The 56,285-nt window shown below is 69.6% G+C and carries 55 protein-coding genes (1 of these 55 running past the window's edge); 18 read left to right on the top strand and 37 right to left on the bottom strand.

What is annotated here, in order from left to right; translation table 11 throughout:
• The 13 genes from Asi02nite_RS25660 to Asi02nite_RS25720 form a co-directional block, all read right to left on the bottom strand.
• Positions 1-2,891, bottom strand: a 2,891-nt coding sequence (locus tag Asi02nite_RS25660) for an AMP-binding protein (protein WP_203716479.1), incomplete at its 3' end; no start/stop codon positions are given.
• Complete coding sequence (locus Asi02nite_RS25665; RefSeq protein WP_203716480.1) at positions 2,884-3,219, bottom strand: acyl carrier protein; 336 nt, start codon at positions 3,217-3,219, stop codon at positions 2,884-2,886. The genes Asi02nite_RS25665 and Asi02nite_RS25660, both read right to left, overlap by 8 nt.
• Complete coding sequence (locus Asi02nite_RS25670) at positions 3,216-4,460, bottom strand: condensation domain-containing protein (RefSeq protein WP_203716481.1); 1,245 nt, start codon at positions 4,458-4,460, stop codon at positions 3,216-3,218. Before Asi02nite_RS25670 ends, Asi02nite_RS25665 begins: the two co-directional genes overlap by 4 nt.
• Positions 4,461-4,506: 46 nt before the next feature.
• Positions 4,507-6,189 carry a condensation domain-containing protein gene (locus tag Asi02nite_RS25675; protein ID WP_275410387.1) on the bottom strand — a complete coding sequence of 561 codons (1,683 nt, stop codon included), beginning with the start codon at positions 6,187-6,189 and terminating at the stop codon, positions 4,507-4,509.
• Positions 6,186-8,867, bottom strand: a complete 2,682-nt coding sequence (locus Asi02nite_RS25680) for an amino acid adenylation domain-containing protein (RefSeq protein ID WP_203716483.1) — start codon at positions 8,865-8,867, stop codon at positions 6,186-6,188. The genes Asi02nite_RS25675 and Asi02nite_RS25680 overlap by 4 nt, the downstream gene beginning before the upstream one ends.
• Positions 8,864-9,808, bottom strand: a complete 945-nt coding sequence (locus Asi02nite_RS25685; protein WP_203716484.1) for a TauD/TfdA family dioxygenase — start codon at positions 9,806-9,808, stop codon at positions 8,864-8,866. The genes Asi02nite_RS25680 and Asi02nite_RS25685 overlap by 4 nt, the downstream gene beginning before the upstream one ends.
• Positions 9,805-12,936 (bottom strand): amino acid adenylation domain-containing protein, encoded by a 3,132-nt coding sequence (locus tag Asi02nite_RS25690; RefSeq protein WP_203716485.1) that lies wholly within the window; start codon positions 12,934-12,936, stop codon positions 9,805-9,807. The genes Asi02nite_RS25685 and Asi02nite_RS25690 overlap by 4 nt, the downstream gene beginning before the upstream one ends.
• Positions 12,933-14,192 carry a Zn-dependent hydrolase gene (locus tag Asi02nite_RS25695; RefSeq protein ID WP_203716486.1) on the bottom strand — a complete coding sequence of 420 codons (1,260 nt, stop codon included), beginning with the start codon at positions 14,190-14,192 and terminating at the stop codon, positions 12,933-12,935. Before Asi02nite_RS25695 ends, Asi02nite_RS25690 begins: the two co-directional genes overlap by 4 nt.
• Before the next feature lie 41 nt (positions 14,193-14,233).
• Positions 14,234-17,359 (bottom strand): non-ribosomal peptide synthetase, encoded by a 3,126-nt coding sequence (locus Asi02nite_RS25700; RefSeq protein WP_203716487.1) that lies wholly within the window; start codon positions 17,357-17,359, stop codon positions 14,234-14,236.
• A 38-nt stretch (positions 17,360-17,397) separates the two neighbouring features.
• Positions 17,398-18,681, bottom strand: a complete 1,284-nt coding sequence (locus Asi02nite_RS25705; protein WP_203716488.1) for a cytochrome P450 — start codon at positions 18,679-18,681, stop codon at positions 17,398-17,400.
• On the bottom strand, positions 18,678-19,547 hold the full coding sequence (locus Asi02nite_RS25710; protein ID WP_203716489.1) for a glycosyltransferase family 2 protein: 870 nt from the start codon (positions 19,545-19,547) through the stop codon (positions 18,678-18,680). Before Asi02nite_RS25710 ends, Asi02nite_RS25705 begins: the two co-directional genes overlap by 4 nt.
• 4 nt (positions 19,548-19,551) lie before the next feature.
• Complete coding sequence (locus Asi02nite_RS25715; RefSeq protein ID WP_203716490.1) at positions 19,552-21,546, bottom strand: carbamoyltransferase C-terminal domain-containing protein; 1,995 nt, start codon at positions 21,544-21,546, stop codon at positions 19,552-19,554.
• 46 nt (positions 21,547-21,592) lie between these two features.
• Positions 21,593-22,417: a hypothetical protein gene (locus Asi02nite_RS25720; protein WP_203716491.1), complete on the bottom strand. Its 825-nt coding sequence runs from the start codon at positions 22,415-22,417 to the stop codon at positions 21,593-21,595.
• Between the two features lie 394 nt (positions 22,418-22,811).
• Between Asi02nite_RS25720 and Asi02nite_RS25725 the strand changes: the two genes are divergently transcribed.
• The 6 genes from Asi02nite_RS25725 to Asi02nite_RS25750 all read left to right on the top strand — a co-directional run bounded on the left by Asi02nite_RS25725 (position 22,812) and on the right by Asi02nite_RS25750 (position 30,129).
• Positions 22,812-24,008 (top strand): helix-turn-helix domain-containing protein, encoded by a 1,197-nt coding sequence (locus Asi02nite_RS25725; protein WP_203716492.1) that lies wholly within the window; start codon positions 22,812-22,814, stop codon positions 24,006-24,008.
• 206 nt (positions 24,009-24,214) lie between these two features.
• Positions 24,215-27,757, top strand: coding sequence for a DNA polymerase III subunit alpha (gene dnaE / locus Asi02nite_RS25730; protein ID WP_203716493.1), 3,543 nt, complete (start codon positions 24,215-24,217; stop codon positions 27,755-27,757).
• Positions 27,754-28,074 (top strand): DUF6300 family protein, encoded by a 321-nt coding sequence (locus tag Asi02nite_RS25735; protein WP_203716494.1) that lies wholly within the window; start codon positions 27,754-27,756, stop codon positions 28,072-28,074. The genes dnaE and Asi02nite_RS25735 overlap by 4 nt, the downstream gene beginning before the upstream one ends.
• 128 nt (positions 28,075-28,202) lie before the next feature.
• A complete protein-coding gene (locus Asi02nite_RS25740; RefSeq protein WP_203716495.1) occupies positions 28,203-28,862 on the top strand; it encodes a hypothetical protein in 660 nt (219 codons plus the stop codon).
• An 83-nt stretch (positions 28,863-28,945) separates the two neighbouring features.
• The gene (locus Asi02nite_RS25745) at positions 28,946-29,536 is read left to right on the top strand and encodes a hypothetical protein (protein ID WP_203716496.1); all 591 of its coding nucleotides are present in this window, start codon (positions 28,946-28,948) and stop codon (positions 29,534-29,536) included.
• Complete coding sequence (locus tag Asi02nite_RS25750) at positions 29,533-30,129, top strand: DUF6919 domain-containing protein (protein WP_203716497.1); 597 nt, start codon at positions 29,533-29,535, stop codon at positions 30,127-30,129. Before Asi02nite_RS25745 ends, Asi02nite_RS25750 begins: the two co-directional genes overlap by 4 nt.
• Here Asi02nite_RS25750 and Asi02nite_RS25755 read toward each other — a convergent pair.
• The 3 genes from Asi02nite_RS25755 to Asi02nite_RS25765 form a co-directional block, all read right to left on the bottom strand.
• A complete protein-coding gene (locus Asi02nite_RS25755) occupies positions 30,086-31,027 on the bottom strand; it encodes a hypothetical protein (RefSeq protein WP_203716498.1) in 942 nt (313 codons plus the stop codon). The two genes, Asi02nite_RS25750 and Asi02nite_RS25755, sit on opposite strands and share 44 nt — an antisense overlap.
• 211 nt (positions 31,028-31,238) lie before the next feature.
• On the bottom strand, positions 31,239-32,564 hold the full coding sequence (locus Asi02nite_RS41810) for a GntR family transcriptional regulator (protein WP_239127092.1): 1,326 nt from the start codon (positions 32,562-32,564) through the stop codon (positions 31,239-31,241).
• Complete coding sequence (locus Asi02nite_RS25765; RefSeq protein WP_203716499.1) at positions 32,557-33,285, bottom strand: RNA polymerase sigma factor; 729 nt, start codon at positions 33,283-33,285, stop codon at positions 32,557-32,559. Before Asi02nite_RS25765 ends, Asi02nite_RS41810 begins: the two co-directional genes overlap by 8 nt.
• A gap of 412 nt (positions 33,286-33,697) precedes the next feature.
• Here Asi02nite_RS25765 and Asi02nite_RS25770 point away from each other — a divergent pair, with 412 nt between their 5' ends.
• Both Asi02nite_RS25770 and Asi02nite_RS25775 read left to right on the top strand, forming a co-directional pair.
• Positions 33,698-33,889 (top strand): hypothetical protein, encoded by a 192-nt coding sequence (locus Asi02nite_RS25770; RefSeq protein ID WP_203716533.1) that lies wholly within the window; start codon positions 33,698-33,700, stop codon positions 33,887-33,889.
• A 38-nt stretch (positions 33,890-33,927) separates the two neighbouring features.
• Positions 33,928-34,212 carry a S8 family serine peptidase gene (locus tag Asi02nite_RS25775; protein WP_203716500.1) on the top strand — a complete coding sequence of 95 codons (285 nt, stop codon included), beginning with the start codon at positions 33,928-33,930 and terminating at the stop codon, positions 34,210-34,212.
• Between the two features lie 717 nt (positions 34,213-34,929).
• Here Asi02nite_RS25775 and Asi02nite_RS25780 read toward each other — a convergent pair.
• The gene (locus tag Asi02nite_RS25780) at positions 34,930-35,154 is read right to left on the bottom strand and encodes a hypothetical protein (protein ID WP_203716501.1); all 225 of its coding nucleotides are present in this window, start codon (positions 35,152-35,154) and stop codon (positions 34,930-34,932) included.
• Positions 35,155-35,421: 267 nt separating this feature from the next.
• On the opposite strand from Asi02nite_RS25780, the gene Asi02nite_RS25785 reads away from it, so the two are divergent.
• The 3 genes from Asi02nite_RS25785 to Asi02nite_RS25795 are packed head-to-tail and all read left to right on the top strand — an operon-like array spanning position 35,422 to position 36,357.
• Positions 35,422-35,607 carry a hypothetical protein gene (locus tag Asi02nite_RS25785; protein WP_203716502.1) on the top strand — a complete coding sequence of 62 codons (186 nt, stop codon included), beginning with the start codon at positions 35,422-35,424 and terminating at the stop codon, positions 35,605-35,607.
• Positions 35,604-36,092: a DUF4231 domain-containing protein gene (locus Asi02nite_RS25790; protein ID WP_203716503.1), complete on the top strand. Its 489-nt coding sequence runs from the start codon at positions 35,604-35,606 to the stop codon at positions 36,090-36,092. Before Asi02nite_RS25785 ends, Asi02nite_RS25790 begins: the two co-directional genes overlap by 4 nt.
• Positions 36,093-36,120: 28 nt before the next feature.
• Positions 36,121-36,357 (top strand): DUF8847 domain-containing protein, encoded by a 237-nt coding sequence (locus Asi02nite_RS25795; RefSeq protein WP_203716504.1) that lies wholly within the window; start codon positions 36,121-36,123, stop codon positions 36,355-36,357.
• A gap of 150 nt (positions 36,358-36,507) precedes the next feature.
• Here Asi02nite_RS25795 and Asi02nite_RS25800 read toward each other — a convergent pair whose 3' ends face one another.
• The 6 genes from Asi02nite_RS25800 to Asi02nite_RS25825 form a co-directional block, all read right to left on the bottom strand.
• Entirely contained in the window at positions 36,508-36,885 is a 378-nt protein-coding gene (locus tag Asi02nite_RS25800; protein WP_203716505.1) for a histone-like nucleoid-structuring protein Lsr2, read from the bottom strand.
• Between the two features lie 105 nt (positions 36,886-36,990).
• Positions 36,991-38,040: a hypothetical protein gene (locus Asi02nite_RS25805; RefSeq protein ID WP_203716506.1), complete on the bottom strand. Its 1,050-nt coding sequence runs from the start codon at positions 38,038-38,040 to the stop codon at positions 36,991-36,993.
• Positions 38,037-38,228, bottom strand: a complete 192-nt coding sequence (locus Asi02nite_RS25810; protein WP_089255544.1) for a hypothetical protein — start codon at positions 38,226-38,228, stop codon at positions 38,037-38,039. Before Asi02nite_RS25810 ends, Asi02nite_RS25805 begins: the two co-directional genes overlap by 4 nt.
• Positions 38,229-38,543: 315 nt before the next feature.
• The gene (locus tag Asi02nite_RS25815; protein ID WP_203716507.1) at positions 38,544-39,524 is read right to left on the bottom strand and encodes a hypothetical protein; all 981 of its coding nucleotides are present in this window, start codon (positions 39,522-39,524) and stop codon (positions 38,544-38,546) included.
• Positions 39,521-39,673: a hypothetical protein gene (locus Asi02nite_RS25820; protein ID WP_203716508.1), complete on the bottom strand. Its 153-nt coding sequence runs from the start codon at positions 39,671-39,673 to the stop codon at positions 39,521-39,523. The genes Asi02nite_RS25815 and Asi02nite_RS25820 overlap by 4 nt, the downstream gene beginning before the upstream one ends.
• Positions 39,670-40,380 (bottom strand): hypothetical protein, encoded by a 711-nt coding sequence (locus tag Asi02nite_RS25825; RefSeq protein WP_203716509.1) that lies wholly within the window; start codon positions 40,378-40,380, stop codon positions 39,670-39,672. The genes Asi02nite_RS25820 and Asi02nite_RS25825 overlap by 4 nt, the downstream gene beginning before the upstream one ends.
• A gap of 541 nt (positions 40,381-40,921) precedes the next feature.
• On the opposite strand from Asi02nite_RS25825, the gene Asi02nite_RS25830 reads away from it, so the two are divergent.
• From Asi02nite_RS25830 to Asi02nite_RS25840, 3 genes are all read left to right on the top strand, one after another.
• Positions 40,922-41,692: a hypothetical protein gene (locus Asi02nite_RS25830; RefSeq protein WP_203716510.1), complete on the top strand. Its 771-nt coding sequence runs from the start codon at positions 40,922-40,924 to the stop codon at positions 41,690-41,692.
• 113 nt (positions 41,693-41,805) lie between these two features.
• On the top strand, positions 41,806-42,978 hold the full coding sequence (locus tag Asi02nite_RS25835; RefSeq protein WP_203716511.1) for a S8 family serine peptidase: 1,173 nt from the start codon (positions 41,806-41,808) through the stop codon (positions 42,976-42,978).
• Between the two features lie 104 nt (positions 42,979-43,082).
• A complete protein-coding gene (locus Asi02nite_RS25840) occupies positions 43,083-43,355 on the top strand; it encodes a hypothetical protein (protein ID WP_203716512.1) in 273 nt (90 codons plus the stop codon).
• Between the two features lie 168 nt (positions 43,356-43,523).
• Here Asi02nite_RS25840 and Asi02nite_RS25845 read toward each other — a convergent pair whose 3' ends face one another.
• The 14 genes from Asi02nite_RS25845 to Asi02nite_RS25910 all read right to left on the bottom strand — a co-directional run bounded on the left by Asi02nite_RS25845 (position 43,524) and on the right by Asi02nite_RS25910 (position 53,297).
• Entirely contained in the window at positions 43,524-43,940 is a 417-nt protein-coding gene (locus Asi02nite_RS25845; RefSeq protein ID WP_203716513.1) for a hypothetical protein, read from the bottom strand.
• 199 nt (positions 43,941-44,139) lie between these two features.
• The gene (locus Asi02nite_RS25850) at positions 44,140-45,576 is read right to left on the bottom strand and encodes a hypothetical protein (RefSeq protein WP_203716514.1); all 1,437 of its coding nucleotides are present in this window, start codon (positions 45,574-45,576) and stop codon (positions 44,140-44,142) included.
• The gene (locus Asi02nite_RS25855; RefSeq protein ID WP_239127098.1) at positions 45,564-46,805 is read right to left on the bottom strand and encodes a tyrosine-type recombinase/integrase; all 1,242 of its coding nucleotides are present in this window, start codon (positions 46,803-46,805) and stop codon (positions 45,564-45,566) included. Before Asi02nite_RS25855 ends, Asi02nite_RS25850 begins: the two co-directional genes overlap by 13 nt.
• Positions 46,802-47,083: a hypothetical protein gene (locus Asi02nite_RS25860; RefSeq protein ID WP_203716515.1), complete on the bottom strand. Its 282-nt coding sequence runs from the start codon at positions 47,081-47,083 to the stop codon at positions 46,802-46,804. Before Asi02nite_RS25860 ends, Asi02nite_RS25855 begins: the two co-directional genes overlap by 4 nt.
• Positions 47,084-47,241: 158 nt before the next feature.
• Positions 47,242-48,045, bottom strand: a complete 804-nt coding sequence (locus Asi02nite_RS25865; RefSeq protein ID WP_203716516.1) for a hypothetical protein — start codon at positions 48,043-48,045, stop codon at positions 47,242-47,244.
• A complete protein-coding gene (locus Asi02nite_RS25870) occupies positions 48,045-49,010 on the bottom strand; it encodes a hypothetical protein (RefSeq protein ID WP_203716517.1) in 966 nt (321 codons plus the stop codon). Before Asi02nite_RS25870 ends, Asi02nite_RS25865 begins: the two co-directional genes overlap by 1 nt.
• On the bottom strand, positions 49,003-49,365 hold the full coding sequence (locus Asi02nite_RS25875; protein ID WP_089255533.1) for a hypothetical protein: 363 nt from the start codon (positions 49,363-49,365) through the stop codon (positions 49,003-49,005). Before Asi02nite_RS25875 ends, Asi02nite_RS25870 begins: the two co-directional genes overlap by 8 nt.
• A gap of 150 nt (positions 49,366-49,515) precedes the next feature.
• Positions 49,516-50,010 (bottom strand): hypothetical protein, encoded by a 495-nt coding sequence (locus Asi02nite_RS25880; protein ID WP_203716518.1) that lies wholly within the window; start codon positions 50,008-50,010, stop codon positions 49,516-49,518.
• The gene (locus Asi02nite_RS25885) at positions 50,007-50,447 is read right to left on the bottom strand and encodes a hypothetical protein (RefSeq protein WP_203716519.1); all 441 of its coding nucleotides are present in this window, start codon (positions 50,445-50,447) and stop codon (positions 50,007-50,009) included. Before Asi02nite_RS25885 ends, Asi02nite_RS25880 begins: the two co-directional genes overlap by 4 nt.
• Positions 50,444-50,941: a hypothetical protein gene (locus tag Asi02nite_RS25890; RefSeq protein ID WP_203716520.1), complete on the bottom strand. Its 498-nt coding sequence runs from the start codon at positions 50,939-50,941 to the stop codon at positions 50,444-50,446. Before Asi02nite_RS25890 ends, Asi02nite_RS25885 begins: the two co-directional genes overlap by 4 nt.
• A gap of 154 nt (positions 50,942-51,095) precedes the next feature.
• Entirely contained in the window at positions 51,096-51,464 is a 369-nt protein-coding gene (locus Asi02nite_RS25895) for a hypothetical protein (RefSeq protein WP_089255529.1), read from the bottom strand.
• A gap of 16 nt (positions 51,465-51,480) precedes the next feature.
• Positions 51,481-52,290 (bottom strand): hypothetical protein, encoded by an 810-nt coding sequence (locus tag Asi02nite_RS25900; protein WP_203716521.1) that lies wholly within the window; start codon positions 52,288-52,290, stop codon positions 51,481-51,483.
• A 45-nt stretch (positions 52,291-52,335) separates the two neighbouring features.
• The gene (locus tag Asi02nite_RS25905) at positions 52,336-52,788 is read right to left on the bottom strand and encodes a DUF4262 domain-containing protein (protein WP_203716522.1); all 453 of its coding nucleotides are present in this window, start codon (positions 52,786-52,788) and stop codon (positions 52,336-52,338) included.
• Positions 52,789-52,793: 5 nt separating this feature from the next.
• The gene (locus tag Asi02nite_RS25910) at positions 52,794-53,297 is read right to left on the bottom strand and encodes a hypothetical protein (RefSeq protein WP_203716523.1); all 504 of its coding nucleotides are present in this window, start codon (positions 53,295-53,297) and stop codon (positions 52,794-52,796) included.
• Positions 53,298-53,408: 111 nt separating this feature from the next.
• Between Asi02nite_RS25910 and Asi02nite_RS42400 the strand changes: the two genes are divergently transcribed.
• The 4 genes from Asi02nite_RS42400 to Asi02nite_RS25930 form a co-directional block, all read left to right on the top strand.
• Positions 53,409-53,537 carry a hypothetical protein gene (locus Asi02nite_RS42400; protein WP_275410389.1) on the top strand — a complete coding sequence of 43 codons (129 nt, stop codon included), beginning with the start codon at positions 53,409-53,411 and terminating at the stop codon, positions 53,535-53,537.
• A 121-nt stretch (positions 53,538-53,658) separates the two neighbouring features.
• On the top strand, positions 53,659-54,438 hold the full coding sequence (locus Asi02nite_RS25915; protein ID WP_203716524.1) for a TnsA-like heteromeric transposase endonuclease subunit: 780 nt from the start codon (positions 53,659-53,661) through the stop codon (positions 54,436-54,438).
• Entirely contained in the window at positions 54,431-55,561 is a 1,131-nt protein-coding gene (locus Asi02nite_RS25920; RefSeq protein WP_239127100.1) for a helix-turn-helix domain-containing protein, read from the top strand. Before Asi02nite_RS25915 ends, Asi02nite_RS25920 begins: the two co-directional genes overlap by 8 nt.
• Positions 55,558-56,285, top strand: the 5' portion of a protein-coding gene (locus Asi02nite_RS25930) for a hypothetical protein (protein ID WP_203716525.1). The gene runs 283 nt beyond the window's last position; 728 of the gene's 1,011 nt are visible here — the first part of the coding sequence; the start codon lies at positions 55,558-55,560; the stop codon falls past the right edge of the window. The genes Asi02nite_RS25920 and Asi02nite_RS25930 overlap by 4 nt, the downstream gene beginning before the upstream one ends.

A 56,285-nucleotide genomic window follows, 5' to 3' on the forward strand; every position in this document is an offset into this window, starting at 1 on the left:
AGACGCAGCACGGCCAGCGAGTCCCCGCCGGCAGCGAAGAAGTTGTCGTCGTCGGCCGGCGGCGAGCCCAGCACGGCCATCCACGCCAAGGCAAGCGGGCCCGTTTCCGCGTGGCGCCGGGCTGCGGTCACGGGCTGCGGGTGCGGCGGCAACGCCGCCTGATCCACCTGTCCCGACGGGGTACGCGGGATGGCGGTGACCGGCACGAGGCGGTGCGGGACCGCCGCCGGCGGCAGGTCGCGGCGCAGGGCCCGGTCCAGCTGCGCGGGATCCGGGCAGCCGGCGACGTACAGGATCAGTTCCGGATCGGCGGCCGCGTCCCGTACGGTCGCTGTCGCCCAGGCGTCGGTGCACAGCCGGGTCGACCGGGCCGCCGCCTCGACGGCGTCGAGCTCGACACGGGTTCCGCGGATCTTGACCTGCCGGTCCGTCCGTCCAGTGATCACGAGTTGCCCGTCGTGGTCGAGCAGGGCCACATCTCCGGTGAGGTAGCCGCGGCGGCCGGGCGAGCAAGGGTCGTCGCGGAACCGTTGGCGGGTCAGCTCCGCGTCCTCGAGGTATCCAAGGGCGATGCCGGCGCCGGTGAGCAACAGGTGGCCGGGCACTCCCGGCGGTGCGGAAGCGGCGTTGTCGATGAGCACCCGGGCGCCGAGCCCGCGGATTGGCGCGCCGACCGGCACCGGTTCTGCGCCGCCGGTCACGGTGGCAACGGCGGCGGTGACGGTCGCCTCGGTGGGCCCGTAGATGTTGAAATGCCGCGCACCGGGCGCGGAGGCGAGGTCGGCACTTCGGCAATGGTCTCCGGCCGAGGCGAGCATCTGTAGGGCGGGCGCGCTGGCACCGGCCAGCAGGCGCACCATTGGTGCGGGCAGGAAGGCGTGGGTCACTCGCGCGCTCACTAGGGCGGAACTCAGGTCACTCGTGGCCGGGTCGACGTGAACGAGCGTCGCTCCCGCTGTCAACGTGCCGGCCACGTGGCAGATCCACGGGTCGACGACCGGGGGTGCGATCAGCAGGACTCTGCTGCCGGCGGAGATGTCGAATCGCTGCGCCTCTCCTTGGATCAGGTTCGATAACGCGGCACGGCTGACCACGACCCCCTTGGGGGTGCCGGTTGTGCCGGACGTGAAGATGATGTAGGCAGGGCTGCCCGGCCCGGCTGGCGAGCGATCCTGACCGGGTGATACGCGGAGACGGTCGACACCGGTGGCGGTGATGCGGGCGACGGCCCGGCATCGCCGTTCCATCGGTGCCGGATCGGTGCCAGTCGAGTCGTCGAACGGCACATAGACCGCGTTTACGGTCAGCGTCGCGAGGAAGGCAGCGATACGGTCGATCAAGGGTAGGGCGCCAACGCTGACGCAGTCGCCGGGCTTGGCGATGCCCCGCAGCGCCTGGATCATCTCCTCGGCGCGCTGGCGCAGCTGCCTCGCGGTGTAGGTCAGCCCGCAGTCCTCGACCACGACGGTTTCGGGGTGTTCCAGCAAGGTTGCCATCGCGGCGGCCTCGACGGCGCGGAACGGATACGGCCGGCTCGGGGTCGCGGTTCGCTCGACGGCTGCGCGTGCGTCGCCAGGTAAAAGGGTGTCGCTCTGCAGCGGTGTGGCGGGCGCGTCGACGAAGGCGCGAAGAAAGGCACCTATCGTAGCGCCGAGGGCGGGCAGGTGTTTGGCGAAAGAGCTGCCCGCCGGGGCGCGGACGACGAGGTCCAGACGCCCGTCCGGGTTCTGTGTCGCCACGGTGATGAGACCGCCGGCCTGGTCGGCGCTCGGCAGGTCGATGCGCCGGGCCGTGGCGTCGTTATCGGCGACGGCGGGGGCTTCCCGTCGCTGCACGACGAGCACCGCGGCGTCGGGCCCGGTGAGGGTGGCGGGTGCGCCCAGCTCGTCCAACAGCGTGGCGTCGACTGCGGCGTGCTCACGCAGTTCCAGCAGGCGTCGGGTGACCCGGCCGACGTGAACGCCGAGCGTGTCGGCCCAGTCGTGCTGGATCCGGACCGGCACCACGGTCGTCATCTGGCCGAACATGTCTAGCTGAATCGCAGTTCTGGTGTCGACCGCGACGAAGGTGGTGACGTCTCCGCGGCCCTGGTACCGGGCGAGCGCGTGGGCGTGGGCGGCCAGAAGGACGCCCGCCCGGGTCGCGCGCGCCCAGGCGGCGCCACGATCGATGTCGCTAAGCGTGATGCTGTCTAGGGTCGTGCGCCAGACCTGAGGATCGCTGCCATCGGCGGCGCCGCCGGTGGGGGTGAACCCCTCGAACTGGCGTGCCCAGTAGGAACGGGTGTGGTCGTCTACATCCGATGCAGCGGACAGCGCCGCCGAGTAGGCCGGCGGCTGCCGCAGCTCGGGCGGTGTCGCCGTCTCGCCGTGCCGGTACCGTGCGGCGACCGCGCGGTGCAGCAGAGCCATCGACTGGCCGTCAGCGACGATGTGATCAATTGTCTCGAAGACTGCCCACCTGTCGTCGCTCAGTCGCAAAACCTCCACGGCCGCGAGGGGGCCAGCGGCAGGATCGAAGCGGCGTCGCCGGTTACGGTCGACTTGATCCCGCAACCATTCGTTGGCGTCGGGGGTGGCTCGCGCGTCCACGTACCGCACCTCAACGCGCGGTGTTGTGCCCCGTGCCCAGCCGTGACGGGGGTGCCAGGTCAGGTACAGGGCGTCGTAGGTCGCCAACGTCATCCGGTAGGCCGCGCAGAGACGGTCGCTATCGAGGGCGCCAGTGACGGTGTACGCGTAGGCACAGTTGATGCCCTCGCCACCGGCGGCCCGGGACAGCAGCAGGCCGCGTTGAGCGGGATGCGCCGGCAGGAACGGCTCACCACCGGTGGTGGCGGAATTGTCGCCGGTCAGGCGCACCGGTGAGCCGGGTGCCGTCGTGTCAGCCATGGCCGGCGGTCTGTGATCGGGTGTGTAGGAACGTCGCGAGTGCACGCGCGGTGGGTTGGTCGAGGACGTCCAGGGCGGTGAGTCGCACACCGACGGCCTGCTGAACCGCCCCGGTAAGCCGGACGAGGTCAAGGCTGCTGAGACCAGCCAGGAACATGTCGTCGTCAACGCCGATCGGGGTTCCGGCGATGCCCGTACACAACGCCGCGATCTGTTCAGCGGTCAGGGCAGGTCCCGGCGCAGCCGCGGCGGCACCGGAACAGGTCGCGGACTCGGGTTCGGCTGCCGGCGGAGGTTGGCTGCCGGCGGCGCGGACGTCATCGCTCATCTGGGCTCCTGATCCGGGGGGAGCCCGGCGTACCGGGCGAGCGTTTCGAGGAACGAGCGGTTCATGCAACCTGCCGCCGCGTCGTCGAGAATTCCGTCGCGCCACAGCAGCCGCCCGTCGCCGGGCGTTTGGCGGGTCCCTGGCGCCAGAAAGCAGGCGAGGCCTGCCTTGGCCGGGCTATCCGGGGGAGGAACGGGACGCCACCGGACGGGACCGGCGGTGCGGTGCCCAGCCCGGGACTCGAAGGACAGCATGGCGTGGGGCTCGCCACCGAGGAGCGGGCGGAGCTGGGCGATGTCGGCGTGGGCTCGCGCGGCCGCGAACTGCAGGTCGTGCTGCCAGCGGCGGATGGTCTCGACTGTGCCGGCCGCGGGGCGGGCCGGCACCCACACCGTGTTGACGTAGCATCCGACGACGTCGTGGTCAGCGAGGTACGCGCGGCGTGAGACGGGAACCGCGACGGTCACGGCCGGGCTGCCGAAATGGTCGCGAAGGACGTCGCCGAAGGCGGCGCCGTAAACGGCCGCGACGGGAACCCGCGCGATGCGCGCCTGGCGGGCGCAGCCGTCGGTCACCTCGGGTGGGATGGCGAATCTGAGCAGAGCTGTCGGCTCCGCTCTGCGCACGGTGGCGGTGCTCGTCAGGGTGGCGTCCCGTAACGCGGTGGCGGCCTCCAGCGTGGCCCGCAGGCCGGCCGCACGTGCTTGTTCGCTGATGGTCGTCTGTGCCCAGCATCTGTAGCGCGGGTCGTGGCCGGTCGGGACCGGCTGTCCGGCCGCCCGGCGGAAGATCTCGTTCCAGAGTAGGTCGACGGCGTGTTCGTCGACGAACAGGTGGTGCGTGACGAGGGCGCAGACCCCGCTGTCCTGGCCGCGGCGAAAGAAGATGATGGTGGTGTGCGGCCGCGCGGCCCGCTCGAGGACCTGGACGTAGCGGTGTCGCTCCCGCCGGAGCCGTTTCTGGATCGCCGTGGCGGTGTGCTCGGGATCCGCCGCGCGTAGATCCAGGTTCTCCGTGGCGAGGACGTCGCTGTCTTCGACGGTGACGATGATGTCCCCGGCGGGGCTGACGGCGGGTTGCCAGGCGAACACCTCGTGGCGGGTGATGGTGGCCCGTGCTGCCTGCGGCAGTTCCTCCCACCTCGGCACTCCGGATACCTCGACCGCGCTGACGACGGTGTAGGTGGCGGGATCCGGCGCCCAGGTCTCCGCGGCGAGGATCCCCAGCTGAGGTGCAGACAACGCCGGCTCCGGGACGCTGTCCGGTGCGGGCCGAGGCAGAGCCGGGCTACCGGGCACTGGCGTCACCCTCCGACGTCCCGGCGCCGTCGATCGCCGCGGCGATGGCGGCGATCGTCGGGTGCTCCATCAGGTGCTGGACCGTCAGTTCGGCGTCGAGATCCTCCCGGATCCGGGCGGACAGGAAGGCGAGCAGCAACGAGTTGCCACCGGCGTCAAAGAAGTCCTCGAACACTCCGATCTCGTCGCGGTGCAGCAGATCCACCCAAATTTCGTGGACGGCTCCCTCCGTCGGGGTTCGCGGCGGCGCCGGGACGGCACCAGCGGCGGCATCGCTCACCAAGTCGTGGTGTCCCAGACTGGCCGCGGAGACCGGCAGCATGGCGGCCAGGTCGGCGATCCGCCGGCCGGCGCCGTTGGCGGCCGCGGCGAGCAACTGCTGGTAGGCGGTGGCCAGCGCGGTGGCGCTGGACTCGTCGAACAGGTCGGATCGGTAGATCAGCCGGCCGCCGAGGCCGCCGGAACAGTCGTCCTCCCACACGTGCCATTCCAGTTCGTAGCGGATGTCGACGCGGGTGATGGGGAAAGCGCGGATCTCGGCTCCCGGCAGGACGATGTCCTGGTACGGCAGGTTGGCGAACGCAAGCGAGGTCTGCTGGAGCACCGTCGCCCCGCCCACGCGTTCGACGACGCGCTGGAACGGCACCGCGTGGTGCTCGTACCCGTCCAACGCGGTGTCACGGACCTGATCCATCAGGCTCTCGAACGTCATGGCGGCGGCGACTTGTGACCGCAGGGCGAGCACGTTGACGAAGAAGCCGATCAACGGCTCGAACGCCGTGTCGGGGCGGCCGCCGTACGGGACGCTGATGACGATGTCGGGCTGCCCGCTGACATGGTGCATCAGCGCAACCAGTGCGGCCTGCAGCACCATGAACGTGGTCGCCCTGCGGGTCCGCGCGCGTGCCTCGAGCCGGACCCTGTTTGTTGCCGGGATCCGCAACGGGACTTCCGCGCCGCGAGGCTGCGCCGCCGGGACCGCAGGATGGTCGTGCCGTAGTCCGGATAGGGTTGCGATTCCCGCGAGCTGACGCTGCCAGTACGTCAGGTGATCCTGCTCGGTCGCCGCGTCGGCCTGCTCCTGCGCTAGGACGAAGTCGCCGTAGCCGGCGTCGAGGGCGGGTAGCTCTGAATCCCGCCCGGCGTACAGCAACGACAGGTCCCGGGCGAAGACGCTCTTCGACCATCCGTCGCAGTAGAGGTGGTGCATGATCCAGAAGAACACGTGCCGCCGCGGTGCCAGGATCACCAGGACGAACCGCAGGCCGTGCTCGGTGTACAGATCGAACGGACGTGCCGCCTCCCTGTCCAACAGGGAACGGGCAGCGTTGTCGCGCTCTGCTTCGGGCAGCTCCTGCAGATCGTGCACTGCTATCAAGGCGGGCTGCGGCTCGTCGACCACCTGGGCGAGGGTGGGCCCGTCGTGGACGAGCCTGGAGCGCAGGACGTCGTGCCGCCGGATGAGCTCGCTAAGGCCTCGCCGTAGCGAGGCGACGTCGAGGTCGCCGATGATCTCGATCGCGGCGGGCACGTTGAAGATCGGGCTGTCGCCGGCCCTTTGCTGCTGCATCGCGATTCCGAGCTGCCCCGCGGACAGGCTCCGGACCTGGCCGGCCGTAGCGGTGTTCGTGTCCGTGCCAGGGCGGTTCGCCGCAGTGGGTGTAGGGGTCATCGGACGGTCTCCGCGTCCGGTGCTGGCGCGCCGGCGGCGCCGCCCACCAGGCTCACCGCGTGTGGAGTGGCTTCGGGTCGAAGGTGCGACGCGAACGCGACCAACTCGGAGGTGGCAAAGATGAGGCGGAGCGGAATCTCGCAGCCGAGGCGGACCCGAAGCCGCGTGATGACCCGCGCGGCGGTGAGCGAGTTCCCGCCGATCTCGAAGAAGTCGTCCCCGGCGGAGACCGGCCGGCCCAGAACCTCCTTCCACACCTCGGCGACGACGGTCACCACGGGATCGTCATCGATGCCGACTTCTTGCGGGAGGCGTCGCACGTGGGCTCGCAGAGCGTCAGTGACCCGAGGGCGGTCGGCCTTGCCGCTGGAGGTGTGCGCTATCTGCGTGAGGATCAGAAGCAGGGCGGGGAGGTGGTGATCGGGTAGTTCTCGCAGATGCTCGAGGAGTTGCCCGGTCGTCACCGGGCGAGGCAAGGACGGCGGTGAGACGGTCGTGCGCGCCCGGGGGAGTGGCTGCTGTGCGTAGCCAGGGCGGCGGGCGTACACGTAGTGCATGTCCGTACCGGCGAACATGGTGTCCTGCGCGGTAGAGACGTGGAATCCGCGCTGCCGAAGAAGCGCGACCGTGCGTGCGAGTCGCCCGCCGAGATCACGGACTTCGGCCACGACCTGGGCGATGCGTGGCCAGTCCGCGTCGTCGATGCCGGCGAGAAGAGCAAGCTCCGAGTCCTGCACGTCGATCTTCAGCAGGTCGACGTGATCGACGGCCTCCGCGGTGAGCATGTCGGACAGCCGGGTCACTGTGCAGGGGAACTTCTGCGGCACGAGCTTCGCCTCGGCCAGCTCCCCGGTCACCTCGCGCAGCTCGCCGGTTACCTCTCCGGCCGCCACCTGATTCCCGATGATGGAGGAGATGGTGCGCGCCTCGTGGTCGGGGTCGGCGTGGATCGAGCTCATGCCGACGCTGTGCGGGTAGAACGTCAGCGTCGCCGTGCCGCGGTGGTCTCCGAGCGCCACCTCGCGGACTACCGCGTTGGTACATCCGTTGGCGGCGAGGTTGATCCGCAACGTCTCGGCGGCCGGGCCCGCTGGCTCGACGGCGATGATCCGGCCGTGTGGTGCCCGCCGAGCGGCGAAGAGGGTGAACAGGCCGATGTTGGCGCCGGCGTCGATGACGCACGCGTCAGGGGGTAGGACGATCCCGTGCTGAAGGTAGACCGCACGCGTGAAGATCTCGGCGAACATGAAGTCGGTCTCTGGCGGATTGAGGTCGAGCACGCGGGGACCGTCGGGCAGCTCCCGCAGCCGTTGGAGCACCGCGGCGTCCAGGTGCCCGGGCCGTAGCTGGACGGCGGCCGCCACCTGTACCTCGGTGTCACCGATGTCGACCACGACCGCCTCCGCGACGGCTGGATGTTGGCTCAGCACTCGTTCGACCTCGGTCAAGTCGACCCGGTGGCCACGGACTTTGACCTGGGCGTCGCGCCGGCCGGCGTACTGCAGGCTTTGCCCGTCGTACCGGCCCAGGTCCCCCGTGCGGTACGTGCGTGTGTTCGCGGCCGACACCGGGAACGCCGCCGCGGTGCGGCCGGGATCGCCGGCGTATCCACGGGCGAGGCCAGGACCGGTGACGACGATTTCCCCGATGCCGCCGGGCGGGACCGGCGCCCCGGCCGGTCCGGCTAGCGTGAGGGCCGTCTCCGGGATCGGCTGCCCGATCGGCACGACCGCCCGCTGGGCGTCGGCAGCGGTGACCGCGTGGACCGAGACGATGCCGGTGGTCTCGGTCTGTCCGTACATGTTGAAGAACCGGCACCCCGCCGGCGCGAGTGGGTGCCAGCGGCGCACCAGTTCGCCGGGCAGCCGTTCGCTGGCGGTCAACAAGAGCCGAAGGTGCGGGCCGAAGCCGCCAGCCGCCTCGGCCGCGTCGAGCAGGCCTGCCAGCAATGACGGGATGACGTCGACGACGGTCACCTTGCTGGTCCCAAGCCGCCTCAGGAGCTGTGCGGGGTCGCGCCGTTCCGCAGAAGCGGCGAGCACCACCCGGGCACCACGGGACAGCGGCAGGAACAGCTGCCGGACCGAGGAGGAGAACGCGAACGACGCGAAGTGCAGGTAGGCGTCGTTGGAGGTGATGCCGCCGATCGTCTCGTTCAGCGCGCGGACGTTGTAGCACATGTTGCGATGGCCGACTTCGACGATTTTCGCGGCCCCGGTGCTGCCGGATGTAGGCATGAGATAGGCCGGGAGGTCGACCGCGCCTTGGAGAAGCGCAGGCCCCGCTTGAGGCGCGGTGCCGTGGGGATCGATCGTGGTCCGGTGGATTGTCTGGGCCCACTCCGGTGCCGGTCCTGCGGAGAGCAGCAGGGTTGGTGTGATCCGTGCTAGGACCTCGGCGCAGGTCGCGGGAGCGTCAAAGTCCAGCGGCAGGTAGGTGCAGCCGGCCTGCAGCACGCCCAGGATCGCGACGACGGTCTCCGCGGTACGGACCGCCTCGACGGCGACGATGTCCCCGGGCGCCGACCATCGGCTGATGCGGGTCGCTGCGGCGGCTGCGGCGTCGTGCAGCTGCCGGTAGGTCAGCGTGCGGACCGGGCTCTCCACGGCCACGGCGTCGGGAGTCCGCGACGCCCAGGCACGTACCACCTCGGAGATGTGCGGGTTGTCGGTGGTCACGCCGCCACCTGCTTCACGTCGGCCAGGCTCACCGGGGTTCCCATGGCCACCAGGACTTCCCGGTCTCCGGTGAACGGGGTTCGCCCGTGCGCCGACAACATGTTGTCGATGATCATCACGTCGCCGGCCTCCCAGACGAACGAGATCGTCTCCTGCTCGTACGCCTCGCGGATGGCTCGGAGCGCGGCGGGCGCCAGCGGTGTCCCGTCACCGGCGCGGGCGTCCATTGGCAGTTCGTCGCCGAATAGTTCGCGCAGCGCGGCCTCGGGCTCGGGGCCGGAGTTGGAGGGATGCCACTGGTGTGCCTGGTTGAACCACACCTTGTCGCCGGTCAGCGGATGGAGCACCGCGGTGGGGCGCACCTGACGGGTGATTAATGTGCCGTCCGGCAGCCAGGTGGCATCGATGTCGGCGGCCCGGCAGTAGACATCCACCGCGTGCCGGTCGGTGGTGCCGAAGACCGTCGGCCAGGACAGGCCGAAACCTTTGTCAGGCGGCATTCGCCGGCGGTACTGGATCGTGTCCGGCAGCAGGCCGCGTGCGGCGAGCCGCTGGTACAGGCGCCGGCTGTCGGCGATCGGTGTGCGCCCGCCGTCGGTGGCAGGTAGCCGGCAGAAGAACGCGACCCGCGCCGGCCACCGGTGGCTGTAAGACAGCTCGTTGTGCATCGATACGGTGAGGTCAGCCGCGTACTCGGTCGAGGTGTAGACACCCTCGCTGCGAGCGACCCGCGGTGACGCGCCTTCGACGTACTGCATCAGTGGTCCCAGCGGGACCGTCGCGAGATCGTGAAATTGCTCTGCGCTGGTGACGTCGAAGCCGCGGAGCAGGATGGCGCCAGGCCCAGCGAGAGCCTCGTCGACGTGTCCGGCGTGGCCCTCCAGCCATGTCCTCAGGTCGGTGCCTCGGTGCGGGGCGTTCACCAGGTGCGGAAAGTTCATGGCCGGGGTGCCTCCTTGGTGATCAGATCACGGTGGAGCGTGTCGACGGTCGGGGCCCGGAACAGCGCCGTGAGCGGCACCGTCCGGCCGGTGCACTGCGCGATGCGATCGGCGAGGGCCAGAGCTTGCGCGACGGTGCCTCCGTGCCGGAAGAAGTCGCTGTCGGGGGCGAGGTCTTTTTGCGCCTCGCTGCGGAGGAGCTCGAGCAGAAGCCGCGGCAGGTCCTCGGGCGTCCCAAGTTCCCCGGTCGGGGCCGAAGCACCTGTGGTCCAGCTCGTGCCATCTTCGTGCGCTGCGCCGGCCGCCGCCGAAGCGTGCCTGCCGGTGAGCGCGGCTACCGAGCTGTAGTCGGTCTTGCCGTTCGGGGTGGTAGGTAACGTGTCCAAGACGAGCAGCGGCGCCGGCACCGCCACCCGCGGGAGGTGGTTCGCGGCGTGCCGCCGAACTGCGGCGGTGAGCGTCGCGTGGTCGCTGGATCCGGAGGCGGTGATCGCGGCGGACAGCCGCGCGCGGCCTGACGGGTCGCTGCTGGCCACGACCGCTGCCGCGCTGACATCGGGATGGGAGCTCAGGACCGCCTCGACCTCGGCGAGCTCGACCCGGTGGCCGTTGACCTTGACCTGACGGTCCCGGCGGCCGAGGAACTCCAAGACGCCGTCGGCACGCTGCCGGACACGGTCGCCGGTGCGGTAGAAACGTTCAGCACCGTCGAAGCCGAACGGGCTCCGGCCGCCTGACGAGTCCTGGCAGTAGCCGTCCGCGACGCCGGCGCCGCCGATGATGAGTTCGCCCGGCACTCCGGGGAACACGGGGCGGCCGTGGTCACCGACGACCTGCACGGATGTGCGGCTGATCGGTGTGCCGATCGGCACCGGATCTGGCACCGGTGCGGTGAGCGCGTGTGTCGTGGACCAGATCGTCGTTTCCGTTGGCCCGTACATGTTGCGGACCCGCGCTCCTGCGGCGAGCAGCCGTTCGGCCAGATCCGTGGGGAAGGGCTCGCCGCCCACGAGCAGGAGTCGGTCACGCAGCCGCCCATCCGCAGCGGCCGCCACGTGCTGCCACAGCGTCGGAGTGCCCTGCGCCACGGTGATGCCGCGACCGGCGATGACATCGAGCACCTCGTTCGCGTCCAGCAGCGTGCTGTCGGCAACGGAGGTCACCCGGGCGCCGACGGTCAGTGGGGCCCACAGTTCGAGGGCGGAGATGTCGAAGGTGACCGAGGTGGACCAGAGCACGTGATCCGAAGCGCTGATCGGCAGTCGCCCGGTCATGTCGGTGATCAGGTTCGACAGTGAGTTGTGCGTGATCAGGACGCCTTTGGGCTCGCCGGTGGAACCGGAGGTGAACAGCACATAGGCCCGCCTGTTGACGACCGGCGCCTGGCCCGGGGCGCCGCCGGCGCCCTCGGCATCGATCACCGGCCAACCTGCCACGGCCGGTGCGCTGCCGCCGGTACGGAGGATGACCGTGGCGCCGGAACGGTCGAGTTGCGTGATCAGCCGGCCCGCCGGCATCCGTTCCCCGACCGGAAGGTATGCGGCACCAGCCAGCCAGACGCCGAGCAAACCCGCCGCCAGCATGGCGCCGCGGGGCCCGGTGACGGCAACCACGCCACCCGGTCGGACGCCTGCGTCGACCAAGCGGCGGCAGATCCCGGCCGCGGCGCTGGCCAGGCCTTCGTACGTAAGAGTGTCGACGGCGAGGGAGTCCGGAGTACGGCGAGTCTGGTCGAGCACGAGTTTCGCCACCGGTTCCGGTGGGACGTCCGTGATAGCTGTCCTACCTTCTCGGCCGCATCCCGGGGATCGCCGCGGGGCGACGTGGGACTGGTCGGATGCGGTGAGCAAGGGGATGACGGGGGAGGTACGCGGGCCGGCGTGGTGCAGCAGGTGCTCGTAGCGTGCCAGGAACGCCGCGATGTCGGCGGCCTCGTGCACCGCCGGATTGAAGGAGGCTTCGAGATCCATTCCAGCGGCGTGGATCGATACGAGCACGTGAAGGTCCTCGGTGGCGGCCGGCGCCGTGGTGGCCACAGACGTGACAGGTTGTCCCTGGAGGGTGACCGAGTCCAGTGGACCGCCGGGAGAGTGCACGTCCAGGATGTGCCGGAACAGCAGATTCGGCCACCTGACCGCGGCGCTGGGGCAACCGGGGCCGCACGAGACGGCGGCCGCCGCGGACTCGAGCGAGGATTCGGTGGCCGAGAGCAGGCTTGCGAACGTGGCCTGCGCGGTGACCTGCAATCGTACCGTCGCCCCCCGCCCGGTGCCGGTGCGGCACAGTTGGTCGGGTAAGCCGACGGCAATGTCGGAGCCGGCGCCGTGCTGGGCCAGCAGCATGGCGTACAGCGTCAGAAGGGCCGCCGGAGGTTTGACACCGTACCGATGGGCGATGGCATCCAGGGCTCTGCTGCCGGACGGACCGAGCCGACGCCGGAGCATTCGGCGTTCGAACCCGGACCGGCGGGACGGGGTGCGGGCAGTGCCCATCGGCGGGTGATCCGGTACCGGGTCGACGACGCACAGGTGATCCGGCGGCGTATCCACGGCTGCAGCGGGACGCTGCGCGGCAAGCCGGCGCCCTGCAGCAAGGGCGTCGTACGTCGTGAGCAACTCAGCGAGAAGGCGGCCGGGGTCGAGCGGTCCGGACGCCAGCTGATGAGTAACCAGGACAACCACCGTTCGCGCAGGCGCGCGCAGCAGCGCGAGGCGCAGCAGCAGGTCGCCGGCCTCGAAGCGGCGGTTGCCCAGCTCGGCGACGAGGACGGGGACTGCGTCGGTCGATGGCACCGACGTTCCCCCGGGGCTGTCATGCCCGCCGGTGCCAGTCCTGGCGGGATCGCTGCTGCCGAGGGTCATCTCGATGGCTGTGACGCGCGACGATTCCGGCAACTCGGTGACGTAGGTTCCGGCGGCCCGCGGTCCCGCGCCGAACGTCCGGCGCAAACGGGGATAGCGCGTCAGGAGCGTGTCCATTGCCTGGCCGGCAACGTCCGCCCGCATTGTGACGGGTGTGGAAGCCGCCGCCATGCGGTTGCCGACACCACGACGGGAAGCGAGCTCGTGCAGCACCCAGTGCGCGAGATCGTCATCGCTGGCGGCGGATGCCGGATCGCGCGGTCTCACCGCGCCGCCAGCCGGTGGACGGCATGGAGCAGGACCTGCGCTCCAGTGACCAGGTCCTGATCATGACTGTTCTCATCCGGGACGTGGCTGACACCACCGATGCTGGGGACGAAGATCATCGCGGCCGGGGTAACCGTGGCCATGATCTGGGCGTCGTGGCCGGCGCCGCTGTTCATGTCCCGTGCCCGAAGCCCCAGGTCGGCCGCGGCGGCTCTGATGGCTCTGCGCAGGGTCGGAGCCATGACCGCAGGGCGCGAGCCGACCGCCAGAGTGCAACGGTGGCTGATGCCGTACCGGCGGTCGAGGGCGTGCAGGTATGCGCGGACGGCCTCGTCTGCGGCGTCCAGCCGGCCGGGGTCGGTGGCGCGCAGGTCGACGGTGAGCCGGGCTCGGCCGGGCACGGTGTTGGCGGAGTTCGGTTCCACCTCGATCCGCCCCACGGTGGCGACCTGGCAGGTTCGGCCGTCGTCCGGCAGTTGGTGTACGAACATGGTCAGGTCCGCGGCGGCGACGAGAGGATCGCGGCGGCTTCGCATCGGGGTGGTGCCGGCGTGTGCGGCGACACCGAGCAGGTCGACGGACAGCACGGTGCGCCCGACGATGGCGTCGACGACGCCGATCTGGGCGCCTTCGCCAGCCAGGACTGGGCCTTGCTCGATATGCAGTTCGAGGTAGCCTGCCAGCGCAGAGGCGGGCCAGGCCGCCGAGGCGAGGTTCGCCAGGTCGCCCCCGGCGCGTTGCAGGGCCGGCGATAGTGGGTTGCCGTGGTAGTCGGTCGGGGCTGCGGGCAGGTCGCCGATCATGCCGGCGAGCACCATGGATCCCCAGAAGGGCTGCGGGAACAGCGCTCCCTCCTCGTTGGCGAAGGCCGCGACCACGACATCGGTGTGCAGGTCAGTGTCGTGTTCGGTGAGGGTGAGCAGGACCTCGACCGCGGCCAGCACCCCGTACGCGCCGTCGAGCCACCCGCCGTTGACGACGGTGTCGAGGTGAGATCCGAGGAGAAGTGCCGGCCGGGTGGGCGGCGCGGCGTTGTGGGAGATCAGCAGATTCCCGCCGGCGTCGATCCGTGCGTCGAGCCCTCGCGAGCGGGCGATCTCGGCGACGAAGTCGTTGGCGCGTGATGCGCCCGGGCTGAAGCCCGGGCGGGTGATGCCGCCGGCGGGATCTCTGCCGATCTCGGCGAGCCGGCGAAGGTGGTGGAGCAGCCGTCCCGCGTCGACGCTGAGAAGGTCTGTGCCTGTTGTCGAAGTCATCAGGTTGCCTTTCGCCGCTGGTCGCTGTCCCTGCGGGGCCGTCAGGGGCGTGGGCTCGGCTTGCGGGCGCTCTGCTCGAGCATTTCCGCCAGCTCGCCGACCGTGGCGGCGACGCAGGTCAGCCGGAACGCCGCGGGTGCCGTGACGGCTCCTTCGGCCGTGACGAGTGCCGCCAGACGGATCGCGTTGGCGGCGAACATGTCGTCGTCGGGGAGCCGTTCGTCCGGATCCGCAGGGGGGCGTCCGAACATGGTGGTCCATGCCTTTCGCAGCACTTGACCGGCCGGCCCGTCCAGGGCGGCCTGCCGGCGTCGCTGTGCTGACCCGGTGGCCTCCTGTTCGCGCAGCGCTTTCCGGTCGACCTTGCCGTTGGCGTTGAGCGGTACGGCGGAGATGCGGTGCAGCCGCGAGGGGACGAGGTAGTCCGGCAGATGCCGGTTGAGGTGGGCGCGAGCCTCGTCCGGGGCGAGTCCGGCGGCTGACACGTAATACCCCGCCAGAGCGAACGTTGCTCGCGTCGCCCCGACCACGGTGACCACGGCCGCGTCGATGGAGGGGTGGGCCACGAGGGCGGCCTCCACTTCGGCGGGCTCCACACGATAGCCGCGGATCTTCACTTGATCGTCGATGCGACCGAGGAACTCCAGCAGGCCGGTAGGAAGCCACCGGCCGATGTCGCCGGTGCGATACATCCGGGCGGCCGGCGCGGAGCTGAACGGGTCCGGCAGGAATTTCTCCTCGGTGAGATGTGGCTTGCCGGTGTAGCCGCGCACGACGCAGGCGCCTCCGATGTAGAGCTCGCCTGGGACGCCCACGGAAACCGGGCGCAATGCGTCGTCGAGGACGTACATGGTGGTGTTGGGGATAGGCCTGCCTATCGGCAGGGACTCGCCGACCTCGTCTCCAGTGACCATGTGCACGCAGTTGCCGACGGACGCCTCGGTCGGCCCGTATTCGTTGATCATCGGTGTCGTTTCGTCGATCCGGCGCCAGCTGCGCATGATCCGCACCGGGAAGGCGTCGGCTCCGACGGCGAGGAAGTGCGCCAGCGACCGTGCCTGTTCCGGTGTGAGCAGCTCACCGAGGACAGCCAGCTGACCGGGGGTGAGTTTGAGGAAACTGAACGGGGCGAGCTCGTTCAGCCGCCCCGCGACTTGACCGGTGTCGAGCGTCTCGTCGAGAACGCACACCCGCTGGCCCATGATCAGCGGCGCGTAGACGTTGGGCACCACCATGTCGAAGGCCACGGAGGAAAACAGCGCCGCCCCGCCGTCACCGTGAGAGGCGTACTCCTGCACGCACCAGCGCAGGTAGTTCGCCACGCCGGCGTGGGGAACCTCGACGCCCTTGGGCACGCCGGTCGACCCGGACGTGTAAATCACGTACATCAGGTCCTGCGGGATGCAGGTGCGGCCAAGACCGGTAACCGGCGCTTGGAGCGTGTCGCCGGCGTCCATCCGCCGCACCGTCCAGGCGCCGGCCGGCACCTGGACGTGGTAGACAGCGTCGGTGAGGACGGTCGAGACGCCCGCATCCTTCAGCATGTAGAGGATCCGATCCGCGGGCTGTCCCGGCTCCAGCGGAAGGTAGGCGGCGCCGGACTTCAGCACGGCGAGGAAGGCGACGATCATGGAGACGTCTCGTCTGGCGTAGATCCCCACGACCGACCCCACGGCGATGCCGTCCGCTCGCAACGTGTGAGCGAGCTGGTTTGACCGCTCGTTCAGCTGTCGATAGGTCATCCGTTCGCGCGTGCCGACGACCGCGACCGCGTCGGGTGTCTGCCAGGCCTGTTGCTCGAACAACTCATGAACGCAGTAAGGCGGCGGGTACGCGGTGTTCCGGCCGTTCCATTGATGCAGGACCAACTCCTCCTGGTCGCCGGTCAGCGATGAAACGTCTTGGTGGTTGGCGGAGGCGTCGATGGCGGCGAGCGCGGTGGCATGCAGCCGCAGCAGCTCGCGTGCCTGCCCAGCGGTTAGTTCTGGTCCTGCGGTGATTTGTAGCGTCACCCGGCCGGTGTCCGGGTGGTGCAGGACGTCCACCCGGCAGGTTCCGTCGAACGGTGCGCTGAACTCGATGTGCGCCGCGGTTGCGCAGCCCAGGTCTGAAGCCTCGGGGAGGACGGTGACGGCGAAGGTGGTGTCGAGGATCCGGTCGGACCGCAGCCGCTGGTGCAACCGCAGCAATGACTGGTCGGCGGAACGCGCGGCCCGGCGTCGGGCGGCGGTCACTTCCCGGGACAGGTCGGCCCAGGTCCCGGTTGTGGCCCTTACGCGTACTGGGACGGTGACGCAGCGCGCGCCGACAGGAACGGCGTGCTTCGTGTCGGTGGGTGTGGTCTCGACTCCGATGGCGATGTCGGACCGCCCGGTGGCGAGGCCTACCGCCTTGGCGTGGGCGGTCAACGCCGCATCGGCTAGGGAGATCCCGCAGCGGTCGGCGAAGCGGGCCAGCCTGGCGGTGACGTCGTCGGGCAGCGGCATCCGCACGACGGTCTCCGTTGCGTCCTGTGCGGAGCCGTGTGCCCAGAATGCGGGGGTGCTCGGGACGAAGTCGACGAAGGTTTCTGCCCAGCCTTCTGCCGGCGTTTCCGGGAGGTCCTCAGCCGGTAGGACGCCGGCGCGATGCTCTCCCTGCGGCCCTCGAGGATTCTCGACGCCGATTTCCGTTGGGTAGCGGGTGCCGTTAGCGAGTTCCGTGGGCCCACCGGTGTATCGCGCGCGCAACTGCCGGTGCAGCGTGGCCACAGATGCGGTATCGAGCAGCGCCGGGTGGCTGACGGTGTGCACCTCGACGGTGCTGTCCCGTTCCACCAGGACGAACTTGATCAAAGGAGCTTCTTGCATGGCGAAGGGCTCACTGCGTACCTCGGAGAGAATATTGGCTGCGCTCGGGGCGCTGCCTGCGAAGACGATTGCCGGAACGGTGCCGGGCCGCTCGGCCCAGGCCGGCTGGCCGGCCGTGACGTCGACCGCGGACCGCAATGCGAGGTGTTGGTCGCTCAGCCAGTTCACGGCCGCTGCGAACATGTCGACGTCGAGCGGGCGTGGCCAGACGCTGACCGCGGTCAACCGAGGGTGGTGCTCGCTGGCGCGGTGGGTCAGGTGTAGCAGCGCGAGCTGCGATTCGCTGAGCGCTTCGACGCCTGCGGTGCTCGTGCTCAACGGGTTCTCCTTCTCGCCGCCGGGGGTTGTAGGTCATGTCACGGGTGGGCGGTGGTGAGCCTGACTGGCAAGGTCTGGTAGCCCCAGGTGCGGTTGGACCGCATTCGTTGCGCGCTGCCGCTGATTTCCGGGACCGTTGCGCGTGTGGCCAGTTCTTCGAGCAGGATCTGAATCTCCCGCCGGGCGGTCCACGCGCCGAGGCAGAAGTGGCTTCCCATCCCGAAGCTCAGGTGCCGGTTCGGTTCCCGGCCCACGTCGAACGACTCGGCGTCTGGGAACGCGGCATGGTCACGGTTGGCGATCGGGGGCCACAGACTCACCTGCTGCCCCGCGCTGACCCTCTGACCAGCGATCTCGATGTCCGTGGTCGCGGTACGCGCGATGTTCAGGCTGGGCGCGGACCATCGGATGATTTCTTCCACGGCGGCGGGCATGAGCGATGGGTCTTTGCGCAGGCGGGCCCACTGCCCGGGATGGTCGGCCAACGCGACAACGGCGCCGGCCAGCGCTTGGCGTGTCGTCTCGTGTCCACCGGCGAGGAGGAGGTGGGCGTTGACGAGGATCTCCGTGGGCGTGAGGCCGGTGTCGTTGCCCGACCGGGGCCGGGCCAGGGCACTGATGAGGTCTTCGCCCGGTTCTGCGCGACGATCGCGGAGGAGATCCGCGAAGTACGAGAAGAGCTGGGCGTTCGCTGTGACGGCCGGCGAAGCGATGCCGCCGCCTTCGGCAGTGGGATGGTCTTGCCTCTGGCCAGTCGTCGCTTCGAACGCCGTCTCGGTCCACCGTGCCACCGTCCTGCGGTCAGCGGCTGGGATCCCGAGGATGGCGCCGAGCACCGACCATGTCAGTTCGGCGGCGATCTCGGTCATGAAGTCGAACTCGGTTCCGTCGGCGTGCTTGTCCACCGCCGTTCGAGCGGCAGCACGTAATGCGGGCAGGAGCTGTTGCATCGCGGTTTCGCTCAGATGCGGGCTGAGCGTGGCCTTGATGCGGCGATGATCGCCACGGTCAGCTTGGACGAGCATCGTGCCGGCAGCGGGCTGTTCCCTGCCTCCGGCCTGGCCGACCTGGATGCCCTGTCGGCTGGTGAAAGCGTTCTTGCTTCGAAAGACCGTCACCGCGTCGGCATAGCGCGTGAACACCCAGAATCCGACACCGCCGGGACGGTGATTCCAGTAGACCGGATGTTCACGCTGCAGCTGGCGCAGCTGGTCGAGGCCGCCGTCGTGCGCCGTGTACAAGTCTGGATCGGCCAGGTCGATGCCGGTCAACGGGAAGCGCGCGGTGCCCACCTGTCCGGCCGAGAAGGTGTCGCCATTCATCGCCGTGCCCCGGCGGAGGTGTCCTCGCCGGCAGTTAGCTGCGCGAGTGCAGCCATCTGCTGACGCAGTGCGGGAAGGAACCGCAGCGCCGTGGCGTCACGCACCTCGTTTCGGTTCCATTGGGCGAACTCGTCGTGTTCGCGAGAAACGGATTCGTCCGCCCATCCTCTGTCGGCGCGGCCGCGGGCGACCTTGGCCTGCCACTCCCGTCGCGACTTGGTCATGTAGTGGTGGATCCGGACGATGTTCATACCGCGGGCGAGCTGTGCGGACCTGCGGCTGACGCCGTCGCCTGCAAGGCGGAAGCCCCGCTCTCCGAGCGGGTTGGCGTAGGCGGCTGTTTCCAGATGGTGCACATGCAGGTGGGGACGCACGACCCTTGCGGGCCTGACGACGCTCTTGACGGGGGTCACAGTGTCGTCGTCTGCGTGCTGGCGCCACTGGAAACGTTCGATGACGGGTTCCGGACGGTGGACGAGTTCCCCGCTCGACCCGAAGATCAGCCATGGAAGCCACATGCCGTCCAGGTCATCGACGGTGGCGAGAACATCGGTGAGGCGGGTGGCCTCGACAGGGACGGCGAACTCGTCGAGGTCGCAGAACAGCACCCAGTCGCTAGTGCCTCGCACACGCCCCAACGCGTCTTCGTATGCCGGAACTTGCGGTCCGTGTCGGAAGCGGCCGGTCCAGGGGACGCAGGTGATGACGCCGGCACGGTCGAGCGCGTGGAGCAGGCGGTGTCCGGCGACGTCGTGACCGTTGTCGTAGATGATGACGCGGTCAGCGCCGATCACCCTCTGGTAGGCCACCCACTCCAGTAGGTACGGCGTTTCGTTCCGGGCGATCGCGACAACGCTCAGCTTCATCGGGTCACTGTCCTGTCGGCTGCGCTTCGTACTGCGGCAGCGGCAGCGACGGTGGTGTGAGCGCCGGCAACCCGTTCCAGCGCAGCAGCCTTCGGCGGCGAAGGTCCAGCGCGGTGTCGATGACGTCGTCAACGCTCGCCCCGGCGACCTGCGCGATGGCCGTGAGAGGACGGTCGCCGTCGGCCAACTGCAGCACCGCGGCCGCGACCCCATCGGTTTGCGCCTCCAAGATGTCGGTGGCCGCCGGTGCGAGAGCACCGAAGTCCGGGGCAGAGACCTCGACCGGCCCGAGAAACACCCGGTCCAATCGCGACCCGTAGAGGCAGTCGAGGGCTTCCTCTGGCCTTTCCACGATGGGCATTCCGCGAAGGTTGAACGACGTGTTTAGCAGCACCGGTAGCCCGGTTAGCCGGTCGAATGCCTCCAGCAGCCCCCTGAAGCTGCCGGGCAGGTCGGCTGCCACTGTTTGCACCCGGCAGGTGCCGTCGACATGGACGATCTCGGTGACCTGGCCGCGGGCGTGCTGCGCCACCGGCCACACCTGCAGCATGAACGGGCTGTCGGGGGTAGCCATCTCGAACCACTTGTCGGCCCGCTCGGCCAGCACCGCGCCGGCGAATGGGCGGAACGTCTCCCGGAACTTGACCTTGTGGTTGAGGACGTCCTTCATGCCGGGGATCCCGGGGTGGCACAGGATGGAGCGGGCGCCTAGAGCGCGGGGGCCGAGCTCACCGCGGTCGTCGAACCAACCGATGATCTGTCCCTCCGCGATCGCCTTGGCGGCCGCGGCGGCGGCGTCCGCCATCGAGCAATGCTCGATCGGCTCCAGCCCCCATCCCCGCGCCAATGCGGGAATGTCCCGGCCGGTCAGCCGGGGCGGCCCGAGATAGACGTGCCGGAGCCGCGGTGCCGGCCCGGCCTTGAGCTGCCGGCCCGCAGCGGCGGTGAGGTTGTGGTGTGCGTACAACGCGGCGCCGGCAGCGTTGCCGTCGTCGGTGGCGGCGGGAAACACCGACAGCCGGTCGATCGGGGCGTCTCTGAGTAGCCGGGCGTTGAGTACAGAGTTGAGGAAGCATCCGCCACTGAGTACCAGCGACGGCAGGTTGGTTCGTGAGACGAGGTCACGGACCAGATATAGGCAGGCTTCCTCGAACTCGATCTGGATCTGGGCGGCGAGGTCGCGATGTTTGTCCTGCAGCGGTGCGCCGGCCGGACGGGGCAGCAGGCGCAGGCCCGCGGCGTCACGGACGGCGAAGCCGAGGCCGACGAGCGACGCGGCGGCGCGGTCGAACCTCAGCCCGCCCGGCGTCACGTCGATGAACAGGGTTTCCCTGCTAATCCGCTTGCCGAACGGAGCAAGGCCCATCGTCTTGCCGGCATCGTCGTAGGTGCCAGCTTCGAAGAACCCGAGAGCCAGGGTGATCACGCGGTAGAGCTCTCCGATGCCGCTGAGCTGCTCGGGCAGCCCGATCGTCCCGTCCTGCCGCATTCGGCCCGCGATCCGATGATGGTCGCGCTCGTTGCGCAGGACGACCTGCGGCATCTCGCCCGGCCGGAAGGCGAACCCGGTCTCGCGTTCGCGGCCGGCGCCGTAGCGCGAGCCGTAGGCGTCGACGACCAGCGCCGAGGCCTGCTCGAATCCCGATGTGTAGAACGCCGCTGAGGCGTGCGCGAGGTGGTGCGCCGGATGCGGCATTGCGAGCCGCCTGGCCTCGGGCACGATAAGGCCGAGGCTGTCGGCAAGCTGATCCTCGTCCTGCTGGTCGCGTGATTCGGTGGATGTCGCAATCCAGTGGTCGATGTCGGCGGTCGAAAGCCGTTCGCCGTCGAGCACTTCGCGGGTGAGCCGGGCCATCGCGGCGGCGTAGGCATGCGCCGCTACGACACCTCGCTTGATGCGGCAGCTGCGCTCGAGCGCTGCCGCGGCACGGATCCGGCCGTCGTCGACCAGGCAGACGCTGCTGTCGTGGCTGAGGTTGTAGCCGATGACGAGAGGCATGTGGGTGCTCCGGGGAGGAAGAGGGCGGGAGGAGACGACGCCCGGATCAGGACTTAGAGGTGATCAGCCAGTAACCCCACATGAGTGAGCGCCGGGTGACACCGGCTTCGCCGCCGGTGACGCCGTGTAGTGCGCTGGAGCAGTTGGGCATGATGAAGGCGCGGTTAGGGCGGAAGTAGATGTGCCCGGCCGGTGTCCTGCCGGTGTTCGGGCTGAAGGACACGGTCTCGACCTCGTCGGGCGCGATGGCGTACGTGGTGGTTCCCCATCGGCGAGTTGATTCGTCGGTGGTTGGTCCACGCAGGTCGAGGTAGAGCACGATGGTTAGCAGCTTCGGCAGCGAGTCGACGTGGGCACCAAGGGCTTCTGCCTGGCCCCGATCTTGGTTTGCCCATAGCCGGAACCCGGGCTGGGTGATGTTCCGTACGTCGGGGTGAGCGAGGTTGTCCTCGACGACGTCGGCGAACCGGGTGAACAAGGCGCGTGTGAGCGGAGCCGAGCGTGTGAGCCGAGCCAGGCTTCCCCAGGTGTCCGGCGTGTCGACGGTTTCGGGCTTCCAGCTCTGCAGCCCGGCGCTGTGGCGTGAGCCGACATGTTTCGCGCTGCCGCCCCCGACGTTGACGGGGTTCAACGTCAGCTGCGGCCAGTCGCGCAGCACGTCCTGGTAGAGGGGGTCGGGGAGGAAACCGTCGACCGTGGCGACGGTGAACGGCTCCTGGGAAACGCGGGCGCGCCCGATAGAGAAGGCGAGCTCGGCGGCGTGGGGTTCGTTCTCGGTGCCGGCCCCGGGCCCTGAGCAGTAAGCGTCCAGATACGCGGCTACCCGCGGATACCTGCTGGTGTCTAGCGGAGGAGCGGTGGACGTTGTCACGCTTGTTTCCTTCCTCTACCAGGCGAACCGCACTGCGAGACGTGCGCGACCGTTCCGATCGGGAATGTCGCGGCGCTGGCTAGACAAGCGCTTCTGCGGTGGGTTGTGCTGATCACACGACGGTGAGGTAACGGAGGGTGGCGCAGACGTTACGAACGCATGGACCACTGTGCTTCCTGCGCAGGCTGCGTGTCGAGAGCCGTCTGGCCTGGGAACGCGCACAATTTGTGCGTGTTCCCGGCTTGCGCCATGATGCTGATCTGTGGCTGATCCGCGCTCCGGCTGCGACAAGGAGCGCTGCCGGAAGCTCAGCCCTCAGGCGGTCTCCGGTGAGGCATCTCGCGCGCGGTTTCGCCAGTTGACGCGGCTCTGCGCTCGGCGTGATGGTTGATTCATGCGCAACGACGAGCACATCGGCGCACGGATTGCGACATGGCGACGGATACGTGGGCATACTCAGCGTCAATTGGCTGAAGGTACGAACACCTCCTTGAGCCTTATTCAGAAGATCGAGCGTGGCGAGCGCGCCGCGACAGGCTCGGTGATCTCTGCCGCTTCGCGCTACCTCGGGATCGACCGTGGGACGCTCACAGGCCAGCCGTATCTGACCCGCGACCGCGGTGAGAACAACGTGCACGCGTCGGTGACCGCGATTCGCCGAGAACTGGCCTCTTACCAGATGCCGCCTGAAGACGAGGTGCGTACACCGGACTTGGCGACCCTGGGCGCGCTCACCGCCAAGGTGTCGGCGATGCGCCACCGGGCCGACTTCGATGCCCTCGGTACCGCGTTGCCGCTGGCCCTGCAACAGCTCAGACATGCCACACACGCGACCTCAGGAACGGCAAGGGAAGCCGTCATGGCAATGCTCGCTGAGGTGTATTACGCCGCCCGGCAGCTCACTCACAAGCTTGGCTACTTCGACCTGACGTCGTTGCTCGCGGACCGCTATGGGTGGGCAGCGGGGCAGGCGGGGAACCCACATTTGCAGGCCCTCGCCGATGTCCTACGTGCCGGTGATCTTGACTCCGTCGGCGATTGCCGCAGTGCCCGGACCGTCCTCCGCATGACCACCTCAAGATTTGATCTCCGCGCACGGTCGTCGAGCGATTTGTCGGTGTGGGGCTGGCTGCACCTCATGTCCGCATACACGGCAGCCCACGCGCGGGACTCCGCCGCCACGTGGGCGCACTACGAAGAAGCCCGAGCCGCCGCTGAAAGTCTCGCCACCGACCAAGATCACTATCGCCTTGCGTTTGGCCCGACCAACGTTGCTATCTGGGGGACAGCTCTCGGCGTCGAGTTGATGGACAGCGCGGAGGCGCTCGAACGTGCCCAACACGTGCACCTGACCCCCTCGACGCCTCCTGAGCGTGCTGGGCACCATTACATCGACTTAGCACGCGCTCAGCTCCTGCACGGCCGCCGCGATGCCGCGCTGCGATCCCTGCTCACCGCACGGTCAATCACGCCCCAACAAGTCCGGCACCACCCGCTGGCGCGCGACACCGTCATCACCCTCGCCCAAACCGAGCGCCGCTCAACATCAACGCTGCGTAGTGTCGCCAATTGGATGGGCATCGAGGATTGATCGGCTGCTTGAGGAAGCCACGTGCCAGCAGGCCCTCGCAAGAGACCGACCTGCCCATCTGAGCGTTGTCCCGGCACCAAGACCGGGGTCTCCTGCCGGCACGGCTGGGGTCGCCTGGCCTCTGGAGTGTCATTCAACCGCGCACCGCGACGGCCACCCCCTGGCCGCTAGGCTGGTTCGCTGGTCGGCGGGACAGGGGTGACAGAGTGGCAGACTCGTTTGTGCATCTGCATGTGCACACTGAGTATTCAATGCTCGACGGCGCTGCAAGGCTTAAGGAACTCCTGGCCGAGGCAAAACGACTGGGGATGCCCGCCGCGGCGATCTCCGACCACGGCAACATTCACGGAGCGTACGACTTCCAACAGCAGGCTGTTGCCGCTGGAGTCACGCCGATCATCGGAGTAGAAGCGTATGTCGCGCCCGACTCGCGGTTCAGTAAAAACCGGGTCAAATGGGGCCGGCCCGAGCAGAAGCGGGACGATGTCGCCGGCAGTGGCGCCTACACCCACATGACCCTCTGGGCGCGCAACCCGACGGGCCTGCGCAACATGTTCAAGCTGAACTCGCGCGCCTCCATCGAGGGGCAGTTCGGCAAGTACCCGCGTATGGATCTCGACCTGATAGCCGAGCACGCCGAGGGGATCATGGGCACCACCGGCTGTCCGTCCGGCGCTGTGCAAACCCGGCTGCGGCTGGGGCAGTTCGATAAGGCGCTCAAGTCCGCTGCGGCGTACCAAGATGCCCTGGGGAAGGAGAACTACTTCCTCGAGATCATGGACCACGGCCTACCTATCGAGCGCCAGGTCCGCGACGGCCTGTTGGAGATCGGCAAGAAGCTCGGCATCCCGCCTCTGGTAACCAACGACTCCCATTACACCCACGAGGCGCAGGCCGAGGCCCACGACGTGCTGCTGTGCGTGCAAACGCAAAGCAATGTCTCGGATCCAGACCGGTTCCGGTTCGACGGGAACGGCTATTTCATCAAGTCCGCCGAGCAGATGCGGGCAATCGACAGCTCCGATGCGTGGCAGGAGGGCTGCGCCAACACGCTTCTGGTCGCGAGCCGGGTCGAGTCGTACGCCGAGGTGTTCGCTGAGAAGAACCGGATGCCTCTGTTTCCGGTGCCCGATGGTGAGACGCAGATGTCCTGGCTGCGCAAGGAGACCCTGGCAGGCATGTCTCGCCGGTTTCCCGCGGGAATTCCGCAGGAGCACCTCGACCGGTGCGAGTACGAACTCGGCATCATCGAGCAGATGGGCTTCCCGTCCTACTTCCTGGTTGTCGCCGACCTGCTGCGTTTCGCGCGGGAACGAAAGATCCGGTACGCGCCTGGCCGTGGCTCTGCGACCGGTTGCGACGTCGCCTATGCTTTGGAGATCATCGAGCTCGACCCGATCCACCACGGGCTGATCTTTGAGCGGTTCCTAAATCCCGAGCGCATCTCGATGCCTGACATCGACCTCGACTTCGACGAAAGTCGGCGCGGCGAAATTATCCGGTACATGACCGACACTTATGGCAGCGACAACGTCTGTCAGATCGTCACCTTCGGCACGATCAAGGCTAAGGCCGCCGTCAAAGACGCTGCCCGGGTGCTCGGCTACCCATTCGCTGTCGGCGACAAGATCACAAAGGCCTTACCGCCGGACGTCATGGGTAAAGGCATCCCGCTGGCCGGCATCTTCGACCCTTCACATAAGCGATACCACGAGGCCGGTGAAGTTCGAAGCCTGTACGAGCAGGATGCCGACGTCAAGAAAGTCATCGACACCGCGCGAGGGATCGAAGGGCTGATCCGCCAAACCGGGGTGCACGCGGCCGGCACCATCTTGTCCGGGGATCCCTTGCAGGACGTCATCCCCGTGATCCGCCGCCCCGACGACGGGACCATCATCAGCGGTTGGGATTACCCGGCCTGCGAGTCGCTCGGCCTTCTGAAAATGGACTTCCTCGGCCTGCGCAACCTGAAAATCCTTGACGACGCGGTGAACAACGTCCGCGCCAACCATGACCCAAACTTCGAGCTGTCGGCTCACCATGACTGGCTCGAAGACGCCGAGACGTACAAGATGCTGGCTACGGGCGAGACCCTGGGAGTGTTCCAGCTCGACGGCGGTCCGATGCGTGCCCTACTCAAGTCCATGGCCCCGACCGCGTTTACCGACATCGCGGCTGTTCTCGCCCTCTACCGGCCCGGACCGATGGCGGTCAACGCTCACAACGACTACGCCGACCGCAAGAACGGCCGCAAACCAGTCGTGCCGATCCACGAGGAGCTGCGCGAGCCGCTCGCCGACATCGTCGACGAGACCTACGGGCTGATCGTCTACCAGGAACAGGTGCAAAAGGCCGCTCAGCGCGTCGCCGGATACTCGCTAGGCGCGGCAGACCTGCTGCGCCGCGCCATGGGCAAGAAGAAGGCGGAAATCCTCGAGAAGGAGTTTGTCAACTTCAGGGCGGGGATGAAGGCCAACAACTTCTCCGACGAAGCGATCCAAGCACTGTGGGACGTACTGCTGCCGTTCTCCGGCTACGCGTTCAACAAATCTCATACCGCAGGTTACGGCATCATTAGCTACTGGACCGCCTACCTCAAGACGCACTACCCGGCTGAGTACATGGCGGCCCTGCTGACCAGCGTCGGCGACGACAAAGACAAGATGGCAATCTATCTCAACGAGTGCCGCCGCATGGACGTAACCGTACTGCCACCGGACGTGAACGAATCCACCGGGCCGTTCGCTCCAGTCGACGGGAAGATCCGCTTCGGGCTGAATGCGGTACGCAACATCGGCGCCAACGTCGTAGATTCGATCATCCAGTCCAGGGCCGACAAGGGTCGCTTCACCTCGTTCAACGACTTTATCGACAAGATCGATGTCGTGGTATGCAACAAGCGCGTGATTGAATCCCTGATCAAAGCCGGGGCGTTCGACTCACTCGGCGCCACTCGCAAAGGCCTGCTTGAGAAGCACGAAATGGTCGTGGATATCGCCGTGGACGTCAAGCGGAAGGAAGCGTACGGCCAGTTCGACCTGTTCAGCGAACCCTCAACCGCGGGGGCACCCGCAGCCGCGGTCGGCTTGCCAGCCGAATACTCCACCAGCGAATGGGACCGCAAGACCAAGCTCGCCTTCGAACGCGACATGCTCGGGCTTTACATCTCCGATCATCCACTCGCCGGCGCGGAACGGTCGCTGAAAAAGGTAGCCGACACGGTAATCGCCGAACTCAACGAGGAAACCCCGGAGCGGCAACCCGTCGTGCTCGCCGGGCTGATATCCGCAGTCGAGCGCAGAGTCACCAAAGACGGAAAAATCTGGGCTATCATCAAGCTCGAAGACCCTACCGGCAGCATCGACGTGCTCTTCTTCGCCAAGACCTACGAGCTGTTCGGCCACGAACTCATTGCCGATCGCATCGTCGCCGTGCAAGGTAGGGTTAACCACCGCGATGGCGCCGTAAGCATCTTTGGCTCGGATCTGAAGATTCTCGAACTATCCGACAGCGACCTCGCCGAACACCCACCAATCAAACTCATCATGGACGTCGCTCGAGTCAACGCGGTGCTGGTCAACGATCTCAAACACGTGCTGCAGGGCTACCCGGGCAAATCACCGGTGCACGTCAAGCTGCGCAATGGTGCCCGGGTCACTGAGCTTCAGCTAGCCGTCCGGGTCGAGCCGTCACCGGCGCTCAACAGTGAGCTCAAGGGCTTACTCGGGGCAGGATGCCTGGACTCATGACCGCCATCGCCAGCAACGGCAACCGGTGCCCTGTCTGCGACACCGAGGTCATCCTCGCCGCAGATCGGCCCCATCCGCGGTTCCCCGCTGCGATGCATCGACAGTACCTGTGCCCGGTCTGCCACCGTGACGATCCCGCTGCCAGTGGCCTGCTAGCGTTCTTCGCCGTCCACCCGATGGTCGAACTATCCACATCCGACACGTTCGCCGCCCTGGTTCGGGAATGGCTCGATCGGGTGCCGGATCCGCCAATGGTGTCCGACGAGGATTTCGATGCCGACGTGGAGGCGTGGCGGCGTGGCGATTTCGACGGGTGAACGTTCGGCCCCACGCACCACCATCATTGTCACCTTGCGGATCGCCGGCCGGCACCCTTGCAGATCTCCGACGCGCTGGTTATCGATGACGCGGCTGTCACCCAATACGGTGTAGGGTCCGCCGATCGATGAGCTCGCAGGCCTTCGAGCACTCGACGGCGCTCGCCTGGCCGGACGTCCCCAGCCTCGAGACGAATAAGGAGACCCCGCCGGTGGGTTTGGACCCCGTACACGAGGTGCTCGGCGCCGAGCCGGTCGAGTTCACCAATGCCGGCGAGCTGGCCGATCTGGTAACCCGGCTGCCGGGCGACACACCTCTGGTGATCGCCCACGCCATCCGGATCGATCCGGCCCTGCCCGGCAGCGACGACGAGGAACGCACCACGGCCGCCGCTCAGGCGCTCATGTTGCCCCAGCTGGTCGAGGTCGGCGCGCAACTCGAGCACCGGTCCGTGCCCGCAGTGCAGCTCGGCGCGTTCTACGCGGCCCAGGGCCGGCCGGTGCCTGCGGTCACCGTGCCGGCCGGGCCGCACGAGCGGGCCGTCGAGGCGATCCTCGCCGGTGACGACGACACCATGTTCGCCGCGTTCGAGGAACTGCTGCGATTCGTGGCCGGCTCACTGGACGGCCAAGAGGACGCGGCGCTGTACGAGCAGCTCGCGGACGACCCCGACCTCACCGCGCAGGCCGAGCTCGACGCCGCCCTGCTGCGCCATGCCGCCGACCGACTCGCAGCCCTGCATCAGCGCGTCACCGCCTACCTGAGCGATCCGGGCCGGACCCGTTGATCTCGAAGGAGTGCGGGGGGATCGCGGGTGCCGACCGTCAGGCACCATCACGAACGGACGCCACGACACAGATGGGATCTCGCATGGCGGAGAAGACAGCGCCTGACCTGACCGATGTTTCCCTGCCCGCCGACGTAGCGGAGCGGGTCCGCGCGCTGGCAAACGAGCTCCATGAGGTTCTGCACGAGCAGATGGTCGTCCCCGAACCCGGGAGCGAGGCGCGGTTGATCTGGATGGCCGCCAAGATGATCAACGCGGCGGCCGGTGGGTTCGAGACGGTGAAAGAGCCGTCGGGTCCGGCGACCAAGCATCTCGCTCAGTGGGCTGACGTCGCGGATATGGCTTCCGATATCGCGGACCAGGCGCTCACGATCGCAGGTGTGGCGACCACGGTTGACGCCGCGGATTCCTACATCACCTGGCTCGGCGGGCTCGCCCTCGAAGTGCCAACGGCCAGAGCCACGGCCTGGGCTGCCACCGTTCAGGTCATACCGACCAACGGCGACGAGGAGGTCCAGCCCGTGACGGTCCGCGTCGAAGACGGCGCGTCGTTGACGCTTGTAGGTCAGCCGCCCCGACGCCACGTCGACGCGACTGCATACCTGCGGGTGGCGCATCATCTCGACCGGCTCGGTGGCGCGATCGGCGACGCCGTCCTCGACCGCGGCCAATGACCGCACAGGAACCGCCGTTGACGTGGTTGACCGCGTCGAGCATGGCTGATCTCGGGGAGCTGACAGCGCGGTGGGTAATCGGCGAGCTCGAGGACACGCCTATCCACGGTGGCCCGCCCGACGACGAAACCAGGCCCCTAATTCCGCTGCTGGCGGCGGTCAATCGGTCCGGCTTCGTTACCGACTTCTCTCAGCCCGGAAACGCGGCCTGGGAGCAGCGGGCGACGATCTGTGGCTACTGCGATGACGCGACGTGCGACGTGCTCGCCGCAGCGTTCGCCCCGACCGACGTGATCCTCCTTCACGAGCGCGGCGACAGCGGCATCCGGGTTCCGGTCACTCTCGACCAAGGCAAGCCGTTCACCTGGGTCGGGGGAGCGCCGGCGCTTGACGTCTGGGTAAGCGAGACCACCGACGCCGCGGTGCGTGCACTCGAGGCCAGCTGGTACGTCACCATCGTCGATCCAGTCTGGGGACGCGATGACCGGCTGTGGCCTCTGCTGGCCACCGCCCTCGGTCTCGCGTCGGTCTCGGGTTCGCCTGGACCGGCTATTGGCCCGACGGCGCCGGCTGCTGATCGTCGTACCGGATGACGAGCGCGCGGCGGACGCCCGCGTCGATCATGGCCTTGGCGCGGTGTCGGCCATTGACGTAGCCGACCTCCGGGTTGGGTTCCATCGGCTCGATGAACAGGCTTTCCAGGGCTTCGGCCTTCCACCCGCTCAGGCCTTGCGCGGCGGCTTGCCCGAGGACGTAGGCGGCGACATCGTCGACGTCGACGCCGTGGCGGTGCGCAGCGGCGACCATGGCGATCGCAGCTGCTGAGACCTCATGCCAGTCGCCGCCGTGGTACCAGCAGCACCCTCGACCGGCGCGGTGCGGCCTGAGCTGCCGACTCACCCGGGTTCTCAGCCCTAACCCAGTCCGCATGCACGGGCTGCTGTCATCGTCGAGGTCGGGCCGGGGGAGGAAGGCGACGATCGCGGTGGCGTAGCGCAACCGGGGCTCCGGATCGGGCGTACGGGGAACGAATCCCGCGCCGCGGTCGGCGTCGACGGGACCGCCCACCAATTCGGCGAGCTCGGCGCCGGTGAGTACAGCGTCCCAGTGTGGCGCACTGTCGACGCTGTACGGTCCGGTCACCGTGAAGGTGACGTGCTGAAAGGTGTCGTGGTCGTCGGGGGACAGCAGCTGATGCTGGATCCAGATCGGTGGTTCCGGCTCGTCGGCGCAATGGGTGCGCCAGACCTCCTCGACGTACCGCTCGGCCCGGTTGATCAGCGATGCGCCCTCACTCATCGTTTGCGTCGCGATCGCCACCGGGCGCTGACCGGCGGCGGCGAACATCTGCAGGCGGAACGTGGCGGGCGGATAGCCGTCGCGGTTGAAGGCGAACATGTGGTCGTCGACGACTCGGCGGCGGACGCCCGCCTGGTCGGTCAAGAGCTGCTGCACGGCCCGGGGCCGCTCACCCGCCTCACGCATCGCCATGGGTGTGATGATGCCGCGTCGGTCTGACAACCTTGGGCGAGCCTCGCTGGTTCCGCCATCGATCCGTCCGAGCCTTTGCGGTTCTGTTCAACAAACGTGAAGACAGCGGGTCGTCATGGGGCCGGCGCGGTTGGCGTGCTGGGCCTTGCCCGTAGCCTCGGTGACGCTCCGCGACGTTACCCTCGCCGGCGTCCGGATCGGCTCGATCGTCTCAGGATTTGTTCATCGCCGTAGTCAGCTCGCGGATCAGGCGGGGCGTAAGCGTGCTGCCAACGCTGCGCGCGAACGTGGCCGTCGCAGCGGTAAGCCTGTCCAGTTCGGCGGAGCGGTCGGCCACAACGCCGAACACCGGGCCGCGGCTAAGCTGAAAGGTCAGCAGATAGCCATCGGCCAGGTCGACGACCACGCGGTTGAGGCCACCAAGCCCGTACGCGTTGGCTGTTCCCCCGGCGAGGCCGCTGAAGCCTCCCACGATTGCTGCCAGCCGCTCGGCGCTGGCCCGCTCGGTGGTAGCCGACATCGCCATCAAGAGGCCGTCGTAGGACACCACAATGGCTTCCCGCACGCCTGCCGTGTGCGAGACGAAGGTGTCTAGCATCCAACAAAAAAGCGCCGCCTCGGAGCTACGCGTCCAAATGAGGTCCCGCGCGTCAGCGGCATTCCCACTGACGACTGCACCTCGGGCGGGATCCAGACGGATCAACCCTTCGGCGGCGAGGTCTCGCAGTGCCTCGCGGACCGATGTGGTGCTCACCCGCATCCGCGCCGCGACGTCCGCCTCGATCAGGCGGGAGCCAGGGATAAGCCTCCCGACAAGAATGCTCTCGCGCAGCGAGTCGCGCACCCGCTGCCGCGAGGTGACTCGCTCGCCGGAGCCGAATGAACGCGGAGCTTGAACGGCTACGGCGACCCGGCGCAACGCCGCCGCGATGTCCATATCGCCTTCGGTGAGCACGTCTGATTTGGCCGGCTGCCAACCCCGTGCCCGATCGATGTGATCCTGGGGCGTCCTGGCCCGCAGTGCGCGCGCCCCCTGGGTGCGAAGAGACGAACGATCGAGCAGGCGCTCGAACTGCTCGTCGGTAGCCGCCGTGGGGACGCTCGCGTTGCGCGGAACCGTCCCTGTCTGCTCGTCCGCCATCGACCCGTCGGGAATCGCCTGCGAATCTGCAGCTTCCGTCTGCAAGGAATACTCCAGGTCAGCGACGCCCGGGGTCCGCGGCGCCGCTTGGTCCCGGTGCAACATATCGAGGACCCGGCGAGCGAAGGTCGCCATGACGAAGCCGGCCGGGTGTTCCAGCTGGTTCCACCGCCGAAGAGCGTCGGCCATGGACGCTTCGGCCACATCGCGGGCCTCGTCCGCCGTCGCGCCCAGGGCAACCGCCCTCTCCAACAGGTTCCGGTAATTGGCCTCGAAAAACGTCTCGAAGGTGACCGCCGGCTCACCGACAACAGTGGTCTCCGCCGCGCCATGGCCCGCGGCCTTCCCCGGCTCGCTCACCGACACCCGCTTGCCATCGGTGGGGCTGTCACTCATCGGGTCCACCTCCCTGCAGACGCCGCTTCTCTTTCGTACGCCATCGATGCAGCACACCCTCGATCGCCCTGACGCTGGTCTCGGCGAGCATCTCCTCAATCTCCGCCTGGGTGTAGCCGTCGATGGTCAGGGCGATGATCGCCTGCGCCCTGGGATCGCATCGGTCGAGATCGTCGCGCACCCGCTGCCGGCCGACGACGATCGACGCCGGATCGCTGACCTTGTCCTCGCGTGGCGCGGTGACGGCGGGGTCACCGCGGTCTTGGCGGTGCCACCGCACACGTTGCGCCCGGCGGGCGCGGAACTCGTTGGGAAACACGTAGACGCAGGCGCCCATGAAATAGGTCGACAGGCTCGCGCCGCCTTCCATCCGCCACCCACGCTCTTCGAGCGCCTGCTTTTGGAAGCGGGGCAGCGCTTTTGCGACCGTCATGATGGAGAGTTCGTCGCGCAGGTCGGAGTCGCGGGTCAGCTCGTCGAGCTCGCCGTCGGTGGGATTGAGGGCGAAGCCACGGCCGGCCGTGAGGGTGAAGATGTAGCCCGAGTGCATCCACCCGCGCAGGACGGCCAGGGCGTAACCGGCCAGCTCGTTCGCGAAGCGGTCGTAGTGGGGACCGGTGAAGTTGCCGGCCGCGAGCAGGTCGACCAGCTGCTGGTCAGCGGATCGCCGCTCGAGGCTCTCCAACAAGCGCTGAGCGTCCTCGGCGAAACGTGCCGACATGTTGCCCAGCGCCTCAGCGCGAGGCACAGGCCGTCCGAGTTCGTAGCCGGCTGGACGGGAAGGTTGTATCGCAGCCGGGCGCGTCTCGTCGGCCGGCACCTCGCCCGCCGCGCCGCCCCTGCTCAACACCACCCTCGCCCTTTCGGTCGTCGTCGCGTTTGAAGCCGACCCGGTGGTGCATGGGTCGGCTTCAGCGCCGGCCGCGCCTGATCACTCGGCAGGCTCCCGCTCAGTCGCGACCAACGCTGAAGACGACCCTTGTAAGTGGCCCCCGGCGAGGTACCCCACGGACTTTCCCAAGATTCTTTAGATGAGCTGCGTGCCTCGAACAGCGCTGGTGATCCGCGTGGGGTGAGCCGGTCTGCCCGACATATAGCCGGGCGGTCGACAACCACCAAGATCGGAGTTTCCAGTGACACCGACGCCCGCCGGGCCCCTGCTGACCGTCCGCGCCGCAGTCATTCTGCTGTTGGGATTGATCGTCGGCCTCATCGCCGGCGTGCTGTCCTACCTGACCGACCATTCTCTACCCTCGGCGGCGCTCTGGGGCGGCGGGGCGGCGGGCGGCGCCGTGGCCCTCTTCCACGGCCTCATCGGCCGGTGAACACCACCGGTGTTCACCGGATCAACCAAGGTGCGGGCGTGGTCGTCGCCGTGGTGGACACCGGCGTTAACGCGAACCACCGCGACCTGCGGGGTCAGGTGCTGACGGGCAAGGGTTTCGGCCCGGCCGCCAGCACGGACGGCCGCACGGACGTCGACGCGGCGAGAAGCCACGGCACGTCCATGGCCAGCATCATCGCGCGCAGAGGCGGCGGCCCCGACCACATGTTGGGCACCGCCCCGAAGGCCAAGATCCTGCCGGTCAACGCCGGCGCCGACAGCAACGGCGCAGGGTCTCGCGGTGGTGTGCACGCCCACGGGTGATTACGGCACTGACCGCAACCTGTTGGTCCGTGCCCTGGGCCGGGTCGGGTTCCGAGCCAGCCCGGACGATCCCACCGGGCACACCATGCGGCGCTAGTGGGCAGCCAATCCGGAGGTTCAATGAGCGACACTATCCGCGCCGCCGTCGACCCGGACCGTCCCCGGGCGCCTTCGCTAAGAAGAAGCCGAAATCGCAACGTCGACCAGCCGATTTCGGCCCGGTGCAGGTGTTTGTGTTACCGGGCTGGCCCAGTAGCAGTGGGACGCCGGCCGGGCGGCCGGGTTGATCCCGGGCCCGGACGCTGCCAAGGGGCGCTGGTCGGTCGCGGTCGCGGATGCGGTGGCCGCGCGCCCGTGACGAGATCGTGGCCGTGGTGGGGGACCGAAGCGCCGATCGGCGGGCACAGGGCCGCCCATTCACGAGCAGCGAGGTGCCGCCGCCACCATTTGCGGGCGGCGACGCGGCGGATCCAGGCCCGGGGCTCGCGGATGGTCGCCCACTGCCGGTAAGCGTCGATCATTGACTCCTGGGCGACGTCGGCGGCGTCGGGCAGCCGCACGCCCTGCCAGATCAAGAACGCCACCAACGTGGGCAGCTCGGTGCGGTAGAACGCGTCGAATCCCGCGCGTGGCGGCGGCGACGGTAGCAGCGGCGGGTCGCTGGTGGTGTCGGTGCGGCGGGCGGCCGGCTCCTCCGGGGGGGTTGGAGCAGGTCGGTCACCGCGACCTCCGCCCGGTGCCGCCGTCGGTGATGGTGACCGGGGTGCCGTCGGGGTGGTGGTCGGTGACCCGGGTACCGGCCGGCAGGGCGGCCGCGGCGCTTAGGTAGCGGCGGCGTTCCCGGTGCGGGGCGCCGCGGAACCACAGCCGCAGCCACAGCGCCACGATCGGCAGCGTGACGCTGGCCACCGTCAGCGTCCACTCTGTCAGGTCGGTCGGCATCGGCGTCCTGACTCCACGATGGTGTCCGGTCACCGTGGTAGTGGGCCAGCGCCGCCCAGGTGTGCAACCGCCGGCTCAAGATTCTTCCGCCGGGGGAGTGGGCACAGCGGCCACCGCGCTCGAGCCTGACCCGCTCACCGAGCAGCCTCGCCCATTCGTGTTCGCCGGCGTCCAATCATCCACCTGGGACGACGCGAAAGTCCTACCCGGTCCGGCAGACCTCCGAGCCCGGCGGCGCTAATGTGACCGCGGCAAAAGGGGGCACCCGTGACCGAAGAGATCCGCCGGGTCGAAGCCCGGGGCTACGAGCCCGACGAGCGCCGCAGCCGATGGGATACTGACCTCGACACCTCAACGACCCCAAGCAGTCTCATCGACAACTGGTCAGGGACTGAGGTCGAGCCCGCCCAGACGCCCTCCGAGCCTGCCGAACAGCCCGGCTACGACAGTTGACCAACCCGACCGTCAAAGCGCTAGGCGAGAAGCAGTACCTCCAAGGCGTGCAAGCCGAGATCGCGAAGGTCAGCGCCTACTCTGCTCGGCAAATCCGCCGCCACCGCTGGTCTGCCGTCGTGGTCGTGGTCGCCGGCGCGTCCGTGCCGGTGCTCGCCGCGTGGGACGTGATCCCCACGGTTGTCCTCGGAGCGCTTGGCGCGGTCGCTGCGGCCTCCGGCGGGATCACCCAAATCATGCAGTGGCAGTCGTCCGGCGTGACCGCGATGAAGGTGTCAAACGCCCTTGAGCGCGAGCTGAACCTGTTCCTGATGGTCGCCGGACCGTACGCGGCCAGCCGCACCTTCGAGATGTTCGTCGAGCGGATCGAGGCTATCCGGGACGTCGCCGATCAAGGCTTCCTGGAGACGTGGCAGCGGGGAACGGCTCCGGTCGAGGGAAGCCAGCCGGTCCAAGCGGCGGAATCTGGGCAAACGGCGACGTAATCGCTGCCGACGTGCCCATGATCGGGGCGTGCCCAAGGTCGACATCCCCTGCGTAGGCGGCCCGCTCAACGGTCGCCTGATGGAGGTCGACGTGGACGACGACGGCTACCCACCAGCGATCGTGAGCGAGACCGACCTGTTCGTCGCGTACGGCGGCGAACTCTTGGACGCGGACACCTCAGGCCACTACGAGATCGAATCGGTAGGGCCGCCCGGGACGCGCCCGTGGCACTACATCTGGGTACCCCGCGGAGCCTTCAACTAGGCGGACGAACCCGGGGCGCCGACGTCGTAACCCGGTGGGCCACAGACGGGGCAGGGAGGCGCGGAAGTCTCGCCAAGGTCCCCAGCCTTCTGCCCTCAACGGAAGGGCCACCGGCGCGTCCATGGTCGCGGTGGACGGCCGAGTTGCCGGTTAAGAGCTGAAGACCGCCGCCGGGGGCCGACGAGAGGCTCGGGTGTTGTACTCGTCGACGACAGACCGGCGGATGCGGCCGCGGGCGGGCAGCGGCTTGCCCTCGCTCTCGGCCCAGGCCCGGATCGCCTTGTCTTGCGACTCGTGGGCGCCGTTGCCGGTGCGGGCCTTCGCAGCGCGGCGGGCCGCCGCGGGGCCACGAGGGGTGACCTTCCGGCCAGCTCGCATGTAGAGGTCGAGGATCCCGCGGAGCTTGTCGGCGTTCTCCTTGGACAGGTCGATCTCGTAGTGGGTTCCGTCGAGGCCGAACGCAACTGTCTCGTCGGCGTCGCCACCGGTCAGGTCGTCGAGGAGCTTGACCTCAGTCCTTTTTGCCACCCGGGCCGCCCGTTCGCATGAGATGTGAGGTTTGCTCGCGACATTACAAGCGCATCCGGCGCAGGGACAGACCGAGATCACCATTGCCCGTACGCGCGGCACGGATCAGAGGACGAGGCGCAGCTGGTCGGTGTAGGTCGGCTCGCGCAGGATCCGATGGATTGTCGGCACGGCGTGGTTTTGTAGGGCCTGGTCCACGATGGTGAACGTCGTGGGCATGACCTCGTGTCGTTTCCAGCGGCCACCAAAGTCGCTGATCATGCCGTTGGTTGGGTCTCGGTTGGTGTCGTGTTGACGGTCGACCAGGCCGAAGGCGTGGAGCTGGCGGGCGCTGCGCCAGGTGTTCTCCTTGAGCCCGAACTGGCTCCCGCGGGTGGTTGACGCCGCGTAGATGCCGGTGTTGAGGTGGGTGAGCGGGAACTGCGCGCGCTTGAACGACAAGGCGAGGAACGCCGCGATTTCGGTGTTGGTCAGGGCGAAGGCCCACAGGCTGGTGAAGAAATGCCGGGAGATCCGCACCCCCGCGCCGCTCTCGGGCACGGTGTAGCGCGGCCCGTACACCGGTGTGCTGGCCTCGGATCGCAGCTGCAGGTGGTCGTAGTCGCGCCGAGCAGGCCGCCGTTTCTCGCGGCCGACGCGGACCAGACCGTGGGGGTCGTCGAGCACGCGTAACGCCTTTTTGATCTGTCTGGCGCGCAGGTCGGCGGCCTGCCGGTAGTCCGAGCTCGAGTCGGACAGGACTAGCTTCTGCCAGCTCTGGTAGCGCTCGTCCTCCACAGCCTCGATCGTGCGAGGCAGCCGGACCGTCTCTCCGGGAGCGAATCGGCACTGCGCGTCGAAGAGCATCAGCAGCTCCATGCGCAGCGCGAGCCCTTGGGTCGGCACGAGTCGGGCCAGGGCTGGTCCTCGGGGATCGTCGGGGTGCTGGACGATGAACGCCGGCCGGAGGTAGATCCAGTCCGGCCGGCGGCCCGCCTCGGTGGCGCCGCGGCGTCCCCCGGTGTTCCACAGGTGCTCCAGATTCTGCTGGACCTCGACGTGCAGCGGCGTGCTGCCGCCCGGCCCGTCGCCCGCGCTCTGCAGCCGGTCGTTGATCGCGCTCCGCGGTGGCCGCGACGCACGCGGCCGCGCCGGCGCGGTGGTCGCGTCCGTCATCGCCGGCTCCGACCTGCGTAGCGGGTGAGCTGCGACAGCACGTCGAGGCAATGACGGCGGGTGCGCGGCTTGCGTGCCGCCAGGGCCAGCAGGGCCACCAATACGACGCCGGCTGGCAGCACCAGCGCGGGGAGTATGGCCAACAGGGCCGTGGCGGCCCATCCGGACTGGTCGTCGACGCCCAGCATGTGCGAGTCTCCCTACGTGCGGCAGAGTCCCCGCTCGCCGCTTCTTCCTACGGTCGAGGCGAGCGGGAGGCTCGTCTACCGGCCCGCCGATCAGCAGGCCCGACAGCAAGAGTGCCGTGCTCCGCCCCGGGTGTCTCGCCGCTGATCTTGAGGTGGCTGAGCGGGCTGACCACACCAGAACTACTGGAGCCTACGAAGCAGCAGTTCTGGTGTGGGCAGCGGGTCGTTGCGAACGCGCGCACAGAATTTTCGATCGAGCCGATGGTCGGCGGCGCCGTCCACGTTGGGCATCTGGAACAACGCGGGGGCGGTCGCCTACTCGGGCACCTCGCCCACAGTGGGGCCTGGTCCGCGCGGGTCATTCGTCTCCGCGGGCGCGGTGACGGTCGCCGCGATCCGGGTCAGGTGGAGCCAGAGCCGGTCGGGTGTGCCCGGGTGCCAGGCGGGGATCCGCTCGCCCTTGGTGGTCAACTGCGCGCGCCAGGAAGTCGACCAGTTCTGGACGGCCACCAGGCGGGGGCCCTGATGGGCGTACTCCCGTTGTGGCCAGTCGTGCCGGACCGCTTGGCGCAGCACCCAGGTGTCGTCGCTCCAGTAGATCAAGGTCCTGCCGCCCAACACCGCGATCACCTCCTCGGTCACGTCGGCGGCCGGCACCGCGTTGGGATCGCGCAGTCGAGCCCGCGGTGAAACGAGGGACACGGTGACATCGAGCAGGGCCCGGCCATTGGCCGCGTCCACCGCGCGGATCCGCGCGGACAGCGGCGGCCGGGCACGCCCGGACGGCGTCGGCGGCGCACCGTTGCGCACGGCATGCAGGATGACCGCGCGGGGCTCGGCAAGAGCCTCAGCGACGCACTCGGCCGCGTGCCGTTGCGCACGCCGGGCCTCCTCCTGCTGGCCGCGTAGGCGCTGAATGTGTCGGCAGACCTGGCACAGCGGCTCGCCCGCCAGCGACCGCTCCGGCCGGCAGCCGCACTTCGCGCACTCGTAGACGCGGCCTGTGGCCCGGGCCGCGGCGGCCCGCAGCTGGGCCGCGCTCGCCGTGGTCGGAAGACACGTCTGCGGCCGGTAGAGGTCGACCAGCAGCCGAACGCGGCGGCCGCGGAAGTCATCCATCCAGACCCGGCCCGCGACCTGCGTGGGCTGGCGCGGGAACTCCAGCTCGGCGAGTTGCGCCCGGGTCAGCAGCCCGGGCGGCACCTGCCACCAGCCGTCGTACTCAGCGACGGCCGGAGCCGCAGGAGCGGCGAGCGCCGGCCCAGCGATCGAGGCTGCCGCCGTGGCCCCGGTCATGCCGGCGCTCCCTGCTCTTCGGCGACCACCGCGACCTGGGCCATGACGAACGAGTTCTCGAGCACGTCGTCGATCTGCGCGGGGGTCAGCGCCGCGCACCTGCATCTGTCGGCCACGCCGTCCTCGGCGTCGAGGTCCTCATCTATCATCTCGCCGGCGACGGCGCCGACCGCGACACCGGGTTCCTCCCAGTGGTGCCGGTCAGGTCGCCCGGACGGCCGAAACCGTGTTGGCGGAGGAACATGCGCAACTCGGTCAGCCACGGCGCCGCGCCCTGCCGCAGATCGTCGACCACCGCGGCGGTCAGCAAGAGCACCGCCACCTGCTCCTCGTCGTCGGCGTAGACCAGCGGGCGGCCGTCCAGCTCGATCGTGGAGACCATCTCAGGCGCCGCACTGGCGGGAAGGGCGACGCGTTGCGGGCCCGCCGGGATGTCGACCTGGTGCGCCCACGCAACCGACGAGGGTTTGCAGGCCGCGTGGTACTTGTAGGTCGCCAGGTGGGCAGTGACGGGGGAGAGGTCCGGGTCGTAGGCGGCGATCACCAACGAGATGCTGGAGTCGCCGGTGCGGGCGTCGCCCGACTCTCCGCACCAGTCGCAGTCATATGCAGTGCTCACGTCGTTGTCGAGCCAGGCGAACAGGTCGGGATACCGCACGCCGCGCCAACCCTGGCCAGCGAACCAGGCCCGCACGTCGTCGGTGAGGATCCACCGGTGCCGCGGCTGGCGGACCTCGCCGGTCACGCTGACCCGGCGCAGCGCCTCCGTGTAGGAGATCCCGGCCTCGGCGGCCAGGGCACGGGCGGCGTTCTTGGCGGAGGTGTGCCGGCCTCGCCCGCTCTTCTTGGACACCATGACGTTTCGTCGCTTCCCGGCAGGCCCCACGCCCCTGCCGTGGTGGTCTCGTCACGGCAGACATCGTCGATCGTTGGCTGCGCGACCCGGTGGATCTTGGCCCGTGCTGCCGGACGCACGTGGGGGCGTCGCGGCGGGGCGGGTGCCGTCACAGCAACGGCATGGCGCCACGGTAGCGGACACCACCGACATAATCGCGGAGCCGGCGCGCTAGAAGGGCTCGGCGGGGACGGACCCGGCTCCGGTGAGCTTGACCGCGATGCGAGACAGCCCTGGAGATTTCGCGGGAAGGCCGGCAACCGTCCAGATCAGACGGGCCGGCCCGGCGCCGCCACCCCATCGTGGACGCCTCGCCGTGGGCGCCTGGCGCACTCCTACCATTGACCAGCATGGCGCCTCCGTAGTCAGTCCCGTCCGCTCGCTCACCGTTTCGCTCGGTGCCGTCCCCGGCTGAGGGTCGGTCACCAACGGCCCGCCGGCCTACACGACGTCGACGCCGTCCTCACCCGACCCCGCACCGACGAGGAAAGAGCAGCCCCCGATGAACGACCAGCCGGACCCGACCGCTCTGCCGTCGCGGGTCACGTCAGCCGCGCACCAGGCCGCCGAGCTGCTCTTCGCCGCGCTCAGCCCAGACATGAGCGCGCGCCCCCGCCCCGAGATCGAGGCCTTGTGGTTCGCCGCCAAGCTCCTGGCCGCGGCGGCCGGCGACCTCGACTCCCCGGACAAGCCCGTCGACGAGCAGCGCCGAGAACGGTGGGAAGAGGTCACCAGCAACGCCGCATACATCACGGACAAAGCGCTGACGGTGGCAGCCGAGGGCCTGAGCCTGGAGAGGGCCGGCGACCGGCTGGGAAACCTCGACGCGATCGAGCAGGACGTGGCCACCACCGCGCGCGCGTACGCCGGCGTCGTGGAGCTCACCCCACCTGACTTCATGAACACCGGACGGCTCCTGACCGTGACGATCAGGCCCGACCTGCGCAGGAGCGTGTCGGTCACCGCAACCCGCGGCGCTGACCCGATGCCACGCCAACACAGCGCGGCGACCCTGCTGCGCACCGCCCACCACCTACACCAACTCGGCAGTGCGCTCGGCGAGCTTGTCCTCGAGCCCGCCGCGGACGGCATCCCGATGTGCGGGCCGGCGGCGCACAAGGTCACCTGCCAGATCTGCGGGCGCACCGTGGGCGCCGACGTCGCGCGGACCATCGAGCTCGCCACGCCCTCATCCCGCAACCTCACCGTCTGCTCCACCACCTGCGCCCGGGCGGCCAACGCAGGCGAGTACGCCGAGACCGACCACCGCTGACGCTCACGGGGCGCCATCTGAGCGCCGTTCGTCATTAGACTGATCCGCCGCAGCACGCATGACGACCGATATCCACGGCCGTCACCACGGGGGATGAGGCGGTTCATGTGATCATGCGCCATCGGTTCAGGCACGTCGCACGTGGCACCGCGGCCCTCACGGTCGTCGCGCTTTCGACGCTCGTCGCGGCGCCAGCCGCGCACGCCAACGACAACGTACGCGAGCTCTCCTGGCACCTCGACACTTTCAAGATCAACCAGGTTCACCGGATCAGCCAAGGCGCCGGCGTCGTCGTCGCCGTCATCGACAGCGGCGTCAACGCCAACCACAGGGACCTGCGGGGCCAGGTCTTGCCAGGCAAGGGGTTCGGGACCGGCGCCGGACCCGACGGCCGCACCGACGTCGACGCCGAGGGCAGTCATGGCACCTCGATGGCCAGCATCATCGCGGGCAAGGGCGGCGGACCCGACCACATGTTGGGCATCGCGCCGAAGGCCAAGATCCTGCCGGCGAACGCCGGTGCCGGCAGCAACGGCCAAGGCTCGCAAGCGCTGGTCCAGGCCATCCGCTGGGCGACCGAGCAGAAGCCCGGCGTGATGAACCTGTCCCTCGGCACCGACGCGACAGGCACGCCGGACCCAGAGCTGCTCGATGCCATCGCCGATGCCGTGCGCAACGACATCGTGGTGGTCGCGAGCGCCGGCAACAGCGGCGCCGACGTCGCCGCCACCGCCAAGGTGCCGGGCGTCATCGCGGTGAACGCCGTCGACCCCGACAACGAGGTCTCGCCGCTGACCAACCACGGCCCGTCGCTGGCGATCGCGGCGCCGGGCGCAAACATCACCGTCGCCGTCAACCGCGGCGCCACCAACTACGCCTACGTGACTGACGCCGCGACCAGCCCCGCGGCCGCGATGGTGTCCGGCGTCGCCGCCCTGGTGCGCGCCCGCTACCCCGACCTGGACGCCGCCAACGTCGTCAACCGGCTCCTCAAGACAGCGACCGACCGTGGGCCGAAGGGCCGCGACGAGTCATACGGCTACGGCGTAGTCAATCCCCTCGGCGCCCTCACCGCCGACGTCGCCACCGTCGACCACAATCCCCTTGGCACGCCGACGGCAGCCACAGCGCTCGCTAGTGACCCCGCAATTGCGGAGGTCCCGGACCGGGCCGATACCGGCAACGGCTTCCCCACGCTGGTCGTCGCGATCGTCATAGCAGCTGTTGTGATCCTCGTGCTCGCCTTCGGTGTGGCTGTTCTCGTGCGCGGCAGATCTAGGACGTAGCCGCACCAAGCTGAGCAGATGGTCCGACGGTGGCGGGACCACGGTATCGTCCCGTCCCTCTGTCCCCGTCCCGGTCGCGCGAAGGCTGCGTGTTGAGTTGAGGGGTGGCCAATGGTGGAGCCGCGCTGGCGCCAGCGGTTGTCGTGGACGTATCTGACGAGCCGCCCGACGGAGAGGACGAGGCACCGTGGAGCACCGATGATCTTCGGCTGCAGACGGCCGTCCGGGCGTTGTTGGCCTTGAGCGTCATCATGGCCATCACAGCGACGCTTGATGAGTTCGGCGTGACCAAGGTTGTGCGCTTCGTTGTTAGCTCCGTGCTGTGTGGTTTGGCATTCGACCGGCTGCGGGTGTGGCATCGCGGGAAGCGAACGTAGCAAAACTCCGTCACCAGATCTCCTCCCGCGGGATCCGAGCGGCGCCCGACAGGATTGCCTGCTTCCGTGCCGGGTCGCTTTTCGAAACCCCGCCGGAGTCCCGTCAGGCGCCTCCGGAAGGCGCCACCGCCGGCAACAGCGATCCCGGTGCGGGCACGACGACGAAGGCTACATCGGTGATGGGTACCAGGGCCGCCAATCGCCGGTTACGCCATCGCGCAGTTGCCGTGCGTACGCGTCGATCTGCGCGTCCAGAGTGGTCACCATGTCGGTGTGCCTGACCGGGTCGAAGGGCTCCCATTCCGGTGCCGAAAAGTCGACCGCGTCAGGGCTGTCGTGCACCGTGCAGTGCTGCTCCAGCCAGCGGCGGACCGTCGCGTCGTCGAGTCCGCCGCAGTCGTAAACGGTGATGAGGCCCCGGTCCGAGCGCAACTGCGTCCAGCCTGCCATCTGGCTGGTTTCGACGGCGTTGCGACAGCGCCGCCTCTTCTGGACGACGCGGGCAATGCACCGCAGCTCGATCATCCCGTCGGGCAGGTACCAGATTCGGTCTCCGAGCTGGACGAGGTCAGGGCGTCGGGACATGTCCGCGACGGTAAACGACGCTGTCCGCTGGCGGGCGCGGGGACACGCGGGCGAAGGGCTGGCTCCCTCCGTCGGGTCCAACCACTGGGCGGGGGTCAGCGGCCCCCATGGCGCGGGGCACCTGAGTTCGGCGCGGCTTCGACCTGGGCGCTTGGAGCGCCGAGCCCCATGGGTCACACCACGAGGGGCACGTCCCTGTTCACGCTGTTGTGGGGGCAGCAGCGTGTGTCTGCTGGTCGGTGCGGAGCAGCAGGCGCTGCAGCTGGCCACCAGCGACGAGATCGGCCAGGTGTGCTGCGTAGAGAGAGAGCTCAACCGCCGCTGGCTCGAGCGATGGCGTCGCCGGTGGTGGTCGCCGGCCGCGGCCGCGGCGCTGGGCGGCGGGCGGGCTGGCGGCGAGGGCCGCCGCGCGGCGGTTGGCGAGTTCGGCGTCGATTCCGGGTAGACCGGTGGTCAAGACGGGCAGATCAGCCGGTCGGCCGTCATGATCGAGGAGGAGCGGTTCGGCGGCAAAGACGACCGATGTTGGCTCCTGGCCGGCGATGCAGGCGCAGATCGCGGCGATCGCCGCCGCGGCGTGCCGGGCGGCTGAGGTCCGCACGAGGGCACGCAGGACCGGCTCGTGCTCGGCGAGCAGCGCGGTGCGCTGGCGCCAGTGGTCGGCGTCGAGAGCGTCGGCCGCGGCCCGCAGCACGTCGCGGTGTGCGGCCTCAGCGCTGATCGGCGGCGTCTGGTCGGTTGGACAATGGGGCGCCTCGTATCGGGCACCGTCCCGCCGCAGCTCTTCACGCTGGGCGATGACGTTGTCGAGGCGCTGCCGCAGCGACCATGCCACGCTGCCCAGTGTGGACAGGTGTTTGTCGACCTCGCCTGGCCACGTGAGCCGCCCGGTTGGGTCGGGGGCCCGTACCGCCGGGTACACGCGGGCGTAGGTGGCGAAATGCCGCCGGTAGTGGTCGCGGCCGGCATCGTTGAGCGCCCAGCCCGGCGCGCCCGCGACGGCGTACTTGTAGCGGGATGCCGCCTGCGCGGTCAGGGCCACCCGCTCGATCAGCGGCCCCGTTTTGCGCTCCTCGAGGTATTGCCAGGCGGACCGTCGGGTGTCGGCGGGGACGCCGCCGGGCCCGGCCCGCCACAGCTCGACGATGACCTCCCACAGCCACTGCGAGACCAGGCCGCGCGGTGCCCTCCCGGCGTTGCGGTCGTCGACGCCGCTGGCCCGGGCGACCTGCCGGCCGCGGGTGGTCATCCGCAGCGACAGCAGCCGGGCCTGCGGCTGCCACCATCGCTGCGAGCCTTGCGGAACCTCTTCCAGGCGCTGGTCGACCAGGCCGAGGTCCGCGAGCTCGGCCGGGGCGGTCAGCAGTCGCCTGCTACGTCGGGTGGTCGCGTCCAGAGCGGCGCGCACCTTGCCGGGCGGTGCACCGGGTCCGGCATCGACGTACCCGAAGCGGTGCCACCGCCATTCCTCAGCAGGCCGACGTCGCCGACCCTCCGACCAGGCGTCGCGCTCGTACGCCTCTGCCGCCTGGTCAACCACGTACGTGGCACGAAGCAGCTCCTGCTGGACCGGATTCAACATCGCCCACTGCTGCGAGGGCGGCGGCGCCGTCCTGCTGCCGGTCACCGCTCCCACCGACGATCCTCTTCCGCGTCCCGGGTGATCGGTGCTACAGCGGGGGGTTCGTTTCGCTTCGCGGCGCGGCGCGTGGCCCGGCCGGACGCGAGAACGTAGGCGGGGTCGCGGTCGAGGTTGTCCCGGTCGCGGTCGTAGCGGCGGGTGGTGCGGGGGTCGGCGTGGCCCATGGCGTCCTGGACGTCCTCGAGCGCGACGCCGTACTGCTTGGCAGCGGTCGCGGATGCGTGTCGTAGCGAGTGCGGGGACAGTCGTGCGGCCGAGGGGATGCCTGCCTTGGCCGCGAGACGTCGGATGAGGAGGAAGACGTTCGGGGCGGCCAGTCGCCCGGTGCCGGCGGCGCCGGTCGCGAACAGGGGACCGGACAGCATGTTCACGGTGAGTCCGGCGGCCGCCGCGCGGGCTTTGAGGTAGTCGTCGACGGCGTCGCCGGTGTCCGGTGGCATCGGTCGTTCGCGGGGCCGGCCGCCCTTGCCCACGAATCGCAGGGTGCGGTGGCTGGCGTTGTAACTGAGGTCGTCAACGTCGCGGGCGAGGGCCTCGTCTATGCGGAGACCGAGGTCGGCGAGGACGTGTAGCAAGGCCCGGTCGCGCATCGCGGCCAGGTACCTGGCGAGCAGGGTGGGGGATGGGTTGGCCCTCCAGCGGGCGGCCCGGTCGGCGGCCCGCGCGTCCGCTGCGGCGAGCAGCGCGTCGACCTCGTCGAGGGTGAGTCCCACGGTGGCCGACTCGTTGGGGATTTTCGGGCGTTTGACGCCGTCGAGTGGGTTCCGGGTGATCCGGCCGTCGGTGTTGACGACCAGGTACGTGTACCAGCTGGACACGGCTGCCAGCGCCCGGGCAACGGTGCTCGGTGCGGCCGCGCGGCCGGCGCGGCCGCGCAGCGACCGCCATACCCGGAATTGGCCGACGTCGGTGGGGCGGGCGGACAGCGGGTCGAGTCGTTCGGTTTCGCACCACTGCAGGTATACGGACAGGTCTCGCTGGTAGGCCTGCTCGGTCTTCGGTGACTCGGTCTCCAGCAGCCAGGCGACGGTCAGCCGGCGGATGCTGTACCGGCTGCCGTCGTCGGGCGGAAGGGCCGGCAGCCGGGCGACGTCGGCGCTGAGCCGGGCGACCCGCGCGCCGGCTGGATCCCAGTCCGCTGCGGCGCTCGACGCGGGCGCGCGACCCACCTCGTGCGGGTTCAACGCCATGGTGCCCGTCGGCCTGGGCGGGGTCGCCGTCATCGGCGGCCGCCGGGGACGACGCGGAGTCGCGGTGGCGGCACCGGCAGCCCGAAGCCTTCGCGGGCGGCCCGGTCCAGGTGCATCTGGCGTTGGGCGGCGCCGTCGCGGCAGGATTGCGGCAGGTCTCGGCAGGCCAGGAACTGGTCGCCGGCGGGGGCGCTGGCCAGGATGCGCAGGTCGACGTCGCGGAGCTGCCGCCAGGACCGTCCGGTGTAGTCGTGCCCGCACAGGCCACAGACCGGAGCGCTGAGCTCATGCTCGGTGTGTAGCGCGGCCAAGGCGCGTCGCTCGTCGACGCGGGGCGTGGTCGTGTAACCGCACGAGCAGACCGCACGCCATCTCGCTCCGGAGGACGCGAACCCGGCGACCAGGTGCATCACCATCGGTCCAGCCGCCCCGTCTTGCCCCGGGCCGACTGCGGGACGATCGCCAGCCATCAGCGCCCACCAGCCAACGCGGCCGCAGGATCGACCATCGCGGCGGCGATCGCCTCGTCGGACAGGCCGGACCGGCGCGCGGCCACGACCGCACGCTGCTCGGTGCGGGAGAGCCCGGCGCGCAGGTCGGGGAGCACCGAGAGCAGCGCGGCCGCGGCCGCCGGGCTGAGGTGGTCGTCGCCGATCGCCGCGGCGACGGCGGCCTGCAACGGCAACGGTGCGCCGCGCTCCCGCCACGCAACGGCGTGGTCCGCGTCGGCGTGCGGCGCGTACCGGGCGGACAGCACGGTCAGCGGCGCGAGTTCGGCGCCAGCCTGCGCGGCCTCGGCCAGGAGCCAGCCCAGCCCGCGATCGCGGACCAGGGACGCGACCATCTGGTCGTCGACGTAGCCGCCGGGATCGGCTGCCGTCGCCTCGGCCAGCAGACGCCGGGCAAGGACCTCCTGGAGTGGGTCATCGGGGCGGTCGGGGGAGTCGAGGTCGCGAAGCTCAGATTCGACCAGCCACAGCGGACCGGACCGGCTGCTGCCTCCGTCGAGGCGGCCGCGCCGGCCCGCGGCCGCGAGCCGGATCGCGGTCAGCGCGATCGCCATCATCGAGTGGCTGCGGTAGAGCCGGACCTGCGCGCCGGCCAGGTCAGCGGCGTCGACCAGCGCGCGGACGGTAGCCATGCCCGGCCCGTCGGTCCACTCCAGCCGCCAGACAGGACCGTTGTCATGGGTCGGCTCAACCGGCGCGCCGTACCGCTTCTCCAGCTCGCGGGCCAGGGTGCGTAGCCGCCGGGGGCGGTCGGTGCCCGTCATCAGCGCCCCGTATCGGGCGTCGCGCGGAGCGATCCGGGCGCGTCTGCTGCGGCCCGCCGCGCGTCCCGCGGTGGGTCTGCCGCGACGAACCGCCGGACGGCGGCGATCACCGCGTCGACCTCGTCCCACTGATCGGCCTGGCCGATCAGCGCCACGGCGATCACTTCGGGCGCCGCGCCGGGATGGGTCGCCAGCAGCCGCTCGAAGACCCCGGCCGCGACCTCTGTGGTCAGGTGCGGAGGTACACCGCGTACCCAGGAGGCGGCCCAGTCCCGCAGCGCCGCGCGCAGCGACGCGTTCGGGTCGACCGGCGCCCGCGCCGGCTCGGGCTCGGCCGCCCGGGCGGCGACCGACGGCGACCCAACCAAGGTCGGCGGCGCGGTGATGACCGGCCGCCCGTCACGCAGCAGCAGGGTCAGCGGCCGCACCGGGACATGTTCCTCGACGGCACCCTCCGGAACGGAGCCGCCGGACCGGCGCGGGGCGTATTCGGCGGCGTACGCCCACGGCCACCCTTGAGCGATGTCGTCGTGGTGGGCGCGGCACCACAGGGAGCGGTCGGCGGCCAACACGATGTCGCCGGTCTCCCAGTGCTCCTCGGCGGCCAGGACCTCGCCGCTGACGACGTCCCGGTCAGCGACCGGCGCGAACCCGTCGGCGGTCCGGGCAAGCTCGGCGCCGCGGCCGCGTGCCCGGGGCGCAGCGGCGCCTGGCGCGATCGGCGAAGCGGGTGCCTGGTCGTGGGTGGCGAGCCAGTGTTCGCCGGCGTCGGTGAGCCGCCAGTAGTCCTGCTGCCCGCTGTGTTTGGCTTCCGCTGTGACGTAGAACAGCGTGGCCAAGCCGGCGCCGACCAGCTTGCCCAGGTGCCGGTTGGTGCTAATCGAGACGGTGTCGACGGTCCATTCACGGCGGCCGCAGCGGCGGGCGGCGTCGAGTAGGTCCGGTGTCGGCGCGAGCTCAACCATCGTTGGGGTCCCAATCCTGCGGTGCGGTGCGAGGCGGCGGTGGTTGCTCGGCTGCGCCGGCCGCGGGCAGGGCGAAGCGGAGCCGAGCGATCGCGGTCACGGCGGCCCCGTGCCGGTCCGCCTCGGCTGCCTCGGTCACCAGTTGACGCAAGGCGTGGGGGTCCGCGCTGCCGGCTTGGGCCGCCGACAGGGCCTGCGCGAGGTGCCGGGCGGCGGCCTCGAGCGCACGTTGCTGCCCCTCGCGGTGGCGGTCTTCCTCGGAGGCCCAGCCCTGCCGGACCAGATGAGGGGGAATCAGGGTCGACATGGCCTCGTGCTCTTCGTGCTGGCTGGCGCTTCGGTCGGTGTCAGCCACGGCGACCTGCCCACGCCGCCGCTCGTCGCAGGCCTCGCCGGGCGGCGCCGATCCGCGCGCGGTCGTGCGGCCACTGGTCAGACAGCCGACACGGGGTGGTCACCGCCGCGGTGAACAACGAGGCCATGATGATCCCGTACGCGAACGTGATCACGATGCATCGAGGCCTTCCTGGCGGGTCCCGGCGGACCGGGTGCGGCGGGCTTGGTCATCTTCGAGCGGGTCACCGTTTGAGGGCAGCTTTGGGGGACGTGACAGAGCGTCGGCCGCCTCAAAGTGGCTCACAGCATCGGTGGGCCGGGCTGGGCCGTCCTGGTAGAGCCGGCAGGTGAGGCAGACGACCTGGTCGGCGGTGGCCGGCACGACGATCGGGGAGCCGCACCGTACGCAGAAGCAGGACGCGTCGCGCGGCAGGAAGTCCGCGACGGTCACGCGGTAATGGTGGAACGCGGGGCAGGCCAGCTCGACGGGCTCCCCGGGGTCGAAGTCGCCGCCGGCGGTGATCGCGTAGTCAACGCCGGTGCTGGTGGCCACGATGCCGCATTGCGGGCAGCGGGTGTAGACGGTGTCGATGTCCAGCCCGCCGTCCGGTCGGGTCTGGAAGCGGGGGACCGCGTCTGCGGGGATGAGGTCCATCGTGGTCACCGGGTCTCGTGTTGCGTGATCAGCCGGGCGAGCTGTGCCCGGCGGGCCTTCGCGGCCCGCTCTGCGGTGGCGGCGGTGTGTCCCAGCGCGACGCCGATCTGCTGCCAGCCGATGCCGGCGGCGACCGCGGCGTCGATCAGGTCGAGTTCGCGACGCTCGGCGTGGTAGCGGGTCTCGTCGACCAGCGTCAGGCCGTCGAGCAGGTCCTGCGGGGTCGGGCGGGGGAAGGTCTGGCCCAGAAGCCGGTAGTGGATCTCTCCGGTCGGGGTCATGGTGGTGTACTCGTCGCCGCCGTTGGCGGCGTGCTCGGCGTGCGCGGTCACGGCGGCCCACAGCCGGTGAATCGGCTCGGCGGCGGCCAGGCTGGTTTCGTAGCGGGCGCTGAGCCGGTCCCGGGTGGTCCACGGGTCGCGGTGGTCGTACCGCTCGCGGGTCATCGCTGCCCGCCCGGGCCGCCGTCGGGCGCGGCCGCCGCGGCCGGAGGCCCGTCGACGACGCCGAGGACCTTCGCGACGTAGTCGTAGGCCCTGGTGTGCTGCGGCAGGTCGGGCAGGTCGCGTTCGAGCTGTCGCTGACCGTCTGACCAGGTGGTCCAGATCGCGGTGACCTCGTCGGAGCTGAGCCCGGTAGCGAGGGTGACCTGCTCGGCGGTGGCGCCGCTGATCACCGCGTTGTGGATCCGGTTGGCGGTGATGCGGCCGAGGTGGTCGTGCAGGGCGCGGACGCTCGCGAGGTGCTCCAGCTCCAGCGGCAGCCGCGCGACGCGACGCGGGTCGCCGGGCGGGACGTCGAGCGCCAGGTCAGTGTCGCCGAGCCAGCGCACCACGTCACCGACCCTGCGGGCCAGGTGCAGCGGGTGCACCCGCTGCGCGTCGGCGTAGGTCACCGGGCGCGCCGGCGGGTTCGGGTACAGGTTGGGCAGGTCGGTCATTGGCCGTCTCTCCGGTGGGGACTTATCGCGGGCGCCGGCCCACGGGCTCGGATATCAATCTTCACCGGAGGGACCGGTGGTCTGGGGGATCGCCCGGGGTGTGGGTCGGACCCGGACGGCGGGGTGCCGCTGGCACAACGGCCGTCGGTTTGACCTAGTCGCCACCGGGTGCCTCGGCGCCGGCGTCGACCGGGTCGAGAAGGTCGTCGGCCGCGGTGTCGTGGTCGGCGGCGGCGAGCAGGCGGGCCGCCTCGCCGAGGCGGTTCCGGGGCAGCAGGCCGCGCCCGTGCTGGTAGAGGAACGCGCCGTGGTCCCACCAGCCGAAGGGGTAGGCGGTCATCGACGAGCCGTGCAGGTCGACGTGGTCGAGGCGCGCGACGATGTCGCCGCGGTCCGGCTCGAGCGCGGCCACGTCGGCCGCGATCTCGTCGCGGTCGCCGACCGCCAAGGGCTGTTCGGTTCCGGTGCACCAGATGACGTACTCGTCGGCGTCGGCCGCCGGCCGGATGATGACGTACCCCACGGTGTCCCTCCTTCGCTTAGCGCGGGGCCGGCTCGGGCGGCCCGGCCCGACGCGCGGCCGCGGTGATGGCGGCTTCGGTGCGGGCCCATTCGGCCCGCAGGTCGGGTAAGAGCGCGAGCAGTGCCGCCCCCGCCGCGGCGGGCGGGTCGTCGTCGGCTAGGGCGAGGGCGACGGCGGTGTGTAGCGGCAGGGGTTGGGCCCGGTGGGCCCAGGCGACCGCGGCGCCGGCGTCGGCGTGCGCGGCGTAGCGGGCGGACAGCACGACCAGCGGCGGCACCGTCGCGCCGTTGGCGATGACCTGTTCGACGAGCCAGCCGACGCCGCGCGTGCGGATCAGGTCGACGGCGGTTTCCGTCGCGTCCAGCGGCACCGGGCTGCCGCCGGGCACCCACCGTTGCGGCCGCGTCGCTTCCCAGTCGGCTCGGGCCGTCTTCGCTTTCGCGATGGCCGTGGCGACGAGCAGCTCTGCCAGGGCGTCCTGCAGCGCGTCGGTACCACGGTCGGGGTGGTCCAGATCGAGGGCCTCCCACTCGACGATCTCCTGCGGATGGCGCCCACCGTCGTGGCGGCCCAGCTTTCCCGCGGTCTTCATCCGGATCGCCGTGACCGCGATCGCCTTGGTCGAGTAGCGCCGGTACAGGCGAAGGTCGGCGCCGGCCAGATCGGCGGCGGCCGCCAGCGCGCGCACGGCTGGTTCGCCGGGCCCGTCCACCCAGTCCAGCTGCCACCTCGCGCCGGTGTCGTACGAGACCTCGAAGCGGCCACCGAAGCGCTGCTCCAGCCGGCGGGCGAACAGGCGCACCTTCCGGGCGCGGTCAGCGGCCACCGTCGTCCTCCGTCCCCGCACGCGGCGCCAGCAGGTCGGTGGCCATCAGGCGTGGACCGGCTGGGCGTCGCCGAGCGACCAGCGGTCATCGCCCGGGTAGTGGCCGTGTAGGTCCGGCCACACGAGCTGCAGCGCACGCACGGTCCGGTCGGGGTAGAGACGGTGGGCGGTCGTGACCGGTGCGGTGGGCGCGTCGACGACCCGCAACGGGACCGAGGCGATCTCGTCGAGGGCCTCGCCCGGCCGCAGCTCGGCGCCGAGGCTGCGGTGGGCCGCCGTGTTGAGCAGGTGGCCGGCGATGTCGGCCGGCAATCCGCAGACGATCAGCTCGGGCAGGCCGGCGGCGGTCAGGCCGACGGTGTAGGCGAACGGCGCCCCGTTCCCGCCCCGGGCCGGGAAGACGCTCTGGACCATCCAGCCGTGCTCGGCGATGACCCGCAGGTTGTGCTGGTCGGCGGCGTCCCGCGCGCCTGCGCCGCCGTGGTGCGTGCCGGCCATCGCGGTCACCCCTGGTTTGGGGTGGCGGCGGTCGCGGCGAGCACCGCGCGGGCGAGCTGGCAGCGCGAGTCGGTCGCGAAGTAGGTGTCGGGCATGGCGAGCTGGGCGATGTCGAGCAGGCCTTGGGCCAGCGCCGCTACGGCGGCCGGCGAGGCGGCGTCGCCGTCCGCGATGCGGCCGGCGACCGCGAGGTTGTGCTCGCGCGGGTCGTCCGGGTCATGGGGAACAGTGTCGGCCGCGTCGAGGGGCCCGGTGCCGACGCTGATCGTCGGCCGGACGGTGCCGTCCTGGGCGTCCTGCCCGCGCAGCTGCCGGGCGATGCGGGCCGCGGTCGCGGCGAGCGTGTCCAGGTCGTGGGCGGCGCCGTCCCCGTCGCCGGCGGCGAGGTGGTGGTCGAGCGCGCGCAGCCGGGCGTCCATGCTCGCGCGCAGCGAGGGGTTCAGCCACAGCGGGCCGGCCGGGGTGTCGTCGGGCGGGCCGGGTTCGGAGGAGCCGGGGGTCATCGTCACGTCCATAGGATAACAGTCATTATCCTATGGAGACAGTCCGGCTAGATTATCTTTTTTGATAATTTTTAAGTGTTATTTTTTCTTGGAAAGATTTAATGTAGGCTGTCCAGCGTGACCGTCGAGACCATCGTGACCGCCGATTGTCGCTTCGCAGCTGAGCTGGCGAATCCTGCGCCGGCGTGGCGAGCCAGTGGCGAGTTCTCAGGCGAGGTGGCGAGCCGTGTGAGCGCGCTGCCTTGAAGACTTCGGTGACAGGTCGCGTGAGGTGGGCGCTTTTCAACAGGGACCGGACCCGTCCGTGGGCTCTCGTCGGAGCTTGGGTGGCGAATTCTCATCGGAAGTGGCGAGGAATGATGTCCCGGTGCATCGAACGCGGCGTATCGGGCTGCCTGGCCCGGATGAGAACTTTGAGGCGATCTACCTGGACGATCAGGGGGTCGAGCAGCGCGTGCCATGGGGCTGGCTGCCGGAGGTGGTCGAGGCATTGGACCGGCCAGTGCGGTCGTTCCCGTCGTATCGGGGTCAGCGCAACTTTCCGGGCTGGTACTGGTCAGCGACGGTGGGCCGCCGGGTCGGTTTCGAGTCGTGGGTGGAACGTGACCACCTGGTGGCATTGGACTTCGACCCATCGGTGACCGGGATCGTGTCGCAGCCGTTCTGGTTGCTCTGGCCGGGTGAGAGCAAGACCCGCCGGCACGCTCCGGATTTCCTCGTGCGCCTGGACAACGACGCGGTGTTGGTGCTGGACTCCCGGCCGTTGGAGCTGATCGAGGAGGTGGACCGGGAGGCGTTCGCGGTCACCGATCAGGCGTGTGGGCTGCTGGGCTGGCGTTATGCGGTCTGGGATCGTCTGGACCCGGTAATGGTGGCCAACCAGCGGTGGCTGGCCGGCTACCGGCACCCGCGATGCTTTGACCCGCAGGTAGCCGGGCGGCTGCTGGCGGCGTTCGAGAAGCCACGCGCGTTGATGGACGGCGCCGAGCTCGCGGGTGATCCGCTCGGGACGCTGCCGGTGCTCTATCACCTGCTCTGGCGGCGGGAACTGGTGACGGACCTGGCGCTGGTGCTGTCGCACCGCACGACCGTTCAGACCGCGCCCTCGAACGACCGCCTCGCGATGGTGGGTGAGCGGAATGGCTGAGCGGCCGGGCGTGTTGCGCGTCAACGACCGGGTGATCTTCGCCGGCGGCACGCACACCGTGGTGGCGATCTCAGGTAATGCGATCCGGCTGCTGTCTGCGGCCGGGGCGACGACCGTGGTGGCATTGCCGTTCCTGCTGGCCGCTGCCGATTTCGAGCTGGTCGGAGCAGTGCCGGCGTCTCGGGTGGATCCGCATGGACTGCTGGACGCGCTGCCCGCGCACGCGCTGCGGGCCGCACGGGACTGGGAACGGCACTTGATCGAGGTCGAGACCGGTCTGGTCCCGGGCGAGGATGCGGTTGCGCGGGCCGCGTACGACCCAGCGGTGCACCCGCTTGCTTCCCGGGAGGCGGCGAAGGCCGCGGAATTGACCGCGGCCGGGACGAAGACGAGCTTGCGGACGGTCCAGCGGATGCGCCGCCGCTACCGCGAGCAGGGACTCTGGGGCCTGGTCGACGCCCGGCACGCGCGCTCGGCGAAGCCGACAGGCAACGTCGACGCGCGGGTTGTCGCCGCGGCGGCCGCGGTGGTCGAGGCGCAAACCGGTACGTCAACGGGCACGAAGTCGAGAGCGATCCGGCAGATTCGCCAGCTGCTCGACGATGAGCACGGCGAGGGCGTGGTCCAGCTGCCGTCGCCGGCGACCTGCTACCGGCTGCTCGAAGCGCTGGCGGCGGGCAAACACTCGTTCGGCTCGGCCGTGACGCGCCGGCAGACGGCGAACAAACCAGCTGGCGCCTACGCCGCGACCACGGCGAGCCGTCCGGGTGAGCAGGTCCAGTTGGACAGCACCCCGCTGGATGTGATGGCGGTGATGGACGACGGGATCCTCGGCCGCGCCGAGCTCGTGCTGGCGATCGATATCGCGACCCGCACGATCTGCGACGCCCTGCGGCTGCACCGCCACCAGCCCGGCGCTCTGGTCGAGCAGGCCGCCTACTTGCACGACCGCACCGGCGGCATGATCGGCAGCCTCGACCAGCTCATCCACGAGGCCGCCAACGACGCCATCACCGATGGCACTGAGAAGATCACCAAGTCGCATCTCGACGCGGTCATCCTGGACATCGCCGCCCAGGCTCAGTTCACCCCGCCCCGCCAACGCCGGGCAGGCCAACGATGAAGACCTGGCAGCAGACCGCCCAACAACTTCCCGTCCAGGTCAGACCGATCCGGGGCGAGACCACGATCTCCTACGTCTTCCGACTGGCCGACGCCAACGACCTCGCCCGCCCAACGATCTTGCTCGGCGCCCTCGGCCGGCCCACCCGGGGCCTGACCCAGTTCCTGATCGACGACTACGACGTTCGTCTCAACTCGCTTGCCCTGCAACGGCTCGAAACGTTCACCGGGACGCCCCCGGGCCGCCTGAGATCAGTCCTGCCCGGACTGCATCACCCGGGCGACGCGCTCCCGGAGGAGATCCCGGCCATGCGCGTCGTCAAGGCCTACAACCTGCACGACCCATGCGACCACTGCACCGCCCGGCTCCCCGGTCGACGAGCCGCCAAGGTCTACACCTTGTATTTCCCCGTGCTCTGCCGAAAGCACCGCCGCTGGCTCGCCACCAAGACCGACCTCACGCACACCCCGGAAATCATCACCGCCCACCGCCGCCACGGCCGCCTACTCGCCGCCACCGGCGACCGCGAGTGGACCTACCAGCAACTTCACGTCGCCAACTGGATCGTCAGCGGGTGGGCACGCAGCAGCCATCGCACCATCCCCCGGCTACACGAACTCTGGCAAACCAGGGACAACCTCCTCACCGGTCGCCACAACCTGTTCAACCCCTCTAACCTGCTCATTTATCCCGAAGCCGTCGCCCTGGCCGAGATCTTCTGCGA

This window comes from Asanoa siamensis (assembly GCF_016862555.1).
In the GTDB taxonomy this organism is placed as follows: Bacteria; Actinomycetota; Actinomycetes; order Mycobacteriales; family Micromonosporaceae; genus Asanoa; species Asanoa siamensis.

What these genes read in the sequence shown, in the direction of transcription:
- Asi02nite_RS25885 (WP_203716519.1), bottom strand. Translation starts at nt 50,447, where the DNA reads ATGACCCGCGAGCGGTACGACCACCGCGACCCGTGGACCACCCGGGAC.
- Asi02nite_RS25715 (WP_203716490.1), bottom strand. Translation starts at nt 21,546, where the DNA reads ATGCCTCTCGTCATCGGCTACAACCTCAGCCACGACAGCAGCGTCTGC.
- Asi02nite_RS25905 (WP_203716522.1), bottom strand. Translation starts at nt 52,788, where the DNA reads ATGGCCGGCACGCACCACGGCGGCGCAGGCGCGCGGGACGCCGCCGAC.
- Asi02nite_RS25675 (WP_275410387.1), bottom strand. Translation starts at nt 6,189, where the DNA reads ATGACCCCTACACCCACTGCGGCGAACCGCCCTGGCACGGACACGAAC.
- Asi02nite_RS25695 (WP_203716486.1), bottom strand. Translation starts at nt 14,192, where the DNA reads ATGACTTCGACAACAGGCACAGACCTTCTCAGCGTCGACGCGGGACGG.
- Asi02nite_RS25805 (WP_203716506.1), bottom strand. Translation starts at nt 38,040, where the DNA reads ATGACGGACGCGACCACCGCGCCGGCGCGGCCGCGTGCGTCGCGGCCA.
- Asi02nite_RS25890 (WP_203716520.1), bottom strand. Translation starts at nt 50,941, where the DNA reads ATGACCGACCTGCCCAACCTGTACCCGAACCCGCCGGCGCGCCCGGTG.
- Asi02nite_RS25820 (WP_203716508.1), bottom strand. Translation starts at nt 39,673, where the DNA reads ATGATAGATGAGGACCTCGACGCCGAGGACGGCGTGGCCGACAGATGC.
- Asi02nite_RS25865 (WP_203716516.1), bottom strand. Translation starts at nt 48,045, where the DNA reads ATGACGGGCACCGACCGCCCCCGGCGGCTACGCACCCTGGCCCGCGAG.
- Asi02nite_RS25725 (WP_203716492.1), top strand. Translation starts at nt 22,812, where the DNA reads ATGCGCAACGACGAGCACATCGGCGCACGGATTGCGACATGGCGACGG.
- Asi02nite_RS25745 (WP_203716496.1), top strand. Translation starts at nt 28,946, where the DNA reads ATGGCGGAGAAGACAGCGCCTGACCTGACCGATGTTTCCCTGCCCGCC.
- Asi02nite_RS25815 (WP_203716507.1), bottom strand. Translation starts at nt 39,524, where the DNA reads ATGACCGGGGCCACGGCGGCAGCCTCGATCGCTGGGCCGGCGCTCGCC.
- Asi02nite_RS25735 (WP_203716494.1), top strand. Translation starts at nt 27,754, where the DNA reads ATGACCGCCATCGCCAGCAACGGCAACCGGTGCCCTGTCTGCGACACC.
- Asi02nite_RS25740 (WP_203716495.1), top strand. Translation starts at nt 28,203, where the DNA reads ATGAGCTCGCAGGCCTTCGAGCACTCGACGGCGCTCGCCTGGCCGGAC.
- Asi02nite_RS25705 (WP_203716488.1), bottom strand. Translation starts at nt 18,681, where the DNA reads ATGAATGGCGACACCTTCTCGGCCGGACAGGTGGGCACCGCGCGCTTC.
- Asi02nite_RS25710 (WP_203716489.1), bottom strand. Translation starts at nt 19,547, where the DNA reads ATGAAGCTGAGCGTTGTCGCGATCGCCCGGAACGAAACGCCGTACCTA.
- Asi02nite_RS25920 (WP_239127100.1), top strand. Translation starts at nt 54,431, where the DNA reads ATGGCTGAGCGGCCGGGCGTGTTGCGCGTCAACGACCGGGTGATCTTC.
- Asi02nite_RS25755 (WP_203716498.1), bottom strand. Translation starts at nt 31,027, where the DNA reads ATGGCGATGCGTGAGGCGGGTGAGCGGCCCCGGGCCGTGCAGCAGCTC.
- Asi02nite_RS25825 (WP_203716509.1), bottom strand. Translation starts at nt 40,380, where the DNA reads ATGGTGTCCAAGAAGAGCGGGCGAGGCCGGCACACCTCCGCCAAGAAC.
- Asi02nite_RS25870 (WP_203716517.1), bottom strand. Translation starts at nt 49,010, where the DNA reads ATGGTTGAGCTCGCGCCGACACCGGACCTACTCGACGCCGCCCGCCGC.
- Asi02nite_RS25665 (WP_203716480.1), bottom strand. Translation starts at nt 3,219, where the DNA reads ATGAGCGATGACGTCCGCGCCGCCGGCAGCCAACCTCCGCCGGCAGCC.
- Asi02nite_RS25845 (WP_203716513.1), bottom strand. Translation starts at nt 43,940, where the DNA reads ATGTCCCGACGCCCTGACCTCGTCCAGCTCGGAGACCGAATCTGGTAC.
- Asi02nite_RS41810 (WP_239127092.1), bottom strand. Translation starts at nt 32,564, where the DNA reads ATGAGTGACAGCCCCACCGATGGCAAGCGGGTGTCGGTGAGCGAGCCG.
- Asi02nite_RS25810 (WP_089255544.1), bottom strand. Translation starts at nt 38,228, where the DNA reads ATGCTGGGCGTCGACGACCAGTCCGGATGGGCCGCCACGGCCCTGTTG.
- Asi02nite_RS25830 (WP_203716510.1), top strand. Translation starts at nt 40,922, where the DNA reads ATGAACGACCAGCCGGACCCGACCGCTCTGCCGTCGCGGGTCACGTCA.
- Asi02nite_RS25685 (WP_203716484.1), bottom strand. Translation starts at nt 9,808, where the DNA reads ATGAACTTTCCGCACCTGGTGAACGCCCCGCACCGAGGCACCGACCTG.
- Asi02nite_RS25765 (WP_203716499.1), bottom strand. Translation starts at nt 33,285, where the DNA reads ATGTCGGCACGTTTCGCCGAGGACGCTCAGCGCTTGTTGGAGAGCCTC.
- Asi02nite_RS25750 (WP_203716497.1), top strand. Translation starts at nt 29,533, where the DNA reads ATGACCGCACAGGAACCGCCGTTGACGTGGTTGACCGCGTCGAGCATG.
- Asi02nite_RS25855 (WP_239127098.1), bottom strand. Translation starts at nt 46,805, where the DNA reads ATGACGGCGACCCCGCCCAGGCCGACGGGCACCATGGCGTTGAACCCG.
- Asi02nite_RS25835 (WP_203716511.1), top strand. Translation starts at nt 41,806, where the DNA reads ATGCGCCATCGGTTCAGGCACGTCGCACGTGGCACCGCGGCCCTCACG.
- Asi02nite_RS25780 (WP_203716501.1), bottom strand. Translation starts at nt 35,154, where the DNA reads ATGCCGACCGACCTGACAGAGTGGACGCTGACGGTGGCCAGCGTCACG.